The sequence below is a fragment of the Nocardia gamkensis NBRC 108242 genome (genome assembly GCF_001612985.1).
Classification (GTDB): domain Bacteria; phylum Actinomycetota; class Actinomycetes; order Mycobacteriales; family Mycobacteriaceae; genus Nocardia; species Nocardia gamkensis.
Map to the genome: position 1 here is coordinate 1 of NZ_BDBM01000012.1, position 57671 is coordinate 57671.

Genomic DNA, 57671 nt, shown 5'->3' on the forward strand with positions numbered 1-57671 from the left:
ACAGTCAGTGCATCACCGCTGTTCAGACACTCAGCGTAGACCTCTGCGGGACTGCGGTAGCCGTGGATCTTGCGGGGTCGGTGGTTGAGCTCGTCGGCGATGGTGTCGAGGTCGGCTTGACTGAATCGGCGTAGGTCGGCGTTCTTCGGCAGGTATTGACGCAGTAGCCGATTGGTGTTCTCGTTCGTGCCGCGTTGCCACGGGCTGCGGGGCTTGCACAGGTAGATCGGCGTACCCGTGGCTGCGGTGATGGCTTTGTGACCGGCGATTTCCCGGCCGCGGTCCCAGGTCAGCGTGCGGCGCATCGGCACCGGGAGGCTGAGCAGATACCTGGTCAGGTGTGGGGTCACCTGATCGGCTTTGATGCCGTCGGGTAGCGCCACCAGCGCGGTGAATCGGCTGGTTCGCTCAACAAGCGTCGCGATCGCCGACGGGCGGGTCCCCATTACCGGATCCCCCTCCCAGTGCCCGGCGATCTGTCGGGTTTCGACCTCCACCGGACGTTCGCTGATCGGCACCAGATCGCTGATCACGCCTGCCCCTGTCGGGCGGCGAGCCCGTTTCGGATGCCGCATCGGCCGCCTGGTGCGCAACTTGCGGGTCAGGGTCCGGTTGATCGCCTTGCGGCGTGGGTCGAACAACGTCAGGTAGATCGCTTCGTGGGAGACCCGCATCGACTCCTCGTCGGGGAACTGCCGACGCAGCCAACCGGCGATCTGCTCGGGTGACCAGCATGTCGTGAGTTTCTCCTCGACCAGCGCACGAAGCCTCGCGTTTCTGGCCAGTTTTGCAGGTTTCGGCCGACGCGCTCGTTGATACGCCCGCTGATCGGCTGTGGCGGCACGGTAGGCCGCGCGGCCGCCGTTGCGGACGATCTCCCGCGCGATTGTCGACGGCGAACGCCCCAGGCACACGGCGATCGTCCGCGCCGAGCAGCCCGCAGCCAAGCCACGGGATATCTCCTCCCGCTCGGCCATCGTCAAGTGCTGGCTGCGCCGCCGTGGCGGCGGCCGGTGAACCCCTCCGGTCTGAGCGAGAAACCTCCGCACATGCTGCAACGGCAGCCCCAGCGCCCGGGCAATCGCGCTGAACGACTCACCAGCCCGCCACCGGCGCCACACCTCGTTCTGACGAGCAGCAGACATCCCGTAATCCCGCACCCAAACCTCCACGCCGACATGATCATCCACGCGGTGATGCAGTGATCCCTTGAGCCCAAGATCGTTTCCGACACACCGCTCCGGCCGCAGACAAGACGCGAGCCCTACGATGATCGGATGCCATTGAGTGGAAAAGTCGCTTTGGTCACCGGCGCAACCAGCGGAATCGGCCACGCCACCGCGACATTGCTGGCCGAACGCGGCGCACACGTGCTGGTCACCGGACGCGACACCGACCGCGGAAACCAAGCCGTCGAGCAGATTCGCGGCACCGGCGGCACCGCGGAATTCCTGCGTGCCACCCTCGGCGACGCCGACAGCGCACGAGCACTGGCCGAAAATGCCCACGCTATCGCCGGTCGGGTCGACATCTTGATCAACAACGCTGCCATCGGAGTCTTCGCCCCCACCGCCGCGGTCACCGAATCGGACTTCGACGCCTGCTACGCGCTCAACGTCAAGGTCCCGTTCTTCCTCGTCGCCGCGATCGCACCCGGCATGGTCGAGCGCGGGCACGGAGTGATCGTCAACGTCAGCACCATGGTCGCCGCGTTCGGTGCCCGCGGCGCGGCTGTCTACGCCTCCAGCAAAGCCGCGCTCGAGCTACTCACCAAGACCTGGGCCGCCGAATTCGGGCCACGCGGAGTCCGCGTCAACGCCATCGCTCCCGGCCCCACCCTCACCGAAGGCACCGCAGCCCACTACAGCCCCGAGCAACTCCAGGCCCTGGCCGCTCAAGCCCCAGCACGGCGCGTCGCCGACGTCACCGAGATCGCCGCAACCATCGGCTTCCTCGTCAGCGACCACGCCGGCTTCATTCACGGCGCGATACTGCCCGCCGACGGCGGCCGAACCGCCGTCTAGAACTCCTCACAGCACAAGCAATCGCCATGTAGCGACGCGAATTCACCGCCACTCATCGCTACGAATCACAGCGGGGCCTGGTTCATGCCTGCGGTGGGCGAAGTCTCAGAACAAGCCATCGCACACCCGCAACGGCCGATTGCCGGTCGGCCCCAGCTGGGCGAGTTCGGCGTCGATGTTCACATCGATCGCGCCGAAGAAGTTGGCTCCTCTCTGTGTCAAGTCGTGGGGGTGGGTCCAGGTTAGATAGATCCACAGTCCCAGTTCAGCACGGCGTTGCACGGATGTCTCTCCGCGCTGCCAAGCAATACCGACTCCCGTGTATCCGTCGGCGACGGCCCAGCAACTTCGTTTACCGACCCGGTGAGTCCTGGGGCCGTTTGCTCCTGGCGAGTGGATGAGGTTCGCCGGCGATCGTCATGAGTGCTTCGATGACATCACCACGCAGGTGGGTCAGGACAGCGGTGTCGTCGTGGTGCTGCCCGAGATAGACCCGCTCGACCGTCTCCCCGAACAACTGGCGGACGTGCACACGCACGGTCTCCGTGATCGAGTAGGTGGTGACCTCCAATTCCTGTGCCCACGGCAGGTTCTCGCGGACTCGGTTCCACAACCCGTCGTAGCGCCTGTAGCTGATCGGCCGCCCGTTGCGTTTACGCAGCACACGAGGCGTGACCTCTCTACCTCCGCGACGTTCGGCATGCTTTCCCAGGGCGGCCATGAGACGGGGCGAGACCGGATGCCAGTGAAACCCGCCACCGCGCGTCCGTAGCCGCACCAGGCAGTTGTCGCGGTCGAGGTCGTGAAGCGCCAGATCGATGACAGCTTGCCGGTCACTCGCGGTTTGGATGTGCAGCATGACGATCAGTTCGTCCAGCTCGGGGTCATCACCGGTCGAAGAAGCAACACGATGAACTTCCCGCAGCTGCTCGCTGCTCAGAACATCGCCTTTGCCGCCGCGCCGGCCCGGAAGCCTTGCGGCCGCCGCGGGATTGCTGGAGGGATCGATGAGCCTGTCACGTTCGGCGTGCTTGTAGATGTGCCGTAACGCCGACAGCAGATTCTCTGCGGCTGACTCTCCGCCCCGGGAGTTGGCGCGAGCGCGAGAACGGATCTGATGCGCATCCATCAGCTCTTCTATCTCCCTCGTCGTCGGCTCGCTCAACACTCGGTCGCCCCATACCTGACTGATCGCACGCCATGCCGAGTCGTAACACCTCAGCGTCTTCGGCGGGACCTTCCTACGCACCCGGTCGATGTACTCACCGAGCCGGGGAGAACCAACCGGTGAGCGGCCGGCATCGCCGGCGCTGCGGTCGAGCACCGGCAGCTGATAGGGGAGCGGGGATGGCGTGAGGGGGGATTCGTCGAAACTCATGGTGCTCCTGAACACGCGCCGAGGTGACGGTGCCCGCAAACGGCACTGCTGATCGGCTGGAAGATGATCGGGAATCCGACAGCACCAGCGCGGACTGCGCTGGACCGGGGTGGTCGACCGACCCGGCTCGAACCGGGCATCGTTCACGGCGGGCGGGGACCATCACCACTGTCAGGTACTCATCATCCGACGCTCGCCACAGCACGGTCAAGATCTTCAAGGCAAATCCACCTCGATGCCTTTACCCAGGTCATCGGGCTGAACGTGGTCCGGTTCGACATGTTCGGTCGCAGGAAGCCGAGGCGGGCCCGCGCGCAGTTGCGGCGTCGGATCCTTCGCGTCAGCCACAGCAGCGCCGGGACCGTGTCCGAGCCGTTCAATGACACCGCCGCGCGGCATCATTGCCCCCGGAAACGGGTCCGGACCCCGGTTAAAGGCCAAAAATACACGGTTCCGCGGCATATTTGCCACGGAACCGTGTCATTGAATGTCCGGAGGGGGACTTGAACCCCCACGCCCGATAAAGGGCACTAGCACCTCAAGCTAGCGCGTCTGCCATTCCGCCACCCGGACCGGTGTGCTCAGCAAGATTATCGGATCACTCCGCGTGGACCAAATCGCGGCTGGACCTGCGGATTCTCGAGCGCGTTGGGATGGGTGGTGGCATGAGTATCCGTGCGGGCAGGAGGTCGATGAGGCGCCGTTCGGTTGGGTGCGTGATCGGCATGTCGGGCTACGTGATGGAGCCATCGGCGTGCGGCTCTAGCGCTGCTCGACCGCGCGGCCTAGGGAACCGAGCGTGACCGGGATGCCGTCCGCGTGATTGATCGCCGATCGGACCCGTCGACTGCGGATACGAGTAGCCGGCACTCGATCCCTCATGGCCATGGGCCCAATACTCGCCTCGGTCGATGGCCCGTCAGTCGGCCCGGACCGACGGGCGAGCTGCTCCGGAAACACCGCCCGTGTGCACAGCGAACAGTGAATGCCATTAATTTGCCAGCTGCGATCGGTCAGCGCGAGGCAGGTCGGGGAGAGTGATGGCGCATCGAGTCACGGAGGCGTCGCTAGCACCTCACAAAATCTCCTGAGCTGGTCAAATAGTGGGCTCTGCGGTGAGCCTCGCCGGGGTGACCTTCGGGGGCCGAAGCCGTAGGGGATTCCAGGGAAACAGATAGGTAGCTACTCGCATCGCGAGGGAGATGTGCGCCCACAGTCGACTGGATCCTCGAGCGGTCGTGGTGAGGGACGCCGAGTAAATTCAGATCACCGATGCGGGGGAACGGGAAGGGCCCCGCGGGCCCGCTCGATCCGCTCCGCGCATCGCACGAGAGCTTCCACCGCGTCCGTGGGCGGGGTCTCCCGGCGCCAGATGGCGCGGAACCGGCGGGTGAGCAGTGCGGCGTCCGCGACCGGCACCCGCGCCACCCGGCCCGCGGTCAGCTCGGGTCCGGCGATCAGAGCGCTGAGCACCGAGGGCGCCATCGCGCCTCGGACCGCGCCGAGAAGGGCTGCGGCGGAACCGAGTTCCGCGGCCGGGGGAGCGGGCGTGCAGTGCGCGGCGAGCATCTCCCACACCGTATCGCGAGTACCCGACCCTGGCTCTCGCCACAGCAGCGGGGTGGCGGCCAGTTCGCGAAGCGTGACCGGCTCGGTGCGGCGCGCCCACGGATGGTCCGGCCCTACGATGACGACCAGGTCGTCGGTGCCCAACACCCGGCCGCTCAGACCGGCTGGTGGGTGTGGGCCCTCGACGAAACCGATGTCCGCCGCGCCCTCGCGCACCATGGCCTCCACCTGACGGCTGTTGCCGACCTCCAGCGCCACCACGGCGTCCGGCCGGACTGTCCGCAGGGCCGCCAGCCACTGTGGAATACGGTGATCGGCGATAGTTTTGGAGGCCGCGATGCGCGCCCGCGGCGCCCGCTCGGCATGCAGACCCGCGACGGCGTTCGTGAACGCCTGCGCTGCGGCGAGCACCGTCCGCGCGTGCTCGACCACGGTGCGGCCCGCGTCGGTGAGCGCCGAACCGGTCGGGCCGCGATCGAGCAGCCGCAGCCGTAACCGGCGCTCCAGCGCACTGATCCGCATGCTGGCCGCAGGCTGGCTGATCCCCTGCCTACGCGCGGCCGCGCCCAGACTGCCTGTCTCCGCCACCGAGACCAGCAGGTCCAGCACGGTGAGATCGGGAGTTTCAGGGCCCAAGGTCATAAGCCGAGCTTATGATGTCGGTGGGAATCGCGGTCTACCAGGCAAGCGCCGCTGCGGCCACGATCGGGCAGGTGAACACGCTGCACCGATTCGTCCCGGGCCTAGCGCTGGCCGCGTTTCTCGCTACTCTGTCCACCGTCGCCGGGCGCCTCGTTCCAGCGGTCGGCGCGCCGGTGACCGCCCTCACCGCCGGCATCCTCATCGGCGCGCTCGCGCGCGACGGGGGCACCGACACCGGGCGGTTCGCGCCCGGCCTGGCGCTCACCCGCGATCGCGTGCTCGCCTGCGCCGTCGTGCTGCTCGGTCTGGACCTGCCCGTCGACGCGGTACTCACCGTCGGCCGCGACACCGCAGTCGTGCTACTGGGCACGCTGCTGGCAGGCGCGGTCGCGGCGGTGTTGGTGGGCCGATTACTCGCACTGCACCGTGAGTCGGAGATCCTGATCGCGGCGGGCACCACCATCTGCGGAGCATCCGCCATCGCCGCGGTCACCGCGGTCATCGCGCCCGCACGGGACCGGGTGGCGTACGCGCTCGGCACCATCTTCGTCTTCAATATCGTTGCGGTGCTCGTCTATCCGCCGCTGGGGCGGATGCTCGGCCTCTCGCAGCAGGCGTTCGGTCTGTGGGCCGGCACCGCGATCAACGACACCTCCTCGGTGCTCGCCGCCGGTGTGGCGTTCGGACCGGTGGCCGCGTCGTTCGCGGTGATCGTCAAACTGGCGCGCAGCCTCATGATCGTGCCGCTGTGCATCGGGCTGCACTTCACCGAGCGCCGCGTGCCCCGCCGGGACGCCGCTGGAACAGCCCCGATGTGGCGCACCATCCCGCTGTTCGTTGTGCTGTTCCTCGCCGCCTCGGTGATCGCCGGAACCGGGGTGCTGCCCGTGAGGTGGACTGTCGCGTCCACCGCGGTGAGCGGTTGGCTGGTCGCGGCGGTGCTGGCCGCCGTCGGCGCCTCGCTGAACTGGCGGCGCATGCGCGCCACCGGCCCGCGCCCGCTGCTCTACGGCGGCATCCTCGGCCTGGTGCTCGCTGTCTCCGCCCTGCTGCTGCTCGCGGCGACCGGATGGACTTGAGCACGCATACGGCCCTTCGGCCGAAGTTCGACGCCGAGAACTCGACGGCCTCGGCTCGAGAACGGGGTAGTGGGCCAGCGTGTCCCGGTTGCCGTCGACTCCGCCACCCGTCGATACGCCCCGCTGATGTACGAGCAGGCGGATTCACCTTCGGAGGACGGGAGTCAGCAGCGCCATGATCCGATCGGCGTATGCCGGGTCGAGTTGCGCGCCGCTGACGAGCAGCCGGTAGTAGAGAGCCCCATAGATCAGGTCAATGACGGCGTCGGTATCGAGATCTTCCGGCAGTTCGCCATTGTCGATTCCGGCGGCGATGAGCACGCCCACGTCGGCGCGCCGGCCGTCGAGGAACCGTTCGCGTAGTGCCGTGGCCAGGTCGGGGTCGTGCTGAGCGGCTGCGATCAAGGCGACGAACGGGCGCCTGGCCTCGGGGGTGTTCATCAATTGCGCCACGCGCCGGAGCTGGATCCGCAACCGGGTCAGGGCATCGCCCTCGGCGGGAGCCTCCATCCGGTCGGCGAAGGCGTCGGTGAAGGCATCCATCAACACCGCTGCCTTGGTCGGCCACCACCGATAGATGGTGTTCTTGCTGACACCGGCCCGCGCGGCGATGTCGTCCATGCTCAGCCCGGGCAACCCTCGGTCGGTCAGTAGTTCCCGCGCTGCGGTCAGTACCGCTGTGCGTGATCGCTCACTGCGTGGCCGTCCCGGCCCGCGCGCACCCTTCTGCTCTGCCACTGCGCAATCCTATACTTTCAAATACGATATGGTCAGTATCGTAAATATGAGATGGTGAGGAGCATTGATGATGAGTGATCGAGTGTGGCTGGTGACCGGGGCGTCATCGGGATTCGGCTATGCGATATGCCAGGCCGTGGCGACGGGCGGTGGCCGGGTGGTCGCGACGGCACGCACCCCCGAGCGGTCGCAGCCCCTGCAAGAACTGGCGGCCGCCCATCCCGATCGCGTTCTCGTCACGCCGCTGGATGTCACCGACGGCGAGCAGGCGCGGCGGGCGGTGGCGCAGGCGGTGGAGGCGTTCGGGCGCCTGGATGTGGTGGTGAACAACGCCGGTTACGGCGTCTTCGGCGCGCTGGAAGAGATCCCCGACAGCACGGTGCGGGACGCCTTCGAGACGAACGTGTTCGGATCACTGAACATGATTCGCGCATGTCTGCCAGTGCTGAGGGAGCGCAAGCGTGGCCATATCGTGCAGATCTCATCGGTGGCGGGTGTCGCGGCCCCCTCGCCGGGCTTGGGTCTCTACGCGGCCACCAAGTTCGCCGTGGAAGGTATGAACGAAGGCCTGTCCAAAGAAGTCGCCCACCTGGGTATCGGCGTCACGATCGTAGAACCCGGCATGTTCGGCACGAATTTCGTTGCCGCACTTGAAATCACCTCCGTCCAGCACCCCGACTACGCCGCCAGCGTCGAGGCGGCGCGCGAGCGTCTGGCCGACCTCGACCCGAATGTGTACGGGGATCCCGCCCATGCGGCACAGCAGATCATCGCCGCCGTCGAATCTCCCACGCCCCCGTTGCGACTGCCGCTGGGCCGGGACGCGGTCGCCGCGATCCATGCCAAACTGACCGAACAACTCGCCGAGCTGCCCGAACCGGTCACTGTTACCTGATCCTCGGCGGCCGGGTACCGCGCCTCCGTCGCAGCGAGCGGGAACCGTCGAAGGCAGGCAGATGCCGTCGGCAATCCAGGCACCACTGGGTAGTGCGAATCACTCGAAGTAGGTGGATCGGGATCTCGGTGTCGCAACCGCGGCAGCGGCCGTAGCGGCCTGAGGTGATGAGGCTGATGGTTCCATCGATGTCGGCCAACGCGTGCCGTGCGGCGACGGCCAATTTCTCGGCGACCTGCCGCCTGGCCATTTCCGCCGCGTCGGTGGGTTCGGCCGCGCGATCGATCTCGGCTTCGAGTTCGGCCAGTTGCCGCACTCGGAAGCGACGTTGCTGATCCAGTCCGGCTCGCAACGCCGGTAGGTGATCGGAAAGGCGTTCGGGTGAGGCGGTGTGTGCGGTAGTCATCCGGGTCTCCAGGGCTCGTGGTTCGGAATGTGCTGCGCCGAGTCGGGGTCAGTGCGCGCCGGCGGCCGCGGCGGCCCGTCCGGCCGCGACGGTCACGGCGCGAATTCCGGGCACCGTGCGGGTCAGGGCCAGGGCGATGCGCCATTCGGATTCGTCCGCGAACCCACCGGCGACGGTGGCGTCACCGTCCTCGACAGTGACCTGCCAGTGCCGTGCGCGGGTGTATTGATCAAGCAGCTTCTGGGCATCGGCCGCGAGTGCGTCGTCGGGGGTGAGCATGATTCGTAACGCGTCGCCGCGGCTGAACATCCCGATCACGCGGCCGTCGGCATCGACGACCGGCACACTGCGCAGTCCGTGACCCACCAGCCTGCTCATCACCTCGGCCAGCGCCGCAGCACCGGGGATCGACACCGCCGGCGTGGTCATCACCGCACCGACCGTGTCGTCGAGTTCGCCGGCCCGCAAGAGATCACCGCTGGTGATCACCCCGATGAGGCGATCGGCCTGGTCGAGAACCGGCAACGCCGCGTAGCCCAGTTCGGCGAGCATCAGCGCCGCGGCGCGTGCCGGATCGTCATGCCGCACAGCAATGATCGGCCGTTGCATGACCTCGCATACCTGCATGTTCCTCATGCCGTTCAACTCCGCTTCAGCTAGTACCGGTTCGGCTCCGAAGGCGGAACCGTCGTCGCTCCCGGCCGGGTGGGAAGTGTCGTCAGGGACGGGCCCGAGGCGGCGCCGCCCCTGACGACGCGCAGGCCCTGGTGCAGGGCTGGTCTCAGTCGCTCGGACCTACCGGCATCGCCGACTTGACTCTTCCTGCCTTGCGACTGCTGCTCAACTCCATGATCGTTCGGTGTCGAGAAGTTCGGTTGCGCTGATCAGACAATCGAGGAGCCGGGATTTGTGGCGGCAGCACAGCGCGGGCTCAGGCGGTCTCGGTGACGGCGAGTTCGATCATCATGGCGAGGCGTTTGCGGGGGTCGCGCAAACCGAGGTCGGTCACCTCGGCCATCTTGCGCAGCCGGTTGCGGACGGTGTTCTCGTGCACCCCGAGTTGCGCCCCCGCCTCTGCGAGGTCGCCCTGCGCCTGTAACCAGGCGCGCAACGTTGCCACATACTGGGTGGAGTTGGCGCGGTCGTGGCGGCGCAACTCCGAGATCGGCCCTCGCGCGGGGGTGCGTCCGGAATGCCCCGCGGTGCGCAACCGCTGGAGCAGGATTTCGTCCCACGACTCGTCATAGGCGAGGGGCGGAACATCTGCCGAGCGGGCTTCGTGCAGTGCCAGGCATTCGTCGGCCTCTTGGCGCGCCAACGCCAGTTCCCTGGCCAGGGCGACACCGCTGATTCCGGCCAGCACCGTCATCTGGGTGGGCAGTGCCGCCTGTCGCTCGCTTATCCAGCGACGTGCCGTGGCCGCCTGATCAGCGGGTAGCACGGTGTAGACGGTGTCGCCGACCAAGGCGCTGCGACTCGAACGCGACCAGCCGAATCCGGATGTCGCTCGCTCGAAGATCAACAGCAGCGCGGCGTGCTGCTCTCCAGCGATCCGGGCCCGCACGGCGAGCACCCGCAAACCCTCCGACGCCAACCCCAGTCTGCTGGCTACCGTGGTCGCGTCCGCGGTGCCTTCCAACAAGCGGATCACCAATTCGGATTCCACTTGACGCTCCAGGTCCGCGCTGGCCCGCGATCGCAACAGATGCAGGGCAACTGTTCGGGCTCCGTCGGTCAAGGCCCGGTGGCGAACCCCGTGTAACGGCGCGGGGGATGACACCCATATCGAGCCGAGCAGTTGGCGGCCCACGCGGACGGCCACGACCATCCGCCCCGTCATCGCGCGATCTGCCTGCGCGGGCACGAACAACGGTTCCGCCGAGGCCGCCAAATGTGCGAAGACACCCTGCGTTTCGAATACCGCGCGCAACCACTGCGGCATCTGCCGCCCCAGGATCGTTTCCACCCATGCGGGGTCGAGATGCTGCTGCGGCCTGGAGTAGGCCAGCACCCGGGACAGGCGGTCCTCGATCGTCACCGCACCCCCGACCGCGTCGGCCAGGCTGTCGGCCAAGGCGAACAAATCGGTCGGCCCGCGACCGGCGTCGGTCTCGCGTCCTTCAAGTACCAATCCGTAGACCACCGCGGCCACCTCGCTCCAGGCCACAGCGGGGTCGATCATCAGCACGGCGATCCCCTCGATCTTCGGCTCGTCGTCGGTTTGCTCATCCCCGCGGAAGAGCGCGACGACAGCCCGCGCCGACACCGCCCAGTCCACCACCTCCGATACCGAGCGTGCCCCGATCCCCAGCAGCACATCGCCCATTTCCGCAGGGTCGTGTTCGGCCCCGGGAATCACCACACTGCGTAAAGGGGTGGCGCGGGCAACCGAACCCAACCGCAGACGGACCCCATAGCCACCCAACACGTTCGCCAACCGGTCCAACGTCACCATGAGCCCCTCCGATCTCGAACTCGGCGCGACTGGTGGAAGGTCGTGGACGTGCAAGCCGGACCACTCGCTCGGCCGGTGCACCGCCGTGAGCGCCGGGACGCGCCGGTGCAGGCGACCGACGCCCCGCCGACATCGGCGATTACGGCCACGTCGCCGATGTCGGCGTTCTCGGTGCCGGTCAGCAACGCGAGGGTGCTTCGGTCGGTTGGTTCGCCCGGTGGGTACGCACGGCCGCGCTGCCCGGTGCGGCCGGGAACGTCGCGGTCGGCGGCGGATTCGTCGAACGATCGCGGATCGTGGCCGTACCGAGCGCGCAGGCCGACGGAGCCTCAGCGGAAACTGCGCCGGCGCCGGCACGAGCCCCTGCCACATATCGAACGGTACGCCTGCCAGGAGGCCCCAGCTGGGCGATCACCTACTCCACTCTCCGGTTATGGCCTGCCGGTATGGCCGGGTCAGCCGCCGTGACCGGTCGAGGTTTGTTCGACGAGGGTCGCGGTGGCACGGTCGAGGAACTCGCAGAACCTTCTGTGCTCGTCGGGGGTGAAGCGGTCCGTGAGGGCGCGTTCGAGCACGATGACTTCCTGGTAGGCACGGTCGAGCAGGCCATGGCCTGCCGGGGTGAGAGTGGCGATGAGGACTTTGGCGTGCACCGCGGACGGTTGCCGGGCGATGAGTCCTTTGCTCTGCATGCCGCTCAGGACGGTGGCCATGCTCTGCTGGGTGACTCCGCACGCGCGAGCCAGTTGGGCGCCGGACATGGCGTCCTCGCGGGACAGGGTCAGCAGCACCGTGTATTGGGTCATGGTGAGCCCGTAGCCGCGCAGCACCGCCTCGTGGTGGGCCATAAGCGCTTGCTCCGCGCGGCGTAGTCGGGTGCACACGTATTCCTCGACAGGCACATCGGCCATGACACAACTCCCTAAGTTGACTCAGGTACCTTATACTGACTAGGTTCCTATATAAGGATAGTGAGTCAACACAGAAAGTTGTATCTTATGAAGGCTGTTGTGCTGGACACCGATGACACTTTCCGGATCTCGGAGATCGATGAGCCTGTGGCCGGACCGGGTGAGGTCGCCATCCGCGTTGCCTATGCGGGCGTGCAGTACGGCGACGTGCTGGTGCGCGCGGGGCATTTCCCGATTCCGCGCCCGTTCGTGCCGGGCTTCGAAGTCGCGGGCGAGATCATCGCGGTGGGGGAGGGCGTGGACGACGACAGGATCGGCGAGCGGGTCGTGGCGCTGGTGGGCGGGGGCGGTTACGCCGAGGTCGTGACCGCACCGGCGGTGCTGGCGATCAATGCCTCGGGCGTCGACGCGCGCACCGCCGGCGCGTTCGGCTGGGTGACTCCGACCGCGTACGACCTGGTCGATACCGCCGCCGGAGTAGGGAAGGGGGACAGTGTCCTGATCCATGCCGCCGCTGGTGGTGTCGGGTCGCTGGCCGGGCAATTCGCCGCCGCCGCGGGCGCGAAGAGGATTGTCGGAGTCGTCGGCAACGCCGGTCAGCTCGATTACGCGCGCCGGTTCGGCTATCACGAGGTGCTCGAGCGTGAACAATTCCCCGATGCCTTGGGCGAGGAGAGCTTCGACGTAATTCTCGACCCGATCGGCGGGCCCACTCGGGTCGCGAGCCTCGCCCGGCTCGCCGCGCATGGCCGGATCGTGGTCTACGGCAACATCGCCACCTTCGAGCCGGTCACCGTGTCGGCCAACGATCTGCTGATGCGTGGTCAGTCGCTGATGACCTACAACAGCAATCTGGCCGGCCAGACCTGCCCGCAGCGGCTCGCCGACAGTGCCGCTCGCGCGATGGCGCTGGTCGCCGACGGGTCGGTGCGCGTAGATGTCACCGCCGAATACACTCTCGCCGACGTCGAGACCGCGATCGCGAACCTTGCCGGCGGAGTGACCCACGGCAAGAGCATCGTCCGCATCGAATGAATCGCGTCCTCGATCCGGCCGGGACGCTCCTCAACGATCCCGCGCCGGGTCGGCGACCGTGCCGTCCAGCCACCGCATCGGGCCCTCTTGATCAAGCCGGCGGTCGGCTCGACCGCCGCGGTCCGCGAGCCGGTTGCGGCGCTCATTCTCTGTGATTCCGGGTCATCTCCCAGCCCTGTGCGGTCATTCGAAACAACTGCGAAACTCGGTGAGGTGCGATGCATTCGAGAATGTCGTGGCACACCGACACCGATTGCCTGGCCTGCGAGTATACCATTTAACCCCGCTCCGCCGGCGGGTGACGCGTAGTCCACTACTCATTTGCGCACTTGCGCCTCGCGTCGCGCCGTGCGGAAAACGCTTACCGAGTAATACCGGCACCGCCGCCGCGCAGAATGACCCGATGAGCAAGTAGTGAACTACCCGAATTCGAAATCATCCGACTGAGCACTTCGATGATCGTCGTGCCGGCTGTACGCTCAGATCGTCGGAATCCGGCATCATTCGCCCGGGTTCTTGACATTCCTATGAAATCCTACAGTTAGACGAGAGGGTCAAATCGATGATCAATACACACACGGTAGCCGCAGGAGACACTCTCTCTGCGGTTGCGAAGAGATTTTACGGTCAGGCCGCGCTTTTCGAACTCATCGCCGTGGCAAGTGGCGTTCCGGATCCCGATTCGATACGCGTCGGGACGGTGCTGATCATCCCCGAGGTGAACCGCAAGCACACGGTGGTGCGAGGCGAAACACTGTCCGGATTGGCAGGGCATTTCTATCGCCCGCAGAACTCGCATCTATTCCCGCTGATCGCCGCGGCGAACGGAATCGAGGATCCCGACCAGATCCACCCTGGTCAGGTGTTGATCATTCCCGGCATCTCGTACAAAGTCGTTTCCGGCGACACACTGTCCAGGCTCGCCAAGCGCTTCTACGGTGATGCCACGCTGTTCCCTCTGATCGCCGACGCGAACGAGATCCTGGACCCCGACGTGATTCACGTCGGCCGAGAATTGATTATTCCCCCGAAGAACTAGGAGATAACCATGGCAGCCGAATGGCATACGGTCGTCGCAGGCGAGACCCTGTCGGGAATCGTCAAGAAGAAGTACGGCGATCTGAAATTCTTGCAGAGGATCGCCGACATCAACGGCATCGAGAACCCGGACTTCATCAGAGTCGGCCAGCAGATCATGCTCCCCTTGCGGTCCATCCTCGCCTCGGCGGGCTAGACCGGATGCCGAGTCGTCCTCGCAATTGCGGCGGCCTCCGATCGCTCACCTCGGGACAGCACAAGGGCGGACGGTCTTGCGGATGCCCTCCCAGCAGCGGATGCTCCACTCCTGGGAGGGCAACGTTCTCGCCGCCCGACGGGATCGCGCACGCGACCGGCGACCCGATCGGTTACCCGGCACGAGAGCAGCGAACAGTGGAATCGTCGGCCTCCGTCAGGGTTCGAGCGGATCGTGGCCCCAGTTCATCAGCGAGTGCCGCCAGTTGCTGTCGACGATGTCCCCGGAAGGTCGTTGCTCGAGATGGCGGTGCGCGTAGCCGATGACTTTGCGCATGTGCGCGTAGTCATCGTCGGTCAGGTCGTTCTTCTCGAGGATGTCCACGATGCCGATAGCTGAAGCGATGCTGCATCGTTTCGTCATATGTGCGGGAGGGATCCCGGAATTGACAGCGTGACGTGCGGGTCAGATGAGTTCTTCAAATGTTCGTTCGAATCCCAGCGCCCCGCGACCGTCGGCGACCTGACGGTCGAGAAGGTTTTTCAAGGGGGCGACGAAGTCGAGGGTGACGTTCGCGTCGCGGCTGGCGCGGTTTATCGCGTCCAGTGCGGCTTTGTGGAACGCGATGGATTGGACCCGGTCGGTGTATGCGGCGGTGTCGATGACGGCGCCCTGATGTGGCAACGACTGGGCCATGGCGCCGACCCACGCGGCGGCTCGTCGGCCGAATTCGGCGGCGGGGACGCCGACGGAGCGCATCATGGCCGCGCCGTGCAGGAAGCCGCCGAACATGGCGTACATGGTGGCGAGCAGGGCGAAGTCGTAGGTCGAGGCGAAGCCCGCGTCTTCGCCGAAGTATTCCGCGGCAGCGAGCAATTCGAGGGTTTCGCGGTGTGTGTCGAAGACCGTCCGGGAGCCGCTGTAGAGGATGGAGGCGCCGGGTCGGCCGATCATGGGTGGCACCGCCATGATTCCGCCGTCGAGGTAGCCGCAGTCGTGACCGGCCGCCCAGGCGGCGAGTTCGCGAGCGTCGCCGGGGGCGGTGCTGGTCAGGTTGATCAGTTGTCGTCCAGCCAGTCGGGCGGCGACCGGGTCGAGGGTGGCGTGCACCGAGGCGTGGTCGAGCAGTACGGCGATGATCGGGCCGTCGGCGCCGATCGCCTCGGTGACGGTCGCGGCGGTGGCGGCTCCGGCCGCGAGGAGTTCGGCGTCCTTGCCCGGGGTGCGGTTCCAGACGGTCGTCGGCACGCCGGCCTTCAGGAATGTCGCGGCCAGCGCCTGGCCCATCGCTCCGAGTCCCAGGATGATCACCGGGGTCTTCGTGGTCTCCGCCATTGCGGGTTCAACTCCTTGGGTTCGAGGAAACTCCTGGTCAGCGCGCTGTGACCAACAGTGCTCGTTGCCCGGCGAAGAGGCAAGTACCTACTATTTTGTCCGGTACTTACCAAATGGTTTGTGAGCAGGTAGCGAGGTGGACGGTGGGTGCGAAGCGATCGGGGCCGTACTTCTGCGGTATCGATGCCGCGATGGATGTGGTCGGCGGTAAGTGGAAGGCGCTGATTCTCTGGGAGCTGGAGAACCACGGCGTGCGGCGCTTCGGCGAGCTGCGCAAGGGGCTGCCGGGAGTCTCGGAGAAGATGCTGATCCAGCAGCTGCGGGAGCTGGAGGAGGACGGGATCGTGAGCAGGACCGTCTACCGCGAAGTGCCGCCGCGCGTGGAGTACCGGCTGACCGAGATCGGCGCGGCGCTCAACGCGGCACTGGAGCCGCTGGGTGCCTGGGGACGGGACCGGATCGATCGGATCGGGGCACCGCGGGTGCATCAGCAGCCATGAGGTGAATCCTTCAAAAGTGAATGTTTCACTCGGGCAACATCGTTCAGCGGAAGATCAAGCTACTAGTTGGTAACTTTAGTTACTTTTGTGCACACCCTGTGCAATTGACGCATAACCGGGCCCGTCGTATGTTCCACGTCACAACTTTGCAAGATGTGGGTGGCAGCGCAGATGTCGGATGATGGGTATGACCTACGGGTCTTGCTGACGCGGGCGCTCCGCCGGATACAGGAGTTGGAGGCGCGGCCGCAGCGCGAGCCGATCGCCATCGTGGGTATCGGCTGCCGTTTTCCCGGCGGCGCGGAAACGCCGCGGCAGTACTGGGAACTACTGTCCTCGGACCGCGACGCGATCGTCGAGGCGCCGCAAAGCCGTTGGGCGGTAGCGGATTCCGCTCCTCGGCGGGCGCGGCGGCGGGCGGGCCTGCTGACCGGTCCCATCGATGCCATCGATGCCGAGTTCCTCGGCATCGCGCCGCGCGAAGCGGCGTCGATGGATCCACAGCAGCGGCTGGCACTCGAAGTCGCCTGGGAGGCAATGGAAGACGCGGCACTGACACCGGACACCCCGGCAGCGGCCCGCACCGGTGTCTTCCTGGGCGTCAGCTGGCAGGAGTATCAGCGCACGATCACACCGGATTGGGTGAGTTCGGTGGACGCGCACACGCTCACCGGGACGATGTCGAGCATCGTCGCCGGGCGGGTGTCCTATGTGCTGGGGTTGCGCGGTCCCGCCGTGGCGATCGATACGGCGTGTTCGTCATCGCTGGTGGCGGTGCATCAGGCATGTCGCAGCCTGCGGGCGGGGGAGTGCGACGTCGCGTTGGCGGGCGGGGTTAACCTGCTGCAATCCGAACTCACCTCGGAGGCCCTGGCCCGCATGGGTGCGCTTTCACCGGACGGGCACTGTCGTCCTTTCGACGCTCGCGCCAACGGGTATGTGCGCGGCGAGGGCGCGGGAATCGTTGTCCTGAAGACGCTTTCGCGAGCGATCGCCGACGGCGACGCGATCAGGGCGCTCATCCGCGGCTCGAGTGTGAACCACGACGGTCGTTCCATGGGGCTGACCGCGCCGAACCCGACGGCTCAGCGTGAACTGCTGCGCGACGCGCTGACCGACGCCGGATGCGCCGCCGACGAGATCGGTTACGTGGAGACGCACGGCACCGGCACGCCGCTGGGCGACCCGATCGAGATCGAGGCGCTGTCCCAGGTTCTCGGTGCGCCGCGGGCGGACGGGTCGGTGTGCCGGCTGGGGTCGGTGAAGTCGCAGATCGGTCACCTCGAGGCGGCCGCGGGTGTGGCCGGGCTGATCAAGGTGGTGCTGCAACTCGAGCACGAACGCGTTCCGCGCCAGCACGATTTCGCCACCATGAACCCCAAGATCACGCTCGACGGCACGGCGCTGGCACTGCCGACCCGCGATGTCGTCTGGCCCCGCACGGAGCGGACGCGGCTGGCGGGCGTGAGCTCGTTCGGTTTCGCGGGCACCAACGCGCATGTGGTGCTGGAGCAGGCGCCCGCACCGCAGCCGCGTGCGGCCCCGGAAGGACCGGCGCTGCTCGCTCTTTCGGCACGCAGCCCGTCCGCGCTCGACATCCTGTCTCACCGCTATGCCGAGCAGTTGCAGCGACGGGAGGTGCCGCTCGCCGATGCCGCCGCCACCGCGGCGCTGGGACGCACGCATTTCGTGCACCGTCGCGCGGTCGTGGCGCGAACGGCCGAGGACGCGGCGCGCGGGCTCGCAGAATCTTCACCTCGATCGACGGACTCGATGCCGGGCAAGCCGCGGATCGCGATGCTGTTCACCGGACAAGGCGCGCAGTATGCGGGGATGGGCGCGGCACTCGACCGCAGATATCCGGCTTTCCGCGCGGCGCTCGACCGCTGTGACGAGTCGCTCGGACCGCTGGCGGGCGGAATCCGTCTGCGGTCGCTGCTGTTCGAGGCGAACGAGGAGTCGCTGACCCGCACCGAGTACGCCCAACCGGCCCTGTTCGCGATCGAATGGGCGTGCACCGAACTGTGGGCGGCGTTCGGCATTCGACCCGATGTCGTACTGGGACACAGCCTCGGTGAACTGGTCGCGGCGACGGTCGCGGGCGTGTTCGACCTCGACACCGGGTTGCGACTGGCCGCCGAACGCGGCCGGTTGATGCAAGCGGTGCCCCAGCGCGGGGCGATGGCGGCGGTCTTCGCCGCACCCGAGGAATTCGGAACGCTGTGGGAGGACCTCGCGGCGAGTGTGTCGGTGGCCGCGGTCAACAGCCCCGGGCAATTCGTCGTCTCCGGAGCGGTGGACGCGGTGGAGCAGGTGATGCGAGCTGCCGAGAAACGGTCGATCCGCACGGTGCGGTTGCCCGGCACGACGGCGTTCCACTCGCCTCTGTTGGATCCGATGCTGGCGGACTTCGAGTCCCGGGTCGCCGAGTTGGTGCCCGCCCCGCGCGTGGCGGCGATTCCGCTGGTGTCGAACGTGACCGGCGCGCGGCTCGAAGGCCCCGTGGATGCCGCGTACTGGCGTGCGCATGCTCGCGGCGCCGTCCGTTTCGCCGAGGGCGTGCGCGCGGCCGCCGAGTTGGGCGTGGACGCCTACCTCGAGGTGGGACCGCATCCGGTGCTGCTGGAATTCGGGCGGCACGCCGATCCTGATGCTCTGTGGCTGCCGAGTATGCGCCGGACCGCCACCGACGATGAGGTGCTGCTGACCGGTCTCGGCGCGCTGTATTGCGCCGGCGCGGAGATCGAGTGGACCTCGGTGGTGCACCCGGACGCGCGGCGGCGCAACGGTCTGCCCACCTATCCTTTCGAGCGAGAGCGGGTCACTGTGCCGATCGCAGGCACCTCTGCGCGCACCGGATACCTTGCCGAGCACCGGTTTCGAGGCCGGGCGGTGGTGCCCGCGGCGGAACTCGCGCTGCGCGCGTTGCGTGCGGCCGGAAGCACCGACGACGAGCTGATCGATTTCGTGGCCGCGCGGCCGGTGCCGCTGGAGGAACTGGCCGAGCCGCACGTGTCCGTCGCGGGTGACCGCACCGAAGTGCGCTTTCACGTCGACAACGGCAGTGTCACCGCGGTATCCGCAGCGGTTCGCGCCGCCACGGGCGGGACGCTCGACCCCGGCGAACTGTCCGCGGCGCGGCTCGCGCCGACCACCGAATGGGACGTCGAAGACTTCTATCGTCGCTGCGCGGACGCCGGATTGACGTTCGGTCCACGATTCCGCTGGCTTTCGCGGTTGCAGCTGGGCGAGGCCAGCGTGCTGGCCGAATTGAAACGCCCCGCGGAACTGGCCGACGAACCGGACGCCTGGTTGCCCTGTCTGCTGGATGCCGCGGTGCAGACCGGTCTCGCGTTGGTGTCCAGGGACAGCGACACGGCTCAACTGCCGATTGGTATCGGCCGTTTGCGTTTGTCCAGCGTGAACGCGGGTGCCACTGTGTGGGCGCTGGCCGAGCGCACCGGCCGCACGATTCGTATCACTGTTTTCGATACCGCCGGCGCGGTGGTCTGCGATATCGAAGACGTATGGTTCGCCGAGTCCGGCACTGCCGGGCAGTCGCAGGATCGGGATCGCATGTCCGGCCTCACTCACCGCCCCCTCTGGGAACCCGCCGTGGTGTCGCCGAGCGGACGGGGCCCGGCCGCCGTGTTGGTGATCGGCGTCGGGCAACAGGCCGACCGGCTCGCCGCCGCCTTGCGTGCCGCGGGCACCGATGCGGTGGCAGTGGAGCGCACGACCGATCCGGCCCGCTGGCCCGGCGACGAGCGGGCAGTGATCTACCTGTCCGATGCCGAAGCGGACGACACTGCCGAAGCGGCGCGTGTGGAAACGCGATTCGCTCTGAATGCTGTGCAACGGATGGCGCGGGCAATCACCGACGCGCCGCTGTACCTGGTGACCGTCGGGGCAACCGGAGCACTGTCCGGCGAACCCGTGCGCCCGGCCGCCGCAACCCTGTGGGGACTGGGCGCGGTGGTGCGCACCGAGCTTCCCGAGTTGCGCTGTCGACTGATCGATCTGCCCGACGGCGCGCGCTGCGACGACCACCGCCTGGTGAGCGAAATCCGTTCCGATGCGGCGGACTTCGCGATCGCTTTGCGCGGACGCCACCGCTACACGATGCGGATGCGGCCCTCCGATGAGTTCGGGGCAGTGCCTCAGCTGGATCGTGGCGGGGCGTATCTGATCACGGGCGGTCGCGGAGCGCTGGGGTCGACCGCCGCGCGCATCCTGGCGGAGGCCGGTGCGGGCATGGTCGTGCTCGCCGGTCGCAGCGCCCCTGGCCCGGAAGACGAGCAGGAGATGGCGCGGATCGCCGCCTCGGGCGCGGATGTCGAGACCGCGGTGGTCGACGTAGAAGACCGGGAGGCGTTGTCCCGGCTGCTCGCTCGCTTCGGTCACGAGCTTCCGAGGCTGGCCGGGGTGGTGCATTGCGCGGGTGTTCTGGACGACGCCCTGCTGATCGAGCAGACCCCGGGCCACATCGATCGGGTGTTCGCGGGAAAGGTCGGCGGCGCTCGGCACCTGCACGAGCTGACCGCGGGCAGGTCGCTGGATCTGTTCGTGCTGTTCTCGTCGGTCAGCGCCGTGGTGGGCACGGCCGGGCAGGGCAACTACGCCGCGGCGAACGCGTATCTCGATGGCCTCGCCCGCCTGCGTGCGGCGCAAGGGCTGCCTGCGGTGAGCATCGCGTGGGGCCCGTGGGCGGGCACCGGCATGGCCGCGGGACTGAGCGACACGGCCCGCCGAGCGTGGGCACGCCATGGCGTCGCCGAACTGGCCGCTGAGGACGGTGTTCGAGCGCTGCGCTCGCTGCTGTCGGCCGAGGGAGTCGTCGCGGTATTCCCCACCGTCACCGACGTGCCGGCGGAGCAGGAGGCGATCGATCAGGGCGACTCGCAGGATGGTCGAACCTCGCGTGAGCCCGGTGAACTGCTCGATCTGGTGCGCGCCCACGCCATGACCGCCCTCGGCCGCGCGACAGCCGTTTCCGACCGCACGCCCCTGCGGGAACTCGGGCTGGATTCGATGATGGCCGTCGAGCTGCGCAACGCGCTCTCCGCTGATCTGGGAGTACGACTTCCGGCGACCCTGCTGTTCGATCATCCGACCGTCGCCGCGGTGTCCGAGGAGATCGCCCGGCTCGATGCGAAGTCAGCGCCCGGTCGCACGGGTCGAGCGCAAGCCGCACAGCGACCGACCACGCGCACCTCCGAGCAGCTCACGCCCCCGGTATACCCACCCGAACTCCCGGTTACACCTAGTACACCGAACGTGGCGCAGCTCACAGGGCGCGAAACGAGCGCTGCCGCCGACGATTACGCCGACGCCATCGCGATCATCGGCATGGGTTGCCGCTATCCCGGTGGCGTGCGCGGCCCTGGCGACCTGTGGCACCTGCTCACCACCGAGACCGACGCGGTGACCGAGGTACCCGCGCAGCGCTGGGATGTGAACGCCGTCTTCGATCCGGACCCGGACGCCGAAGGCAAGACCTACACGCGTTGGGGCGGCTTCGTCGACGGTGTCGAGGATTTCGATGCCGGGTTCTTCGACATCTCCGTCGGCGAGGCGCGGATGCTCGACCCGCAGCAGCGGCTGCTGCTGGAAACGTCGTGGGAGGCCCTGGAACATGCCGGTTATCCCGCGAGCCGTCTGGAAGGCAGCCGGACCGGCGTCTTCGTCGGTCTGATGTCCAATGACTATGCCGAACGGATGGCGCGGGCCGGTGTCGCGCCCGACGCCTGGTTCGGCACCGGCAATCTGTCCAGCGTCGCCTCCGGGCGGCTGTCGTACTTCCTCGGCGTCAACGGTCCGAGCCTCACCATCGACACCGCGTGCTCCTCGTCTCTGGTGACGGTGCATGCGGCGGTGCGCAGTCTGCGCAGCGGCGAATGCGATCTGGCGTTGGCCGGCGGTGCCACCGTGGTGCTCACGCCCTCGCTCGACATCTACTTCGCGCGGGCGCGCGGCCTGGCCGCCGACGGCCGGTGCAAGACCTTCGACGCGCGTGCCGACGGGGTGGTCTGGAGTGACGGGGCGGGGGTGCTCGTGCTCAAGCGGCTGGCCGACGCCCAGCGCGACGGCGATCGGGTGCTGGGGCTGGTGCGCGGATCGGCGGTCAATTCCGACGGTCGTAGCCAGGGATTGAGCGCGCCGAATGGTCCGGCGCAGGAACGAGTCATCCGTGCGGCGCTGGCGGACGCGTCGGTCGAGGCGGGCGACATCGAGTACATCGAAGCGCACGGCACCGGCACCGCGCTCGGCGACCCGATCGAGGTTCACGCCCTCGCCTCGGTGCTGGGCGAGAACCGCACCGAGGCCGCGCCGCTGTGGATCGGGTCGGTGAAGTCGAATCTCGGCCACACCCAGGCGGCAGCGGGCATCGCCAACATCATCAAGGTGATCGAGTCGATGCGGCACGAGCGCATTCCCGCCTCGCTGCACTTCCGTTCGGGCAATCCGCACATCGATTGGGATTCGATCGCGGTCCGCGTCGTCGCCGAGGAGCGCCCGTGGCGGCGTTCGCGGCGACCGCGGCGGGCGGGGGTGAGCGCGTTCGGGATCAGCGGGACGAACGCGCACGTCGTGATCGAAGAAGCGCCTCAAATCTCCGAAACCGGTGCGGTGGCCGATTCCGGGCCCTACCTGCTGGTGCTGTCGGCGAAGAGCGCCGATGCCCTGCGTGCGCTGGCGGCGCGCTACCGCGATTTGCTGGCCGCCCATCCGGAGACGGCATTGCGGGACGTGTGCGCGTCCGCCGCCGTCGGCCGTACACATTTCGGTGAGCGCGTCGCGATCGGCTTCGATACCGCCGCGCAGTTGCGCGCCGCGCTCGAGGATGTCGCCTCGGGAGCGACCGCGAGCGGGTCGGTCGTCGAGGTGACGAGTGGTTCGGTCGAGCTGGGTCGCCGGTATGTCGCGGGGGACGAGATCGACTGGGCAACCGTGTATTCCGGTCGCCGGTGGCGCCGTGTCGACCTGCCGACATATCCGTTCCAGCGGAAACGGCACTGGCTGGAGCTCGAGCCGCGCTCGGAGGACACCGGCTCGTCGCACACCCTGCGGCTGGCACCGGAGATGTTCGGCGGGCACCGGCTGCGTGGCGTGCCGACGGTACCCGCGGCGTGGTTGTGCGTTCGGTTGAACGAGATCGCCGCTCGGTTGCCCGGGGCGTGGGAGATCGCCGGGCTGCGATTGCTCGAGCCGCTGGAGGTCACCGCCGAAGCGGTGGTGCGGGTCGCGCTCGAACCCGGCACGGACGGTTACGACGTGCGCTTCGTCGGCCTCGGCGATGCTCGGACCAGCTTTGCGACAGCCACTCTCATTGCCGCGGCCGATGATCCGGTCGAATCGCACGATGGTGTGACGAGTGATTCGGACGCGCGGGTCTGGCCCGCCTACTACGACACCGTGGCTGGGCTGGGCCTCGAGCTGGGCCCCGACTACCGCTGCGCCCTCGACTTCCGGCGGATCAGCGACACCGAGTCCGAGGCCGTGTTCCGCCTGCCGGGTAACGGCGCATCCGTGCCCGACCCGATCGTGCTCGATGCCTGCCTGCACAGCATCGTGGTGACCGCCGACGGAGGCGAAGGGATGTTCTTGCCCTCCGAGATCGGTCGTGCTCGATTCTTCGGCAGTCCGGAGCTCGGAGAATCGATCGTCCGATGCCGGGTGCGGGTGACCGAACGCAGTACGCGCGTCATCGTCGGTGACGCCACGCTGCACTCGGCGTCCGGGCGACCGCTCGCCGCTTTGCGGGGGGTGAGCCTGCTCAGCGCGAAACCAGATGCCGCATCGAAAGCCGTCGCAGCCGACTCGTCCAGGCTCGGACGTCTGCTGCACCACCTGGAATGGGTTCCCGTCGAGAGTGAAGCGTCGGCGAGGGAGCAGCCGTCAGGTCGCTGGTTGATCTTCGGTGACGGGCCGGTCGGTGCTGCCGTCGCCGCCGGACTGGGCGCGCGCGGCATCGAAACCGTGGTTGCTCGCCCGGAGGACGAGCACGCTGCCGAGACCGTTTCGTCGGCGACCACGCGCCCGTTCCGAGGCGTCGTGTTCGCGTGGACGTCGGCGTCCGCGCAGACTCGTATCGAAGCCGCCTTGCGGTTGACCCGCGCGCTGGATTCGGGTGCGCACCGTCCTGCCGCGCTGTGGTTGCTGACGGTGAACGCCCAGCGCGTCGCACCGGCCGACCGGCCGGATCCCGATCAGGCACTGTTGTGGGGCTTCGGACGCACACTGGCCACCGAGCATCCCGAGTTCGGGTGTCGCTTGCTGGATCTGTCCGCCGGATCGTCCGTCGACAGCGCACCGATCGTCGACGGCTTGCTCAGCGGCCGCACCGGAGAGTTCGCGATTCGGGACGGCCGTTGGCTGACAGCTCGTCTCGCCGACGGCCTCGCGCCCGCCGACGACTACCGGTTGGTCGCGGACCGCTCCGGCGACTTCGACCGGATGCGGTTGACCTCCGCAACGCGGCGCGCACCGGCGTCCGATGAGGTCGAAATCGCTGTCGCCGCGACCGGTCTCAACGCTCACGACCTGTGGGTGGCCTCGGGCATACATCCGGAAGGTGTGCTGCCGTTGGGCTCGGAATGCGCGGGCCGGATCACCGCGGTCGGCGCCGGCGTCGAGGGACTCGCGATAGGTGACCGTGTTATCGCCTTGGCGACCGACGGTTTCGCTCGTCACGTGACGGTGAATGAGGGCATGGTGGCCCGGCTGCCGGATCACCTCTCCTTCACCGAAGGCGCGACCGTGCCGTACCCCTTCACCGCTGCCTGGCACGCGCTGTTCGACCTGGGCGAGCTGCGCGCGGGGGACCGTGTGCTCGTCAACGCCTCCGCCGACGGCATCGGCATGGCCGCGGTCCAGCTGGCCGCGCACGCCGGCGCGCAGGTGCTCGCGACCGCCGCGCTGTGTCGCTGGGCTGAGAGCGCGGGTCTGCCGGTCACGCGGATCGATACCTGGCGCGGCGACGAGGTGGGCGAACGCGTCCGGGCGGCGACCGGGGGGCGCGGAGTGGATGTCGTCGTGGACAGCCTGGGGGACGGCTTTTCCGCGCACGCCCCCGAGATCCTCTGCGCGGGAGGTCGATTCGTCGAGGTCATCGATCCGGTGCAGACCGGCACGGTTCACCGGCACGACGACGTCGACCATCGGCCGTTCGATCCGGCCGCTGTCGGCCCGCGGCGGCTCGGCGCGATCCTGCGCGGCGTGATGGACCTGTTCGACCAGCGTGCACTGACTGCGCTGCCGCACGCGGTGCACGGTATCGACGGTGCCGCCGAGGCGTTCCGCGCCATGTCGCAACGAAATCATCCGGGTCGCGTCGTCCTGCTCGCCAGGGATAGCCGCGCCGCGCGCGGGGACCGGTTGCCCGATGGCACCTACCTGGTGACCGGAGGGTTCGGCGGCCTCGGTGCGGCGGCCGCACGGTGGCTGGCCGACCGTGGCGCGCGGCACGTGGTGCTGGTCGGCAGACGCGCACCGGACGCGGCCGGGGAGCGGCTGCTGGAATCGCTGCGCGCCGTCGGAGTCGGTGTGACGGCGCGGCAGGCGGATGTCAGCGAGCGTGCGGCGGTCGCGGCACTGTTGCGCGGCATCGCGGAATCCGAGCTTCCACCGCTGCGCGGCGTGATCCACTGCGCGGGAGTGCTCGACGACGGCGTGGTGACCGAGCAGACCTGGTCGAGGTTCGAGACCGTGCTCGGGCCCAAATATCACGCGGCGCGTCACCTCGACGAGCTCACCCGAGACCAGCGATTGGAAGTTTTCGTCACCTACTCCTCGGTGGCGGGGTTGCTCGGCACCCCGGGTCAAGCGAACTACGCCGCGGCCAACGCGGCCTTGGACGCGCTGGCCTGGCGGCGGCGGGCCGAGGGACTGCCCGCGCTGAGCATCGGGTGGGGACCGTTCGCGGATGTGGGTATGGCCGCCGATCGGTCCGATGTCACCGCGCGGCTCGTGCGGCGCGGTCTGCCGCCGCTGTATCAGGACGATGCGGCCGCTGCGCTCGAGCATCTCCTTCGGTACGACAGCACTGCTCCGGGCGTCTTCGAATTCGTGCCGGAACGGTGGTATGCGCACCGGGCACCGCACGTCGCGACGGCAGCGCCGCTGCGAACCCGACCGGAGACCACCCGGGCATCGGAGCCGCCGGTGGCGTCGAACGACATCGTCCCCATGGAGGCGCTGGTGCAGCGCGTCGCGATGCGCGTACTGGACAGGGCTGGAGAACTCGATCCGGATGTGCCATTGCACGACACCGGGGTCGACTCCCTCACGGGGATGGAGTTGCGCGCCGCGCTCGCCACCGAGGTGGGGATGCCGTTGCCGGCCGGGCTCGTCTTCGACTACCCGACCGTGCGTGAGATCGCGCGGTTCCTGCACCGAAAGGGTGGGCTCGCTTCCACTGGAGGCGAACACGAAACCGCCGATCACGTGTCTCCGATCGCGCCCGCGCCGCACTCTGCGATTCCGCCCGCGCCGCAACCTCCGGTTCCGCCCACCCCGCAACCTCCGGTCGCGCCCGCGACACACTCTCCGGTCGCGCCCACGCCGCGACCTTCGGTCACGCCCACGACACCCTCCGCGGTCGCCTCCACGCACCAACTTCCGGTGCCGCGGCCGCGAGAACAGCCAGTGGAGGGGAACATTTCGGCCGAACGGGAGCCCACAAGCGACCAGCCCGCCGACGACCCGATCGTCATCGTCGGCATGAGCTGCCGTTTCCCCGGCGGAGTGCGCACACCGGAAGACTTCTGGGACCTGCTGTGGCACGGACGTGACGCGATCACCGAGGTGCCGCCGCAGCGCTGGGACATCGACGCCTACTACGACCCCGACCAGGCGGCCCTGGGCACGATGTACACCCGCTGGGGCGGTTTCGTCGACAGCGCCGACGAATTCGATCCCGCGTTCTTCGGTATCGGCGCGGCGGAGGCGCGCGCGATGGACCCGCAGCAACGCCTGCTGCTCGAGACCAGCTGGGAGGCGCTGGAGCGCTCGGGCCGCGCACCCGGCACGCTGGCGGGCAGCCGCACCGGCGTGTTCGTCGGACTGTGTTTCAGCGAGTATCCGGCAACACCGACACGCGCCGCCCAGCCGACCGCGATCGGCGCCTACTCGGTGATCGGTTCGGCGCCGAGCGTGGCGGCCGGGCGCTTGGCCTACGTCCTCGGCCTGCAAGGCCCGGCGATGACACTGGACACGGCATGCTCCTCGTCGCTGGTGGCGCTGCAAGCCGCCGCGGACGGATTGCGCGCGGGCCGTTGCGATCTGGCGCTGGTGGGTGGAGTCAACCTCCAACTGGCGCCGGAGACCACCATCGGTTTCTGCCGTCTGGCCTCGCTCTCGCCCGACGGACGGTCGCGCGCGTTCGACGCCGACGCCAACGGCTACGTCCGCGCCGACGGTTGTGGCGTGCTGGTGCTGACCCGGCTGTCGCAGGCCCGCCGCAACGGCGATCGGGTGCTGGCCGTGGTGCGTGGCGTCGCGGTGAATCACGATGGCCGCTCCAACGGTCTCACCGCGCCCAACGGCCCGGCCCAGCAACGCGTCATCACCGACGCTCTGGAGAGGGCGGGCGTGCGGCCTGCCGCGGTGGACTATGTCGAGACACACGGCACCGGCACCCCGCTCGGTGATCCGATCGAGGCCACCGCGCTGGCCGAGGTGTATGGGGCGGGCCGCACGCAGCCGCTGCTCATCGGGTCGGTCAAGACCAATATCGGGCACGCCGAAGCGGCGGCCGGTGTCGCGGGGGTCATCAAAGCGGTGCTGATGTTGCAGCACCACCGGATACCGCCGAGCCTGCACTTCCACACACCCAATCCGCTGATCGACTGGGCCGCACTGCCCCTGGAAGTCGTGCGTGAAGGGCGGGATTGGCCGCGCACCGGCCACGAACCGGCGATCGGGATCAGCTCCTTCGGGATGAGCGGCACCAACGCGCACGTCGTTCTGGCGCAGGGCGACCCGGCGCAGGCGCCGCGACCGGAATCGCCGGCCCCGGAGGTACTCGTCCTTTCCGCACGCGACGAAACAGCCCTCGCCGACAGCGCCCGACGCTGGGCCGACGAAATCGGCTCGGCGGGCACGTTATTCGGGGATCTGGCCTATACCGCCGCGACCGGCCGCAGCCATTTCGAAGAACGGCTCGCGGTGGTCGCCGAGTCCGGCGACGGCGCGGCGCGAGAGCTGCGGAACCGGTCCAACCTGATCCGCGGCCGGGTGGAGCGAACAGCGCGCGCGAAGGTGGCGCTGCTGTTCACCGGGCAGGGGTCGCAGTACCCCGGCATGGCGCGTGCGTTGTTCGATTCCGAGCCGGTCTTCCGCGACGCCCTGCGGCGCTGCGACACGGTGCTGGGACCGATCGCGGACGGAATCGGGCTTGTCGAAGCCGTGTACGGAGATCACGGGCCGGAGTTGCTGCGGAGCACGATGTTCACCCAACCGGTGTTGTTCGCCGTCGAGTGGGCGCTGTGGGAACTGTGGCGGGCATGGGGGATCACTCCGGCGGCGGTGCTCGGGCACAGCGTCGGGGAGTACGTCGCCGCTTGCGCGGCGGGCGCGATGACCATGGAGGACGCTTTGCGCCTGGTCGCCGCGCGCGGGCGGCTGATGCAGCGCCTACCGGACGACGGCGGGATGGTGGCCGTCGACGCTCCGGCCGAGCAGGTTTCCCCGCTCGTGGCACGGCATGAACCCGCGGTGTCGATCGCCGGCTACAACGGACCGGCACAGGTGGTGGTCGCCGGACAACGAGCCGCGCTCGATCTGCTGCGGGAGGAGTTGTCGGCGGGCGGTATCCGGACCGCCGAACTCGCCGTCTCGCATGCCTTCCACTCGGGGGCGATGGATCCGATCCTCGACGACCTCGCTGCGGCGGCCGCGGGCGCGACGATGACCGACCCCGCGATCCCGCTGGTCTCGAACCTCACCGGTGCGCCGCTGCGCGCGGGGGATCTCACGCCGGAGTACTGGGCGCGGCATGCGCGTCAGCCGGTGCGGTTCGCCCAGGGCATGCGGGCCATGGCCGAGCTGGGCATCGGCGACTTCCTCGAAATCGGTCCGCAGCCGACGTTGTCGGCGCTCGGTGAGCGCGCGCTGGGCGGCTCGGCACGGTTCGCCGCGTCGCTGCGGCGCGGACGCGGTGATCGCGAGACGATGATGACGGCGCTCGGGCAGCTGTATGTGGCGGGCGTGCCGGTGGACTGGGAGCAGGTGCACCGGCCGCGCGATCGGCGGCGTGTGCTCGCGCCGACGTATCCGTTTCAGCGGCAACGTTATTGGATCGACGACTCCGCGCCGTCCATGCCTACGCCGCCGGCCGCTACGCGGAACGCCTCGAACGGCGCTGCCACACCGCAAACGAACCCGGTACGACCGGAAAGCGCTCCGGTGCCGACTCCCACTCGACAGGAAGGCCGTTCCGGGTATCCGAATTCACGCGGGGCGGGGTCTTTCGATCTGGTGCTCGGGCCGGAGTCTCCGCGCTATCTGGCCGATCACGTCGTCGATCGGGCTGTCGTCGTACCGGGAGCGTGGTTCGTGGCGACGATCGCCGACGCCGGGCGTGAACTCGTCGCCGGTGACCTCGTCGCGATCGAGGACCTCGTGATCGCCCGCGGTCTCACGCTGAGCGGCCCGCAGCCGGTGCGGGTGGACGTCGAGCCGACCGGTGACGGGTGGGCGGTGCGGGTGTCGACCGAAGGTTCCGGCACGCACGCACGCGCTCACGTCCACACCGGAACGCGCCGGATGCCGGGCGGTCCCGGCTTGGCGGAGATCCTCGGCGACTGTCCGGAACACCTCGCGGCAGCGCACTTCTACGAGCTGCTGGCCCGAGCGGGCCTGCTCTACGGCCCGGCGTTCCGCCGTGTCACCGGCGTGCGCTTCGGCCGCGGCGAAGCCCTGGTCACGTTGTCGGATCCCGATATCGACAGCGGCGTGGGCATGGTGCATCCGGTTCTGCTGGACGCGGCGTTCCAAGCCACCTATGCGGCGATGTCGCCGAGGGCCGAGGAGCAGACGTGGGTGCCGTTCGCGATCGACCAGGCACTCGTCTCGGTCGCGGCGGGCACCGTTCGATTCGGCCATGTGCGCGTTGTCGAGCAGACGCCACAGCTGTGTGTCGCCGATGTTCGACTGCTCGATGAGGAGGGTCGCCCGGTGCTGGTCGCGAACGGATTGCGCGTGATGCCGACACCCACGCCGAACGAGGGCGGACAGCCGTCCCGTGTGCCGCACGATCGGACCGTCACGGACGCCTACCGCATCGACTGGCTGGAGACCGGCACGGCGCTGCCCGCTTCGGCGGCCGGGCGCTGGCTGATCATCGGCGCGCCCGGAGACTTCACCGAGGGGCTCGCCGACGCGTTGCGGGCGCGCGGCGCGGAGTGCGTCCTGGCCCGTCCCGGAGATGGTTTCGCGTTCCGTGCCGAAAACGAGTTCGAGGTCGACCTGGGCGTCCCTGCGGCGGTGCGTGCGCTGCTCGGCGCGGTGAGCGACGGGCGGACATCGTTGCGTGGGATCGTCTCGGCGCTCGCCCTCTCCGCCGACGATGCCCCGGCGCCGGTCGCCGCGGAACGTCTGCTGGTGGGCGCTCTGCATCTCGTGCAGGCCGCGGCACTGGCCGGAGAGCCCGCGGTGTGGCTGCTCACCCGCCACGGTCAACGGGTCGATCCCACCGATCAGGTGGCTCCCGAGCAGTCCGCGCTGTGGGGCTTCGCCCGCAGTGTGCAGCTCGAGCACCGCGAAATCGGTTGTCGGATCGTCGATCTCGATCAGCTGGGCGGCATCCGCTCGGTGGTCGACGCGCTCGTCGCGCCGCAGGCGCCGCGCCAGCTCGCGCTGCGCCGGGGACGTCGGCGTGTGCCGCGGCTGGTGCCGTTGGAAGTCGCGCCGGGTGAGTCGGCGGTGGCGTCCGCAGCGGGGGGGACGGTGCTGATCACCGGTGGTCTCGGCGGAGTCGGCTTGCGGCTGGCTCGCTGGTTCGTCGACCAGGGTTGGCCGGAGCTGGTGCTCGCGGGGCGGTCGGCACCCGATGCCCGAGCGGAGTCGGTCATCGCGGAGTTGCGGGGGCGGGGGGCGCGGATCGTGGTGCGGTCGCTCGACGTCGCCGATCGCGACGCCGTGGCGGCAACGCTGGACTGGATCGACCGCGAGCTGCCGCCGCTGGCGGGCGTGGTGCATCTGGCCGGGGTGCTCGATGACGGCGTGGTCGCCGAGCAGACGGCAACACGCGTCGGGCGGGTTCTCGCACCGAAGACGTTCGGCGCATGGCACCTGCACGAGCTGACCGCGGCTCGTTCTCTGCGTTTCTTCCTGCTGTTCTCCTCGGCCGCGGCGGTGCTCGGTTTGCCCGGGCAGTCCAGCTACGCCGCCGCCAACGCCTTCCTCGACGGTGTGGCCGAGTCGCGCAGTGCGGCGGGCTCGCCCGCGCTGTCGATCGCGTGGGGTCCGTGGGCGGACACCGGGATGGTCGAGCGGCTCGGCAGCGGCGCCGTGCGGCGGCTGGCCCGGCGCGGCTACGGCATGCTGCGCCCTGAACAGGCCTTCGACACGCTCGCCCACCTCTTCGGTTCGGTACTACCGGCGGCGGTCACCGTGCTGCCGCTCGCGCGGCCGGAGGCGGGCGGAGCCGACGTGCCGGACGTGCTGCGGGATTCGGTCGCGCCCACTGTCGCGGATGTCGACAACGTCCCCGCCGCGGGCGATCCGACCGCCGAGATGGAGGCTCTGGTTCGGTGCTGCCTCGGCCTGGCGCCCGGTGACGACCTCGATCGTCCGCTGCACGAACTCGGGCTGGATTCGGTCGCGGCCCTCGAGATCCGCGACGAGCTGTCCCGCCGCAGCGGTCACCGCCTGCCCGCGACGCTGGCGTTCGAGTACCCCACCCCGCGCGCAGTGGTCGGCCTGCTGGTGCGGCTCGGATCCGCTGCCGAGCCGTTCGTGCCGCCGTCGATCGAGAGCCATGGCGATTCCTCCGATCGAACGGCGACGCGAACGCCCGCTCCTCCAAGGCACAACGCGGATGCTTCGATCACACCGAACGGCGACGCTCGGCCGCGGACGGCCGACATCGAATCAGCAGCACGCACCAACGAGCCCGGCACCAACGGCCGCTCATTCACGGACGACCGGCAGCTCACACACCAGCCGCTCGACCAACGCGCCGCGGCCGACTCGTTCGCGATACCGACCGCCGTCGCCCCGGCCACCGCCTCTGATGCCGGCCGCGACACCGGCGCGGTAGGGGATATCGCGATCGTGGGTGTCAGCGGCCGCTACCCGGGCGCCGACGGACTCGACGCGTATTGGCGGGTGCTGGTCGAGGGACGCGACTGCGTCACCGAGATCCCGCCGCAGCGCTGGGACCACGCCCGCTATTTCGTTCCCGACCGGCACAACCCGTTCACCTCCTACACCAAGTGGGGCGGATTCCTCGACGACGTCGACTGTTTCGATCCGCTGTTCTTCGCCATCTCCCCGCGCGAGGCGGAAATCCTGGACCCGCAGGAGCGGCTGTTCCTGCAAACCGCCTGGGCCGCATTGGAAGACGCCGGGCATTCCCGCGCCGACCTGGCCCGTGGCGGTCTGCGCCCGGAGCAGGCCGGGGTGTTCGTCGGCGTCATGTGGGGGACCTACCAGATGTTCGGGGCCGAGGAGTCCCGGCTCGGTCGCGGCACGCTGCCCGGGTCGACGTTCTGGAGCATCCCCAACCGCGTCTCGCACGCCTTGGACTTCCAAGGGCCGAGCATGGCGGTGGACACGGCGTGCTCGTCCTCGCTCACCGCGCTGCACCTGGCCTGCCAGAGCATCCGCACCGGCGAATGCAGGCTGGCGGTGGTCGGCGGCGTCAATCTGTCCTTGCATCCCTACAAGTTCGTCGCGCTCAGCCAGGGGCAGTTCGCCTCCACCGACGGCCGCTGCCGCTCCTTCGGCGCGGGCGGCGACGGGTATGTGGCCAGTGAGGGCGTCGGGGCGATGGTGCTGCGGCCGCTGGCCGACGCCGAAGCCGACGGTGACACCATCTACGGCGTCATCAAGGGCACCGCGATCAATCACGGCGGTCGCGTCAACGGGTTCACGGTGCCCAATCCCGACGTGCAGGCGGCGGTGATCCGCTCGGCGCTGCGCGCCGGTGGGGTCGACCCGGCATCGGTGTCCTACATCGAAGCGCACGGCACCGGCACCGCACTGGGTGATCCGATCGAAATCGCGGGTCTGTCCAAGGTTTTCGGCGGCTCCGGTGTGTCCGAGCTACCGATCGGCTCGGTGAAGTCCAATGTCGGCCACCTCGAGGCGGCGGCCGGTGTCGCGGCCATGACGAAGGTGCTGCTGCAACTGCGTCACCGGACCATCGTGCCGTCGTTGCACGCCACCCCGGCCAACCCGAACATCGACTTCGCGGCGACGCCGTTCCGGATTCCGGCCGAGCCGCTGCCGTGGCCCGGCGGGGATCCGGCGCGCCCGCGCCGGGCGACGGTGAGTTCGTTCGGAGCGGGCGGGGCCAACGCCAACGTGGTGATCGAAGAGTACATCGACCGCAGGCCGCCGACCCGGTTCAGCGGCGGGCAGGTCGTTCCGATCTCGGCTCGCGACCGCGACCGGCTGGCGGAGTACGTCGCCGCGCTGGACCGTTTCCTCGCCGCGCAACAACCGAACCTCGCCGATCTGGCCTACACGATGCAGGTGGGCCGTCAGGCGGGCAGCGCGCGCGCCGCGTTCGTCGCCCGCGACATCGACCAGTTGCGCGCCGCCGTACGCGCCTGGGTCGACGACGCACCCGGCGCCAGGTCGTGCCGGGATGCGGGGGAGGACTCCCGGATCGCGCGCTGGCTCGACGGCGGTGACATCGATTGGGCCACCGTCCGCGATCCCGGACCTCGCCGTCGTATTCCCGCGCCGACCTATCCGTTCGCCCGGGAGCGATACTGGATTCCGGACGTCGCGCCGGTGCCCGGCTCCGCTTCCGCGCCGAGCCCGCAGACCGTGCCGGGCTCCGATTTCGTCACGAAGCCCACGCCCGCCCGGCAGTCGGCGTCCGGACCGGACAGCGCCGGCGAACCTGCGGCGATCGCGCACCCCGCGTCAGCGGAAGCCCGATTGCTGGTTCCGGTGTGGCGAGAAGCTCCGCTCCCCAGCGGTGACCTGCGCGCCCGCCGTAGCTTGATCGTGTACGACGCACGTACTCCCCACCCTCTGGTGGAGGCTCTCGCCGCCGCAGCGGGCGATCGGGGCCGTCTGGTGCGGCTGTCGGACCTGCCGGGCGACCTGAATCGCGACGACTTCGACGCGGGCGCGGCTCTGGGCCGGGCGCTCGCGGCGCGCTACCCCGATACCGACTGCGTGCTCGACGTGTGCGATCTCGCTCCCGCGCCGGCGGGTAGGCCCACGGGTGACCTCGGCCGGATGGGGCTGTATCAGGGTGTGCTCGAGGCGCGCGCCGGTTCGCTCGCGCTGCTGCACGTCGGCGGCGGCAACGTCGGCGCCGACGGCCCGGAAGCCGCGCCGCTGGGCGGTCTGGTCGCCGCGCTCGCCGCGGAAATCCGTGACGTGCCCACGCGCAGCGTCCATGTGCTCGCCCAGCGAGAGGCGGTGTGCGCCGATCCCGCGCGATTGCTGGCCATCCTGGGCGCGGAGTGCGCCGCCACCGAGGACAGCTGCCCCAGGGTGCGGTATCGCGACGGAATCCGCGAAGCCGTCGAACTGGCGGACGCGTCCGCACCCGAGGGTCTCGTCGTCGATCCCGCCCGCACCTACGTGGTGACCGGCGGGACGCGCGGACTCGGCGCGGAGTTCGCGGCGGCGCTGGTCGAGCGTGGGGCGCGCCGCCTGGCCGTGCTCGGCCGGGATCCGCTGCCGCCGGAACCGGAATGGGACCGCGTGGCAGCCGGATCCGGGTCGGTGGCGGAGAAGGTGCGGCGGTTGGTGGCGTTGCGTGATCGCGGCGTCGCGGTGCGGACGTACTTCGGCAGTCTCACCGACGAGACGGCGCTGTCGGGGTTCTTCGACCGGGTGCGGCGCGAGCTGGGTCCCATCGGTGGTGTGCTGCACTGCGCGGGAAGCGTTTCCGGCGAGAGTCCGGCGTTCGTGCGCAAGACCGGCCCCGCCATCGCGACCGTGCTCGAACCCAAGCTGGCGGGTACGGCGGTCCTCGCCGACGTGCTCGCCGCCGACCGTCCGGATTTCTTCGTGTTGTTCTCGTCGGTGTCGGCCGTGCTGCCCGGCTTGGCGGTGGGTCTGTCGGATTACGCGATGGCCAACGCGCATCTGGACCGCTTCGCCGAAGCCCAGCACGCGCTGGGACGGCCCTATTTCCGGTCGGTGGAGTGGCCGTCGTTCCGTGGCACCGGGTTCGGTGAGGTGACCAGTGCGGCCTATCGCGCGACCGGCCTTCCGGCGCTGAGTGCCGCGGAGGGGTTCGAGCTGCTCGACGCGGTGCTCGGTCTGCCTGCTCCGGTTGTATTGCCGTATCACGGTGCGGCATCCGATCTTTCGACACGCACCGGTCGGCCCGCGCCGGAAACGGCGGCCGCTGCTGCGCGGCCCGCGGCCGCGACCGGGTCCGGGTCCGGGTCCGCGGAGGCGTATCAGGAGTTGCTGCGGATCTTCTCCGACGAGTTGAAGCTGGCCCCGGCCCGTTTCGAGGGCGACAAACGGTTCGAGGAGTACGGCGCGGACTCGGTGCTGATCGCCTCGGCGGTGCGCCGGATCGAGCAGGTCGTCGGTCAGCCCTTCGACCCCGCGCTGGTGCTGGAATTCCCGACGCTCGACGAGCTGGCGAGTCTGTTGACCGAGCAGTATCCGGAACGCTTCGCGTCCGCACCGCCACCGGATTCGCCTGCCGACCCGGAGCGTGCGTCGAGTGCCCCGCCGCAGACGGAGCAGCGCGGAAAGTCACGCCCCACCGCGGCCACCTGGGCTGCCGACGCACGTCGCGGCCGGGCGGCCGAGCCGATCGCCGTGATCGGCATCGGCTGCCGGCTGCCCGGCGGCGACACTCCGGAGGCGTTCTGGCGGCTGCTGGCCGCCGGTGCGTCCGGCATCCGCGAGGTCGACCCGGCTCGCTGGGATCCCGCCCGGTTCTACCGCCCCACCGGCGGGCCCGGGTTGACCAACAGCAAGTGGGGCGGGTTCGTCGACGGTGTGGATCTGTTCGATCCGGAGTATTTCGCGGTCACCGACGAACTCGCCTGGCAGATGGACCCGTTGCAGCGGCTGCTGCTCGAGACCTCGGTGCTGGCCACCACCGATGCCGGTTACCGGCGTGACGAGCTGGCCGGCAAGCGGGTCGGCGTCTACGCGGGCAGCCGGGCGGCGAACTACTTCAACCGGATTCCGGTGCCCGACCGGCACACCGTGATCGGTATCGGGCAGAACTTCATCGCCGCGCGCATCTCCGACTTCTTCGACTGGCACGCGGGCAATGTCGTGCTCGACAGCGCGTGCTCGTCGTCGCTGTTGTCGGTGCATCTGGCCTGCCAGGCGCTGCGGTCGGGCGAGGTCGACGCGGCGCTGGCCGGCGGTGTGGAGGTGCTGCTCGACGAGATGCCGTTCGTCACCCTGTCGGCGGCGGGTGTGCTCTCGCCGCACGGGCGGTGCGCGACGTTCTCCGAGGACGCCGACGGTTTCGTGCCGGGCGAAGGTGCGGCGCTGCTGCTGCTCAAACGGCTCGACGACGCCCTCGCCGACGGCGATCGGGTCTACGCGGTGCTGCGCGGCTCGGCGATCGGCAACGACGGGCACACCATGGGCATCACCACCCCGAACATGCGCGCGCAGATCGAGGTGGTCACCGCGGCGCTGGAGACGGCGGGTATGTCGCCGGACGCGCTGTCGTATCTCGAGGCGCACGGCACCGGCACCATGATCGGCGACCCCATCGAACTGAAGGGGTTGGCGAGCGTGCTGGGCGACCGCTCGCGGGGCCCGGAGCCGTGCGCGGTCGGCAGCGTGAAAACCAATATCGGCCATCTGCTGTCCGCGGCGGGCATCGCCGGGGCGGTCAAGACGATCCTCGCCGTGCACCACGCGGCGCTGCCGCCGTCGCTGCACTGCGACAACCTCAATCCGCGTTTCAAGTTCACCGGTTCGCCGCTTCAGGTCAACCGGGAACTGCGCCCGTGGCGGCCGGCCGACGGCAGGCCCCGCGCGGCGGGCGTCAGCTCGTTCGGCTTCGGCGGCACCAATGCCCACCTCGTCATCGAACAGGCGCCCGACGGGCACCGGCCGACGCGCCACCCCCTGGATCCACCCGCCTTCCGCAAGAGGAGCTTCATGCTGCCGAAAACGGTTCCCAGCACATCGACGGAGCCCGCGCCGCGGATCGTGGTCCCGATGACGCCGAGCGCACCCGCGCCGTCGTTCCTGCGGGTGGAGCCGCTGCGATGAGCGGGATCGACCTGGACAGCTTCGCCACCACCCTGCGAGCCGAGGACCCGGTGGTGCGGGACCACCGGGTGCACGGTGTCCGCATCCTGCCGGGCGTGGTGTATCTCGACATGATCCTGCGTGCGGCGATGGCCGCGGGTTACCGGCCCGGCGACCTGACGATCCGGGAGGCGTTGTTCCAGCGTCCGGTGGCCCTCGGTGACGACGGCGCGGTGCGCATCGCGTTCCGGGTCGATCGCCCGACCGGCCGCATCGCCATCGACGTGCAACGCTTGGACGCGGCGGGCCTGCCCGTCGGGCCGAGCGAGCCGGTCGCGGAATGTGTTGTGCTGCATGATGATTCGTCCGCCGAGCCGCCCGGAATCGAGGTGGCCGGGTTCCGGGCGTCGGCGCGGGCGCGCGGTATGGCCGAGATGTACGCCCAGAGCGGCAGCAGGGGTATCGAGCATCGCGACTTCATGCGCGCCACAGGACATTTCGACCGCCGCGGCGACCTGGTCACCGCGACACTGGGTCTCGGCCCCGAGGCGGCCGCGCATCTGCCCGGATTCCTGCTGCATCCCACGTTCCTGGATGCCTCCACGATCGTGCCGTTCATCGACCCGCATCGCCTCGGCGTGGACGACGACAGCGCGTTCATCCCGATCTACTTCGGTGACGTGCGCGCTTGGCGGGCCACTCCCGGGGAGGTCTTCGTACGAGCCACGGTCCGCGGAGGCGGGCATCGCGGAGACCTGCTCGAAGCCGAGGTAGCCGTCTACGACCGGGACGGATCGCCGGTGGTCGGCTATCGGCTGACATCCAAGCGGGTGCGCGGCAACGCGGACATTCAGCGGTTGCTGACACCGCCGGAGTCGACATCCCCGCCGCGACCGACCGCTTCCACCCATGTGGCCGTTGCCTCCGGTGATCCGCGTGCGGTGATCACCGCCGACTTGGCTGCTCTCGTCGCGAGCGAACTCGGCGCCGATCCCGCCGGCATCGCGACGGATGTGGGGTTCTACGAGCTCGGCCTGGATTCCGGGCGCCTGCTGCGGTTGACCGCGGAGCTGGAGGCGCGGGTCGGCGAGCCGCTCTATCCGACGCTGCTGTTCGAGTACCAGACCATCGAGGCGCTCGCCGGACATCTCGCCGACACCGTCGGCACGAATTACCGGCCCCATGACGCCACAACGGCACATCCCGACCCGGCCACAGATTCCGTTGAAACTACTTTGTTCACACAGGAATTCGCCACGAGCGCACGTACCGTCGTGGCGGTCACAGCCGGCCAGACCTCCGGCCCCGCCGCGACGCCTGCTCCGGCAGACTCCCGTCTGCCGGACTCGGCCTCCGCATCCGATGACGACCCCGCGGCGATAGACGACCTGCTCACCTTCGGCTTCGATTGGGAACCCGATACCACCACACACGCGCCTCACGAACCGGCCGGTCTGCTCGTCTTCGACACCGCCGACCACCCGTACCCGCACGACGCGACCGTCCGGGTTCGGCCGGGCCGCGAGTTCGTCTCCGGCGCGGATGCTTTCCTTGTCGACCCGGCCGACGCACACCATTTGGAGCTGCTGGTCACACAGCTGACGGCCCGGCGGCTGCGCTTCGACGCCGCGTTGTACCTGTGGCCCGAGGCGATGCCGGACACCGACCCGCAGACGTTGATCGAGCGGGTGTACCTGCCGCTGCGCGACCTGTTGCGCGCGGCGGCGCGGGTTTCCGAATCGCCGGTGCGCCGGGTGCTCGCTATCACGCCCGCGACACCCGCGGGTGAAGCGAGTTGCGCACTCCTGGGTGGTTTGGCGCGCACTGTGCGGCTCGAGCAGCCGCAACCGCTGCTGCGGGCCGTGCGGCGCGATCCCGCCGGTGCGCTCGGCGATCTCGTGGCCGCCGAGCTGGGCATCGATGAACGCGACCCCGACACCGAGATCCGCTACCACGGCGGACGACGCCAGATCCGTCGGGCACGCCTGCTCGCCGACGCCACACCGAGTTCCGGTGCCGCGGTGCTGCGCCCGGGGTCGGTGGTCGTCATCACCGGCGGATTCGGCGGTATCGGAAGGCATCTGGCCCGCCGCCTCGCTGCCGACTACGGCGCGCGACTGGTCCTGGTGTCGCGCCGTCCGCTCGACGCGGCCGCCGCCGGGCTGCTCGCCGAACTCGGCGACCTCGGTGCGGAAGCCGTGCCCGTGCGCGCCGACGTATCCCTGGCTTCGGACGCCGAACGCATCGCCGCCATAGCCCACGCCACCTTCGGACCGGTCGATGTGCTCTACCACGGTGCGGGACAGTTGCGCGACGGGCTGCTGTCGAGCACCGGCCGCGACGACGCGCAATCCGTTCTGGCGCCGAAGGTCTACGGCGTCGAGTACTTGACGCGAGCGCTGCCGGAGGCCCGGCTGACGGTGTTGTTCTCCTCGGTCTCGGCGGTGCTGGGCAATCCCGGGCAAGCCGATTACGCGGCGGCCAACCGCTATCTGGACGTCTTCGCCGAACAGCGCGATCGGGCCGGCAGCCGGACGATCAGCGTCGGCTGGCCGCTGTGGGCCGAGGGCGGCATGCGCCCGCCCGCCGAGCAGATCGCCGCGCTGCGGCGGGCCGGTGCCGGATTGCTGCCCACCGCGACCGGAATCGATCTGCTGTTGTCGTGTGCCACGCTCGACCGCGCGCAACTAGCGGCGGTATGGGGCGAGCCCGAAGCTCTGCGGGCGCGACTGCAACCGGCAGCCGCGTCCACCGCCCCTGCCGCCGAGCCGGTACCGGGCGACGAGCACCGCGCGCCTGTCGAGGAACCCATCGCGATCGTCGGCATCAGCGGCCGTTATCCGGACGCCGACGACATCGAGGAGTTCTGGCGCAATCTGCGCGACGGGCATGACGCGGTGCGCCCGGTCCCCGCCGAACGCTGGTGGCTCACCGCCGTCCAGGGCACTCCCGGCGCGCCGCCGATGATCGGCGGATTCGTGCGCGACGTGGGCGGTTTCGACCCTCAGTTCTTCCGGATCCCGCCCGTCCAGGCGCCGCTGCTGGACCCGCAGGAGCGCTTGTTCCTGCAGCACGCGTACGCGGCGCTCGAGCACGCCGGCTACCACCACACCGATCCGGCCGTGCGGGCACGCCGCGTCGGTGTGTTCGTGGGCGCCACCTGGAGCGACTACCGGCTGCTCGGGGTCGCGGCCACCCGTGACGGCGATCCCGTCGCGGTGGCCTCGATCCCGTCGTCCATCGCCAACCGCACCTCCTACACCCTCGGCCTGCGCGGCCCGAGCCTCACCGTGGACACCGCGTGCTCGGCGTCGCTGACCGCGCTGCATCTGGCGCGGCGCAGTCTGCTGGACGGTGAATGCGACGCGGCGATCGTGGGCGGGGTGAATCTGCTGCTGCACGAAGACAAATTCCTGCTGCTGCACAGCCTGGGCATGATGTCCGACAGCGGCCGGTGCCGGCCCTTCGCCGCCGGCGCCGACGGCTATGTCCCCGGCGAGGGCGTCGGCGCGCTGTATCTGAAGCCGCTGTCGGCAGCCCGCGCCGACGGCGACACCATCCACGGCTTGATTCTCGGCAGCGCGGTCAACCACGGCGGGCAGACCTCGGGATACAGCGTGCCGCATCCCGGGGCGCAAGCCGAGGTGATCGGCGAGGCCCTGCGCGCGGCCGGGGTCGACCCCGCCGCGATCGACTACCTCGAGGCGCACGGCACCGGGACACCGCTCGGCGATCCGATCGAAATCGCCGGGTTGGCGGCGGTGTTCGGCAGGTCCGGGGGCAGCGGTCGCTCCCGCGCACTCGGGTCCACGAAGTCGAACATCGGCCATTTGGAAGCGGCCGCGGGCGTCGCGGGCCTGACCCGGGTGCTGTTGCAGATGCGCCACGGCCGAATCGCGCCGACGCTGCACACCGCACAGGTCAACCCGGCCATCGCGTTCAACTCGGTGCCGTTCCACCTGCCACGGGAATTGGAGGATTGGCCACGCCGCACCGTCGACGGCGTCGCGGTGGCGCGGCACGCGGGCATCAGCGCGTTCGGCGCGGGCGGCGCCAACGCCCATGTGGTGCTCGCCGAATTCGTCGACGACCGGATTGCCCCGGCCGGGACGGGGGAACCCGAGATCTTCGTGCTCTCGGCGCGCACCCCGGAGCGGTTGCACCGCTACGCCGAGACCATGGCGCGGCACTTCCGCACCCTCGATCCCGCGGACTTCCTCGACGCGTTGCGCACCTTGCAGGTGGGCAGGCCCGCACTGGCACACCGTCTCGCGGTGGTCGCCTCCTCCCCGGTGGAGGTGGCCGACGCACTCGACCGGTTCCGCACCGGCCAACGCGGTCCGGTGGTCACCGGAACCGTCGACGCACAAACCCAGCCGCTGCTCGCGTCGGCGACCGACGACCAGGAACTGGCCCGCCGGTGGGTCGCGGGCGCCGACATCGATTGGCGCGGGCGCGGCGGCCCGCGGCGCCGGATCCCGTTGCCCGGCTACCCGTTCGAACGCACCGACTACTGGATCATCGCGCCGCCGCGCTCGGGCTTCGACACCGCGGTGCGGCGATTCGAGGCGGCGCTGCAGCCCACCGGCATCGTGGAGCCCGGTCGAGCCGAACTCGGCCGTTACGCGGCGATGCTGCTGTTCGCCACGCTCGCGGGCATGGGGCTCACTGCCGGGGAGTGGACTCAGGAATCCTTGGACGCGCGCCTGGGAGTGCGACCGGGGTTCGATCGGCTGCGCACCAGCTGCCTGGACATCCTGCACCGACACGGCCTCGTGCGCCGGCACGACGACCGGTTCGAGGTCCCCGGCCCGCCACCCGGCACCGGCGGGATGCGCGCCGACCTGCTGGCCCGCTTCCCGGAAACCGCGCCCTACGTGGCATTGCTGGATACCTGCCTCGCGGCGTATCCGCGCGTGCTGCGCGGGGAGCTGTCCGCGACGGAGGTGCTGTTCCCCGGCGGCGACCTCGCATTGGTGGGCGCGATCTATCGAGGCAACGCCGCCTACGACTTCACCAACGGCTTGCTCGCCGAATTGGTGGCGGCGGTCGCGCAGCGGCCCGGTGACACGCGGCCGCTGCGGATCGTGGAAATCGGGGCGGGAACGGGCGGTTCCACGCACGCGGTGCTCGACGCGCTCACCGCGCGCGGGATCGCGTTCGACTATCACTACACCGACGTCTCGCACAGTTTCCTCACGCACGGACGGCGCACCTTCGGCACGCGCGAGAACCTGCGTTTCGCGGTGCTGGATATCGACGCCGATCCGGTCGCGCAGGGATTCTCCGCGCACGAGGCCGACCTGGTGCTGTGCGCCAACGTTCTGCATGCGACGCGGTCGATCGACGCGACCCTGCGCAACATCCGGCGGTTGCTGGCGCCCGGCGGTGTGCTCGCGTTCACCGAGGCGACCACGGACCTCGAAGTGCTCGCGCTGACCTTCGGGCTGCTGGAGGGCTGGCACGGCTACCGCGATCCGGAGGCGCGTATCCCGCACTCCCCGTTGCTGTCCGAGTCACAATGGCAGGCCGCGCTGTCCGCGGCGGGATTCTCCGGAGTCCGTTCGTGGGGTCCCGGGCTGTCGGCGGACGAGGAGCCGAGTTTCCGGCTGCTGGCCGCGGTCAGCGCCACCGCGCCCGCCGCTGCGCAGGCCGCTCCCGTTGTCGCCGCACCGGCCACGACCGCGCAGCCTTCTCTCGCGGTCACCGCCGAACCCACCGCCCGTGCGCCGCTCCCCCCGGGGGTGGCAGCCGAGTCGGATTCCGTTACGCAACGCCACTTCGCGGCCGAGCCGGCGGCCGCCGCGCAGCCCCATTTCGCGGCGGCCGCTGCACCGGCCGCCGTTCGGCAGCCCGAACCTTCGACCCTCGAGCAACAGCTCGCCGCGGTGAGCGCATCCGCGCAGCCCGGCGATGCTGCGGCGCTGGAGGCCGAACTCGTCGCCATCGTCGCCGACGGACTGGGTGTGGCGCGCGGCGAGGTGCGCGCGGACTTGCCGTTGTCGGAGTACGGGGTCGATTCCATTCTGGCGGTGAAGATCATCGACCGGGTCAACGCCCGCTACGGCTCGGCGCTGCGCCCCACGGTGGTGTTCGACCATCCGTCGGTACGACTGCTCAGCGCTCACCTGGCCGGACAAGGAGCCACGGCGGCGAGCGCGTCGGCGGCACAGAGGCCCGCCCGGACATCTCCCGTCTCGAACACGGCGCCGTCGGGCGCCCGAACCGTCGCTGCGCAGCCCGCGCAGTCCAGCGAGAGGTCGGCATCGATGGACGTCGCCATCATCGGCATGTCCGGGCAGTTCCCGGGCGCGGCGAACCTCGAGCAGTTCTGGCGCAATCTCGCCGATGGCCGCGACTCGGTGACCGAGGTTCCCGCCACGCGCTGGCCGATCGCCGACTACTTCCGGGCGGGGCAGGTGACCCCGGGCAAGACCTACTCCAAGTGGGGCGGATTCCTCGACGGTGTCGAGGAGTTCGATCCGGCGTTCTTCGACCTGGTGCCCGCCGAAGCCGACTACATGGACCCGCAGCAGCGGCTGTTCCTGGAGCACAGCTGGCTGGCGCTGGAAGACGCCGCCATCGACCCGAAGTCGTTGCGGCGCACCCGGTGCGGAGTGTTCGCCGGGTCGCCGGGGTCGGACTACGCCAACCTGCTGCGCAACCGCGGAGCGGCCGGTTCCCACCACATGTTCACCGGCAACAGTCCGGCCATCCTGCCCGCCCGGGTGGCCTATCACCTCGATCTCACCGGTCCGTGTCTGGGGCTGGACACCGCCTGTTCCTCGGCGCTGGTCGCGTTGCACCAGGCCTGCCGCAGCCTCGCCGCGGGCGAGTCGGAGCTCGCGCTGGCCGGGGGGGTCGCGGTGTTCGTGACGCCCGAGTACCACCTGCTCGCCTCCTCGATGGGCATGCTGTCGCCGCGTGGCCGATGCGCGAGCTTCGACGCGGGCGCCGATGGTTTCGTGATCGCCGAGGGCGTCGGCGTGGTGGTGCTCAAGCCGCTGGCCGCCGCCGAACGCGACGGCGACCCCATCCACGGGGTGATTCGCGGGATCGGCATCAATCACGACGGCCGCACCAATGGCATCACCGCCCCGAGTGTGCGTTCGCAGACCGAACTGGAACTGGCGGTGTATCGCGACGGCGGGATCGATCCGTCCACCATCGGTTACGTCGAAACGCACGGCACCGGAACGCGTTTGGGTGACCCGATCGAGATCGAGGCGCTCACCGCCGCCTTCCGGCGCTACACCGGCGCGGTCGGCGCCGTGGCGGTGGGGTCGGTGAAATCGAACATCGGGCACGCTTCGCATGCCGCGGGCATGGCGAGCCTGTTCAAGGTGCTGCTGGCCATGCGCGCCGGACAGCTGCCGCCCTCGCTGCATGTCGATTCGGTGAACCCGCTGCTCGGATTGGACGAGTCGCCGTTCTTCGTCAACACCGAACTGCGCGTGTGGAACAGCGCACCACGGCGGGCCGCGATCAGTTCCTTCGGTTTCAGCGGCACCAACGCGCACGTGGTGGTGGATGGCGCACCGGAGCCGGTGACGGCCCGCCGTGACCTATCGGGCGGCCCGCAGCTGGCGGTGCTCTCGGCCCGCAGCGCGACGAGCTTGACCCGGATGGCACGGTCGCTGCGCAGGCACCTGGCCGCGCATCCGGAGCCGGCACCCGCGGACATCGCGCGCACGCTGGCATTCGGGCGCGCCGGTTTCGAGCATCGGCTCGCCGTGGTCGGAGACTCCGTGGACGCGATCGCGGCGCGGCTGGCCGCTTTCGCCGAGGGCGACCGTCCGGCAGGCGTCTTCACCGGAACCGTCGACACCCCGTCCACGGACCGGGCCGAAGCCATCGTGCTGGACGACCCGGTAGCAGCAGCACGGCAATGGGTCGAGGGTGGACATGTCGAACACTCGGGCTGGATCGACCCGGCCGCGCGCCGTATTCATCTGCCCGGTTACGAGTTCGACCGAGAAAAATGCTGGGCGCCGGAGGTGAGTGGTCCATCTTCGTCCGCCTACGACGCTGGGCGCTTCCACGATGTTGCCGGACCGGTGAGAGTCTCGAAGCCGGCGGTCGCCGCCGATTTCGCAGGCGCCCCCGAACCAGCAGGGGCTTCCCACCCGGCCGGCGTCCACGAACCTCAGCGCATCGGTGAGCCTCGGGAAGTTGCCGAGCCCCGGACAGGTGCGGCAACGCACCGCGCCGCGTTGGCGTCGACCGACGCGGTGCCGCAAGCGCTGCGTGTAGGCGAGACTGCCCCCGCACCGGCGGCACCCGAGACGAGGGCACTCTATGGCACTTCGGCACCGCGACAGACCGCCGAAATCTACCTCAAAGGTCTACTCGCCCAGTACTGCCGACTCGACCCGCAACGGATCCGCACCCGCATTCCTTTGCAGGACTATGGCATCGATTCGGTGCTGATCAGCAAGATGAACGACCGGCTGGAATCCGATTTCGGTCCGCTGCCGAGCACCCTGTTCTTCGAATATCAGACCGTCCGCGACCTCGCGGGCTATCTCGCCGACGAGCACTCGCCGCGCGTGGCCGCCCTCACCGCCGAACCCGCTCCCGTGACGCCGTCACCCGCCGGCGCACCCGGGGCAGCGCACACGGTTGCTTCGGAAAGCGTTGCTGCCGAATCCGCCGAGCCGATCCTCGACGATGCGCACGATTCCGAGGACATCGCCGTCATCGGCATGGCGGGCAAGTTCCCGATGGCGGGCACGGTCGAGGAGTTCTGGGCCAACCTGAGCGCAGGTCGCGACTGCATCGTCGAGGTGCCGGCGCAACGCTGGGATCACCGCGAATACCTGTCCGAGGATCCCGACGAGCCGGGCACCACCTACGCCCGCTGGGGTGGGTTCCTCGACGACGTGGACAAGTTCGACGCCCGCTTCTTCGGCATCACGCCCAAAGACGCCGAGGAGATGGACCCGCAGCAACGGTTGTTCCTCGAAACCTCTTGGACCGCACTGGAAGACGCGGGTTACTCGCCGGAGCGGGTGCGCCGCAGCGCCGCGGCCCGCGGCCTGCCCGATGCCGGGGTCTTCGCCGGCGTGGGCTACGCCGAGTATCAGGCATTCGTCGGTGTGCCGATCTCGGGCTATTTCGCGGTGGCGAACCGGGTCTCCTACCACTTCGGCTTCAACGGCCCGAGTCTCGCGGTCGACACGGCGTGCTCGGCATCGCTGACCGCGCTGCATCTGGCTTGTGCGAGCCTGCGCCGCGGCGAAGCGGCCTACGCGCTGGCCGGCGGGGTGAACGTGTCGATCCACCCCGGCAAGTACCTGCTGCTCGGCTACGGCCGCTGGGCCTCCACCGACGGCCGCTGCCGGTCGTTCGGCGCGGGCGGTGACGGCTACGTGCCGGGCGAGGGTGTGGTCACTCTCGTGCTCAAACCGTTGCGGCACGCGCGCGCCGACGGTGACCGCGTCTACGGCGTGATCCGCGGCAGCACCCTCAACCACGGCGGGCGCACCAACGGGTTCACCGTCCCCAACCCGGTCGCTCAGGCCGACCTCATCGGCCGGGCCCTCGACGCGGCCCGCGTCGACGCGGGCGACATCGGCTACGTGGAAGCCCACGGCACCGGTACCGCGCTGGGTGATCCCATCGAGATCGCGGCGCTGACGAAGGCGTATCGCCGCTCGACGTCCGCGAGTGGCTATTGCGGCATCGGCTCGGCGAAATCCGGTGTGGGGCATCTGGAAGCGGCGGCGGGCGCGGCGGGCGTGGTGAAGGCGCTGTTGCAGCTGCGCCACGACACCATCGCGCCGAATCTGCACAGCGACCCGCCGAACCCGGGAATCGACTTCACCAAGACTCCGTTCCGCGTCATCGACCGGCCCACGCCATGGCCGCGGCCCGCCGACGGCAGGCCCCGCGTCACCGCCGTCAGCTCGTTCGGTGCGGGAGGCTCGAACGCCCATGTGATCCTCACCGACGCCGAACCCGTCGCGCCGACTGCCGAAGACGGGCGACCGAGGATCGTGGTGTTGTCCGCCCGCGACGCCGACCGGCTCGCCGAACTGGCCGCACGCACCGCCGACCGGCTGCGCGAGCATCCGCTTGCGCTGCCCGACGTGGCGTGGACGCTGGCCGTGGGGAGGGCCACATTCGAGCATCGCCTCGCGGTGGTGGCCACCTCCACGGCCGAACTCGTGGAATTGCTCGACAGCACAGCCGATTCGAGCGCACCTGCACCGGCCGAAGGCCTGCTGGTCTTCCGCGGGGTGGCCCGCACCCACCGCGACCTCGACGAGTTGCCCGGCGAGTCGGATGCCGAGCGCGCCGAGGTGGGCGCGCTGCTGCGCTCCGGCAATCTGCCGCGGGTCGCCGAGTTGTGGGCCGGCGGGTGGACCGTGGACTGGGAACAGGGTTACGGGCGGCCGTTCGGCCGGATCGTGAGCCTGCCCGGTTATCCGTTCGCGCGGCGCAGGTACTGGATCGTGCCCGAGGACTACCAGCGGCGCACCGACCCGGCGCCGCAGGTGGTCGCGAAGACAGTGGTCGCGCGGGAAACCGAACCGCCATCGGCAGATCGGCGCAACGGACACTCCACGAACGGCGCAGCGCACCGAGACACACCGGTGCCCGCCGAACCGGTGCAGACACCCCTCCAATCGGTCGCCCCCGAGCCGTCCGGCGACGAATTCGACAGCGCGTTGCGCGATCGGCTCGCCGAGCACATCCGCGACATCTTCGCCGATCTGACCAAGACCGATCCGGCCGATCTCGACCTCGACGCGGATTTCACCGACTTCGGGTTCGACTCGGTGGCCACCGTCCGGATGCTCAACCGGCTGATGAAGCACTACGACGTCAAGATCCCGGCGGAATCGACCGAGCTGTATCCGACCATCGCGTCGCTGTCGCACCATCTGGTGGCCGAGGGCATCATCACCGGCGCGGCACACGACGCCCCGCGCCCGACCGCCGTCAGCGCGGCCACCGCGACCCAGCAGGACATTCCCGCGGTGACCATGGACGCCCCGATCCCGGTGCGATCTGTCTTCATCACCGGCGTGACCGGTGTGCTGGGCGGCAAGCTGCTGCACGATCTGCTCACGCGCACCGACGTGCGGGTGACCTGCCTGGTGCGCGGCAAGACCGTGGCCGTGGCCGAGCAGCGGATCAAGCACTTCCTGGCCACCTACGATCCGGACGCGACCCTCGAGCGGGCATTCGCCGAGCGCGTCACCACCGTGCTCGGCGACGTCTCCAGCGAACGGCTCGGCCTGGACGAGGACACCTGGCACAAGCTCGCCGACGAGGTGGACCTGACCATCCACGCCGCCGGCCGCACCACCCTGGTCACCTTCTACGACGCGCTGGCCCCGATCAACGTCGAAGGCACCCGTCGCGCGGTGGACTTCGCGCTGCGCTCACGCGGCAAGTACCTGATGTACGTGTCGAGCTTCAGTGCGCTGGGTGACCGGCTCAACTTCAACAACCCGCCGTTCACCGAGCGCGATCTCGAACTGGGCCAAGGCTACGACCATCTGCCCTACCAGCAGACGAAGTACGAGTCCGAGAAGCTGATCCGGGCGGCGAGCGAGCGCGGACTGCTGTGGGACATCGTGCGCCCCGGCAACATCATGGGCGACAGCCGCACCGGCCGGTACCCGTTCTCCGAGGTCAGCGTCAAAGGCGCGTACTACGACATCCTCAAGACGATGATCGAGACCGGCGAGACGATGCTGACGCCGGTGCACTGGGACATCACCCCGGTCGACTACGTCAGCGCCGCGATCGTGCACATCGCCCTGCACCGCCCCACCTACCGGGAGATCTACCACCTGACCAACCCCGATATCCGGCGCTACTACGACGTGGTCCGCTATGTCCAGCGCGCAGGCTACGAAGTGGATCTGGTGCCGCTCGAGGAATTCCATCGCCGCGCCACCGACCGGCAGATCTACCGGCTGGGCAGCGACGAGGTCTACGACAGCCAGACCCTGGAGATGTTCAAGTACGGCATCGAGCTGTTCGGCACCATCCACTACGAAGAAAGCTCCTACGCCGACTGCGCCTACACCCGGCGGGTGCTCGGCGCCGCGGGCATCGACTGTCCGCCGACCGAGGATCTGGTGCGGGTGTATCTGGCGCACTGCGCCGAGGTGGGATACATTCCCGCGCCGCGCGGGGCCGAGCCGGCCGCGGAGGTGCTGCGATGAGCGCCGAGTGCACGATCGTCTTCCCCGGCCAGGGCGCCCAGCGCACGGGGATGGGAGCGGACTTCTGCGCCGAATACCCCCTCGCACGGGAGACTTTCGCCGAAGCCAGCGCCGCGGTGGGCGAGGACCTGCTGCGGATCTGCGCCGAGCGCGATCCGCAGTTGCATCGCACGGAGTACACCCAGCCGTGCGTGTTGACCATGGAGATCGCCGCGTGCCGGGTGCTGGTGACCGAATTCGGTTTCCGGCCGGTCACTTTCGGCGGGCACAGCCTGGGCGAGTACGCCGCGCTGGTCGCGGCGGGCGTGTTCGAACTCGCCGACGGTGTTCGCCTGGTGCGCGCGCGTGGCGCGCTGATGCAGCGTGCCGCGCCGGAGGGGGCGGGCGCGATGGCCGCGCTGATCCTGCCGGATATCGCCGGCTCCGGCGTGGCGGAGCTGGTGGCCGAGGCAGGCGCGGAGGTGGCCAACGACAATTCGACCGATCAGCTGGTGATCAGCGGTGCGCGCGAGGCGGTCGCGGCCGCGCGCGTCGTCCTCGCCGAACGTCATCCGGAGTTGCGTTTCGTCCCGTTGCGGGTGAGCGCGCCGTTCCACTCGCGGTGGATGCGCGGCATCGAGGCCGAGTTCGCCGGACATCTCACCGACTGCGCGCCGCGCATCCGCACCGAGCGTTCGGTCGCGGTGACCTCGAACTACACCGGGGAGTTCCACCGGCCCGAAACCCTCGCCGAGCATCTGGTGCGCCAGATCTCCGCTCCGGTGCGCTGGACGGCGAACATGCGCGCGTTGCTGCGCTCGGACACCCCCCGCTACGAAGTCGGCCCGTCGGCGCCGCTGTCGAAGTTCTTCGCCACGCTGGGTGCGCCGGTGACCCGGATCGCGACGGTGGGTGATCTGCGGGCCCTGCGCGGCGACGCGGGATCGCAACATGCCGCCGTCGAGCCTGCCATGGCTACGGTGGCGGCGTCGGCCCCTGAGCGGGAACGCCTCGCCCCTGACCCGATTTCCGTGTCGGTGGCAGCGTCGGCCGTCCCCGAGCCGGACAGCATCGCGCCCGAGATCATTGCGACGTCGCCGGTAGGGTCGCCTATCCCTCAACCGAAATCGGCTGTGGCAGGGATCAACCCGGCTTCGGGAGCAACTTCGCCCACCCGCGGATCGACGCGACCGGCCGAGACGGATGGGCTGACCATCCACCGCAAGACCGCGGGTACTGCCGGCCTGCGGTTGTTCTGCTGGCCGTTCGCAGGCGGAAAAGCCGCCGCCTACACACCGTGGCGGCGCGAGCTGCCCGACTGGGTGGAGCTGTGCGTGGTCGAACTGCCCGCCCGGCAGCGTCATCTGGCGCAGAGGCCCATCCGCCGCTTCACCGACCTCGTCGACGCCGCGCTGGCCCAGGTCCTGCCCCTGACCGATCTCCCGTTCGCCTTCTTCGGTCACAGCCTCGGCGCGCTGACCGCCTACGAGGTGGCCCGCCGCCTGCCCGATCCGATCGCGCCGCGAGCGCTGTTCCTCGGTGGCGCGGTGGCCCCGCACCTGCCCAGGCCGGGGCGCTTGTCGGACCTGCCGGATCACGAGTTCGTCGCCGCGGTCGGTCATTACGGCGGCATCCCGCCCGAGGTGCGCGAGACCCCGGAGGTGATGGCGTTGTTCCTGCCCGCCTTACGCAGCGACTTCGAAATCTTCGACGACTACCGGTTCACCCCCGCCGCCGCGCCGTCGTGCCCGGCCCACCTGTTCGGCGGCCGGGACGACCGGCAGGTGGCGGTCACGCAGTTGGAGGCGTGGCGTGACGTCCTGCCGGGACTGCGCTCCACCGAGCTGCTGCCCGGCGGTCACTTCTTCCTCGTCGAGCAGCGGGCAGCGCTGCTCGGCTCGCTCGCGGACAAGCTCGCCGCTGTCCGCCCCCACACGGTATCCGCCTGATGAAGGGATGCAGTAATGAAGGTCGAAGTCCTCACCCCCTCGTGCAACCTCGACACCGTCCGCGACGGGCGCGGCGGCATTTTCACCTGGGTCCCGCCCGAACCCCTGCTGGAGTTCAACCTGATCTACATGCACCCCGGCAAAGTGCGCGGCCTGCACTACCACCCGCACTTCGTGGAGTATCTGCTGTTCGTGGAGGGCAACGGCGTGCTGGTGACCAAGGACGACCACGAGGATCCGGACTGCCCGGAGGAGTTCATCCACGTGTCCAAGGGCATCTGCACGCGCACGCCGATCGGGGTGATGCACACCGTGTACTCGATCACCCCGCTGACGTTCATCGCGATGCTGACCAAGCCGTGGGACGAGTGCGATCCGCCGATCGTGCAGGTGGCGCCGCTGCCGCACACCTTGGAAGGCAACGGCGCGTGAGCAGGCCCGAGCGCCGAAGCGGACGCGGCGTACAGGCGCGGTGGCGCCAGTACGCGGCGACCGCCGCGTACGCCGGAAAGGACTGCGTGTGAGCCGATTACGTGTGGCCGTGGTCGGCGCCACCGGATACGTGGGCGCCGCGCTGGTCGACGCGCTCGCGAGAAGCGGACGGTGGGAGGTGGTGCCGGTGGTACGCGCCGACCATGAACGTCACCGCGCGGCCGGTCGCTACGACGTGCTGATCAATACCGCCTGCCCGTCGAAAAGGTTCTGGGCCGAGCATCATCCCGACGCCGATCGCCAGGAGACGGTGGACAAGACGCGCCTGCTGCGCGAGCGGTGGGACTGGGACCGGTTCGTACAGATCAGCAGCATTTCCGCGCGCACCCAGCTGGATACCGTCTACGGCCGCCATCGCGCGGAAGCCGAGCAGATGTGTTGCACGCCGGACAGTCTCGTCGTGCGGCTCGGTCCGATGTACGGCGGGGACTACCGCAAGGGCGTGCTGGCGGACATGGCCGCCGACCGTCCGGTGTTCGCCAGCGGCCGCTCGCGCCAGAGCTTCGCCCCGGTGGAGTGGTGCGCCGACTGGATCGCCGCCCACCTCGAGGACACCGGCCTGCGTGAGGTCGGCGCACGCACCACCGTCACGCTGGCCGAGGTGCGCGACGCGGTGGGCTCACGCTCGGAGTTCGCCAAAGATCATGTCGACGACCAGTTCCCGATCACCGCCACCGGCCCGGACTGGCCGGAGGCGGCGGCGGTGATCGACTGGCTGGCCGGGCGGAGGGTCAGCGGTGCGCGGGCGAACTGAGGCGATGCCTGCTGGGGCGCAGATACTTCTCCGCGCACAGCACCAGCAGGAAACGCACGCTGGTCGCGACGTCGCGGGTGCGCATCTTGGACGCGCCCGCGGTGCGGTTGAGGACGTGGATCGGCACCTGCTCGATCCGGAACCCATTGGCGGCGAGAATGTAGAGACTTTCGAAGAAGAAGGAGTACCCGGTCGAACGGACACGATCGAAAGCCGCCACCGGAACGGAGTCCAGCCGGTAGTATCGGAACGCACCGGTGGCATCGTAGGGCATCCGCAGCAATGTCACGGTGAGAAAATGCCCGACCCGGGTGAGGACCTTGCGGAAGGGAGTCCAGTCGGCGAGGCTGTCCTCTTTCAGATACCGCGATCCGACCACGACGTCGAAACCGGCCGCAGCGGCGCGCAGTGCCGGAAGATACGACGGCGGATGCGCGAAATCGGAATCCATCGTGATGATGTGCCGATATTCTCGCGCGTAGGCCCAGCGAATTCCGGCCTGGTGTGCGGAGCCGACGCCTTTGCGCCCGGCCCTGTGCAGCACGTGGATGCGGGGAGCGTGCTGTCGGGCCAGCTCATCGAGCAGATCTCCGGTCCCGTCCGGGGAGTTGTCGTCGACGAACAGGACATCGAAATCGGTGCCTTGTTCCAGGATCTGAGCGAGCAACGGGCCCACGTTGCGACGCTCGTTGTACGTCGGAATCATTACCAGAGTTTTTTCGGAGGCCGCGCTCATGCAATCGAATTCTAATACCGGCAGCGGCCGAAAGATAGGTATTGCCCGCTTTTTGGCTACCCGTTAGTCTCGGGGTTGGAGGTTTGATGAGAAAGGCGCTGATAACCGGCATCACCGGCCAGGACGGGTCTTATCTGACGGAATTCCTGTTGCAGCAAGGATATGAGGTGCACGGGATTATCCGGCGTGCGTCGAATTTCAATACCGACCGGATAGATCATCTGTATTCCGATACGCATTCCCAACGCCGGCTGTTCCTGCACTACGGGGATCTGATGGATTCCAGCAGCCTCAACCGGATCCTGGAGGACGTGCGCCCGGCGGAGATCTACAACCTGGGCGCGCAGTCGCACGTGCACATCTCGTTCCAGATCCCGGAGTTCACCGCCGAGACCAACGCGATCGGCACGCTGCGCATCCTGGACGCCATCCGCAAGACCGGCATCGCCACCCGGTTCTACCAGGCTTCGTCCTCGGAGCTGTACGGCGGACTGCACGATGTGGCCCTCAGCGAGGACACGCCGTTCCATCCGCGTTCGCCGTATGCCGTGGCGAAGCTGTACGCGTACTGGATCACGGTCAACCATCGCGAGGCCTACGGGATGTACACCGTCAACGGCACCTTGTTCAATCACGAATCACCGCGGCGTGGCGAGGTTTTCGTCACCCGCAAGGTGACCCGCGGCGCGGTGCGCATCGCGCAGGGCAAACAGGACAAGCTGTTCATCGGCAATCTGGACGCCCGCCGGGACTGGGGATACGCCAAGGAGTACGTCGAGGCGATGTGGCTGATGCTGCAACAGCCCGAACCCGACGACTACGTGATCGCCACGGGCGAGACGCACAGCGTGCGCGAGTTGTGCGAGACCGCCTTCTCCGCCACGGGAGTCGAATTGATCTGGGAAGGAACCGGTTTGGCGGAGAAGGGAATCGACCGGCGCACCTCGCGGGTGCTGGTCGAGGTGGATCCGACCTATTTCCGGCCCGCCGAGGTGCATCATCTCACCGGAGATCCGAGCAAGGCGCGCGAGAAGCTCGGGTGGGCGCCCCGCACGAGTTTCACCGAACTGGTCGAGTTGATGGTCGCCCACGATATGGAGAACGTGTGACGCAAGCAGTGGCGGTGCAGGGTTGCCGGGTGTGCGGGAACACCCGGCTCGAGACGGTGGTCGACCTCGGCACGATGGCGCTGACCGGGGTGTTCCCGGCCACCGACCCGACCGAGGTGCCGCGCTACCCGTTGGAGTTGGTGCGCTGCGTGCCCACCGGCAGCGAGGAATGCGGGCTGGTGCAGTTGCGCCACACCGCCGACTTCGACGAAATGTATTCCCCCGGATACGGATACCGCTCCGGACTGAACAAATCGATGATCGACCACCTCGCCCACCGGGTGGCGCGGATCCGGCAGCGGGTGGCGTTGTCGCCGGAGGATGTGGTGATCGACATCGGCAGCAACGACGCGACGCTGCTGCGCGCCTACCCCGAAGGGTCGGCGACGATCGTGGGCATCGACCCGCTGGGGGAGAAGTTCCGCCGGTTCTATCCGCCGCACGTGCGGCTGGTGACCGGGTACTTCACCCGCGAGCTGGTCGAATCGGCGTCGGCGGGGCGACGGGCCAAGGTGATCACCTCGATCGCCATGTTCTACGACGTCCCCGCGCCGCTGGAGTTCATGCGCGCGGTGTACGACAGCCTCACCGACGACGGCATCTGGGTGCTGGAGCAGAGCTATCTGCCCGCGATGCTGGCCACCACCTCCTACGACACGATCTGTCACGAGCACCTGGAGTACTACACCCTCGACCAGATCGAATGGATGGCGCGGCGTTGCGGCTTCGTGGTGCTCGAGGTGGAACGCAATGCCGTCAACGGCGGCAGCTTCGCGCTCACCTTGGGCAAGCGGGGCGAGCCCTCGCCTGCCGATGCCGCCGCGCTGGATCGCATGCGCCAGGAGGAGTCCACGCTGGGGCTGCACACCGCGCAGCCGTACGCGGACTTCGCCGAACGAGTCGAGCAGCATCGCGAACGGGTACGCGACTTCTTCGACCGCTCCCGCAAGGCGGGCCTGCGCACGCTCGGTTACGGAGCCTCCACCAAAGGCAACGTGGTGCTACAGCACTGCGGGATCGGCCCGGAGGACCTGACGTGCATCGCGGAGGTCAACGACGACAAATTCGGCAAGTTCACCCCGGGCAGCGCGATCCCGATCGTGTCGGAGGCACGAGCCCGCGAGCTGGCCCCCGACCAGTTCTTCGTACTGCCCTGGCATTTCCGCACGATGATGCTGGAGCGCGAAAGCGCCTTCCGCGCGGCGGGCGGGCGGCTGGTGTTCCCGCTGCCGGAGCTGGACGTGGTGTGAGATGACCATCGTCGTCACGGGCGCGGCCGGGCAGGACGGCACCCTGCTGTCGGACCTGCTCACCGCGCGCGGTGAGCGCGTGCTGCGGATCGGCCGCGACGGCCCGGTCGACATCACCGACGCCGCCGCGGTCGAGGAGCTGATCGCCGCCGAGCGCCCCGCGCAGGTGTATCTGCTGTCAGCGGTGCAGCACTCCTCGCAGGACGACCACGGCGACCCGCGTGAGCTGGCCCGCGCCTCGCACCGGGTGAACACGCTGCCGGTGCAGTATTTCGCGGAGGCGATCGATCGTCACCGGACGGGCACGCGACTGTTCTACGCGGCCTCCTCGCATGTCTTCGGCTCCGACGGCCCCGCGGTGTGCGACGAGAACAGCGGGCTGCGACCGGACTCGATCTACGGGGTGACCAAAGCGGCGGCCCTGCTGGCCTGCCGCGCCTACCGCGCCCGCGGCGTCTTCGCGGCCGCGGGCATCATGTTCAACCACGAATCACCGTTGCGGGCCGAGAAGTTCGTCACCCGCAAGATCGTGCGCGCCGTCGCCCGGATCCAGCGCGGTGAGACCACCACGGTGGAGGTGGGCAGGTTGGACGCCGGCGCCGACTGGGGGTACGCGCCGGACTACGTCGAGGCGATGACGCGCATCCTGGCCCTCGACGAGCCGGACGAGTTCGTCGTCGCCACCGGCGAACACCACACGGTCGCGCAGTTGTGCGCGGCGGCGTTCGGCATGGCCGGACTGGACTGGAACGACCATGTCCGCGAACGTTCCTCGGTGCTCACCCGCAGCAGGCGACCGCTGGTGGGCGACGCGACGAGGCTGCGCGAGCGGACCGGGTGGCGCCCTTCGGTGGACTTCCACGGCATGGTGCGCGCCATGCTCGTCGCCGAGGGCGTGCGCCCGGCGCAGCAATCGAGGCCGGTACGCACCGGCGGAACGGATGGATGACGTGCCACTGAACGACGAGAATGTCCTCGCCGCCCACTTGATCTCCGTCGCCGACGGCGTCTACGAGGAGACCGCCGCGCGGATCGGCGAGATCGGCACCGAGGCGGTCGCCGACGCGGTGCTGAAGGAGATCGCCTGGCGCGCGAACTACGGATCCCGGCCGGGGCAGCCGGTCACGGCGGTGTTCGAGCTGACCCACGAGGGCAAACAGCTCGACTATCTGCTCACCTTGGGCGCCGAGGAGCCCGCGATAGCTCCCGGCTCCCTGGAGGATCCGTGGCTGGTGGTGCGGCAAGATCTGGTGGAGCTGCTGCGCGCGGTCTACGGCCCGCCCGACGCGGCGCTCGGCACGCGCGCCATCGCGATCAAGGACGAGCCGGGACCGGGCAGTTTCGCACCCGACGACCCGTGGCGGGTGGCCCGCGACGCCGCCGCGGTCGCCGCCGACCGGATCGTCACCGCCTGCCGCCCACAGCACTACGACCTCAACGCCCTGTCGCTGCACTTCGGTTCGGACAAGTGGGGCGGGCACTGGTACACCCAGCACTACGAGCGGCATTTCGCGCCGCTGCGCGACAGCCGCGTGCGCATCCTGGAACTGGGCATCGGCGGCTACACCGCACCCGATGTGGGCGGCGCGTCGCTGCGGATGTGGAAGCAGTACTTCCGCCGCGGGCTGGTGT

The 57671-nt window shown here is 69.2% G+C and carries 26 protein-coding genes, 1 tRNA gene and 1 pseudogene (1 of these 28 running past the window's edge); 16 read left to right on the forward strand and 12 right to left on the reverse strand.

Features of this window, described 5'->3' with window-relative positions:
• On the reverse strand, positions 1 to 1160 hold a 1160-nt coding region (locus NG1_RS12840; protein ID WP_439956422.1), incomplete at its 3' end, for an IS30 family transposase.
• A gap of 117 nt (positions 1161 to 1277) precedes the next feature.
• Between NG1_RS12840 and NG1_RS12845 the strand changes: the two genes are divergently transcribed.
• The gene (locus tag NG1_RS12845) at positions 1278 to 2024 is read left to right on the forward strand and encodes an SDR family NAD(P)-dependent oxidoreductase (RefSeq protein ID WP_062970437.1); all 747 of its coding nucleotides are present in this window, start codon (positions 1278 to 1280) and stop codon (positions 2022 to 2024) included.
• 352 nt (positions 2025 to 2376) lie between these two features.
• On the opposite strand, the gene NG1_RS12850 is transcribed toward NG1_RS12845, so the two are convergent.
• From NG1_RS12850 to NG1_RS12860, 3 genes are all read right to left on the reverse strand, one after another.
• Positions 2377 to 3402 (reverse strand): site-specific integrase, encoded by a 1026-nt coding sequence (locus NG1_RS12850; RefSeq protein WP_157114029.1) that lies wholly within the window; start codon positions 3400 to 3402, stop codon positions 2377 to 2379.
• Positions 3403 to 3890: 488 nt separating this feature from the next.
• Positions 3891 to 3975, reverse strand: a tRNA-Leu gene (locus NG1_RS12855).
• 693 nt (positions 3976 to 4668) lie between these two features.
• Entirely contained in the window at positions 4669 to 5613 is a 945-nt protein-coding gene (locus NG1_RS12860; protein ID WP_062970441.1) for a LysR substrate-binding domain-containing protein, read from the reverse strand.
• 11 nt (positions 5614 to 5624) lie between these two features.
• On the opposite strand from NG1_RS12860, the gene NG1_RS12865 reads away from it, so the two are divergent.
• Positions 5625 to 6692 carry a YeiH family protein gene (locus NG1_RS12865; protein WP_063910332.1) on the forward strand — a complete coding sequence of 356 codons (1068 nt, stop codon included), beginning with the start codon at positions 5625 to 5627 and terminating at the stop codon, positions 6690 to 6692.
• A gap of 144 nt (positions 6693 to 6836) precedes the next feature.
• On the opposite strand, the gene NG1_RS12870 is transcribed toward NG1_RS12865, so the two are convergent.
• Positions 6837 to 7430 (reverse strand): TetR/AcrR family transcriptional regulator, encoded by a 594-nt coding sequence (locus NG1_RS12870; RefSeq protein ID WP_063910333.1) that lies wholly within the window; start codon positions 7428 to 7430, stop codon positions 6837 to 6839.
• A gap of 67 nt (positions 7431 to 7497) precedes the next feature.
• Here NG1_RS12870 and NG1_RS12875 point away from each other — a divergent pair, with 67 nt between their 5' ends.
• Positions 7498 to 8325, forward strand: a complete 828-nt coding sequence (locus tag NG1_RS12875; protein ID WP_062970445.1) for an SDR family NAD(P)-dependent oxidoreductase — start codon at positions 7498 to 7500, stop codon at positions 8323 to 8325.
• Here the strand turns inward: NG1_RS12875 and NG1_RS12880 are convergent.
• From NG1_RS12880 to NG1_RS12895, 4 genes are all read right to left on the reverse strand, one after another.
• Positions 8318 to 8731, reverse strand: a complete 414-nt coding sequence (locus NG1_RS12880; protein ID WP_062970447.1) for a TraR/DksA C4-type zinc finger protein — start codon at positions 8729 to 8731, stop codon at positions 8318 to 8320. The two genes, NG1_RS12875 and NG1_RS12880, sit on opposite strands and share 8 nt — an antisense overlap.
• A gap of 48 nt (positions 8732 to 8779) precedes the next feature.
• On the reverse strand, positions 8780 to 9367 hold the full coding sequence (locus NG1_RS12885; RefSeq protein ID WP_062970449.1) for a CBS domain-containing protein: 588 nt from the start codon (positions 9365 to 9367) through the stop codon (positions 8780 to 8782).
• Between the two features lie 295 nt (positions 9368 to 9662).
• Positions 9663 to 11186, reverse strand: a complete 1524-nt coding sequence (locus tag NG1_RS12890) for a PucR family transcriptional regulator (protein WP_062970451.1) — start codon at positions 11184 to 11186, stop codon at positions 9663 to 9665.
• Between the two features lie 455 nt (positions 11187 to 11641).
• Positions 11642 to 12097 (reverse strand): MarR family winged helix-turn-helix transcriptional regulator, encoded by a 456-nt coding sequence (locus NG1_RS12895; RefSeq protein ID WP_062970452.1) that lies wholly within the window; start codon positions 12095 to 12097, stop codon positions 11642 to 11644.
• Between the two features lie 87 nt (positions 12098 to 12184).
• Here NG1_RS12895 and NG1_RS12900 point away from each other — a divergent pair, with 87 nt between their 5' ends.
• The 3 genes and pseudogenes from NG1_RS12900 to NG1_RS12910 all read left to right on the forward strand — a co-directional run bounded on the left by NG1_RS12900 (position 12185) and on the right by NG1_RS12910 (position 14366).
• Complete coding sequence (locus NG1_RS12900; protein WP_062970456.1) at positions 12185 to 13132, forward strand: quinone oxidoreductase family protein; 948 nt, start codon at positions 12185 to 12187, stop codon at positions 13130 to 13132.
• 754 nt (positions 13133 to 13886) lie between these two features.
• A pseudogene (locus NG1_RS39230) lies at positions 13887 to 14156 on the forward strand (LysM peptidoglycan-binding domain-containing protein); the annotation flags it as partial.
• A 24-nt stretch (positions 14157 to 14180) separates the two neighbouring features.
• Entirely contained in the window at positions 14181 to 14366 is a 186-nt protein-coding gene (locus tag NG1_RS12910; RefSeq protein ID WP_062970460.1) for a LysM peptidoglycan-binding domain-containing protein, read from the forward strand.
• Between the two features lie 216 nt (positions 14367 to 14582).
• Here NG1_RS12910 and NG1_RS12915 read toward each other — a convergent pair whose 3' ends face one another.
• Both NG1_RS12915 and NG1_RS12920 read right to left on the reverse strand, forming a co-directional pair.
• Positions 14583 to 14789: a DUF3140 domain-containing protein gene (locus NG1_RS12915; protein ID WP_084498889.1), complete on the reverse strand. Its 207-nt coding sequence runs from the start codon at positions 14787 to 14789 to the stop codon at positions 14583 to 14585.
• A 42-nt stretch (positions 14790 to 14831) separates the two neighbouring features.
• The gene (locus NG1_RS12920) at positions 14832 to 15701 is read right to left on the reverse strand and encodes an NAD(P)-dependent oxidoreductase (RefSeq protein ID WP_062970462.1); all 870 of its coding nucleotides are present in this window, start codon (positions 15699 to 15701) and stop codon (positions 14832 to 14834) included.
• Between the two features lie 143 nt (positions 15702 to 15844).
• Between NG1_RS12920 and NG1_RS12925 the strand changes: the two genes are divergently transcribed.
• The 6 genes from NG1_RS12925 to NG1_RS12950 all read left to right on the forward strand — a co-directional run bounded on the left by NG1_RS12925 (position 15845) and on the right by NG1_RS12950 (position 52944).
• The gene (locus NG1_RS12925) at positions 15845 to 16201 is read left to right on the forward strand and encodes a winged helix-turn-helix transcriptional regulator (protein ID WP_245659883.1); all 357 of its coding nucleotides are present in this window, start codon (positions 15845 to 15847) and stop codon (positions 16199 to 16201) included.
• A 171-nt stretch (positions 16202 to 16372) separates the two neighbouring features.
• A complete protein-coding gene (locus tag NG1_RS36655; protein WP_168434234.1) occupies positions 16373 to 37606 on the forward strand; it encodes a type I polyketide synthase in 21234 nt (7077 codons plus the stop codon).
• Positions 37603 to 49770 (forward strand): thioester reductase domain-containing protein, encoded by a 12168-nt coding sequence (locus NG1_RS12935; RefSeq protein WP_062970468.1) that lies wholly within the window; start codon positions 37603 to 37605, stop codon positions 49768 to 49770. The genes NG1_RS36655 and NG1_RS12935 overlap by 4 nt, the downstream gene beginning before the upstream one ends.
• On the forward strand, positions 49767 to 51698 hold the full coding sequence (locus NG1_RS35560) for a thioesterase domain-containing protein (protein WP_062970470.1): 1932 nt from the start codon (positions 49767 to 49769) through the stop codon (positions 51696 to 51698). Before NG1_RS12935 ends, NG1_RS35560 begins: the two co-directional genes overlap by 4 nt.
• A gap of 15 nt (positions 51699 to 51713) precedes the next feature.
• A complete protein-coding gene (locus NG1_RS12945; protein WP_040867020.1) occupies positions 51714 to 52130 on the forward strand; it encodes a cupin domain-containing protein in 417 nt (138 codons plus the stop codon).
• Between the two features lie 88 nt (positions 52131 to 52218).
• On the forward strand, positions 52219 to 52944 hold the full coding sequence (locus NG1_RS12950; protein WP_210750877.1) for an NAD-dependent epimerase/dehydratase family protein: 726 nt from the start codon (positions 52219 to 52221) through the stop codon (positions 52942 to 52944).
• Here the strand turns inward: NG1_RS12950 and NG1_RS12955 are convergent.
• Complete coding sequence (locus NG1_RS12955) at positions 52922 to 53650, reverse strand: polyprenol monophosphomannose synthase (RefSeq protein WP_062970473.1); 729 nt, start codon at positions 53648 to 53650, stop codon at positions 52922 to 52924. The genes NG1_RS12950 and NG1_RS12955 overlap by 23 nt on opposite strands.
• 116 nt (positions 53651 to 53766) lie before the next feature.
• Here NG1_RS12955 and gmd point away from each other — a divergent pair, with 116 nt between their 5' ends.
• The 4 genes in view from gmd to NG1_RS12975 are tightly spaced (at most 1 nt apart) and all read left to right on the forward strand, a layout consistent with a single transcriptional unit that may run on beyond the window.
• Positions 53767 to 54789 carry a GDP-mannose 4,6-dehydratase gene (gene gmd, locus NG1_RS12960; RefSeq protein ID WP_040867022.1) on the forward strand — a complete coding sequence of 341 codons (1023 nt, stop codon included), beginning with the start codon at positions 53767 to 53769 and terminating at the stop codon, positions 54787 to 54789.
• On the forward strand, positions 54786 to 56039 hold the full coding sequence (locus NG1_RS12965) for a class I SAM-dependent methyltransferase (RefSeq protein ID WP_210750876.1): 1254 nt from the start codon (positions 54786 to 54788) through the stop codon (positions 56037 to 56039). The genes gmd and NG1_RS12965 overlap by 4 nt, the downstream gene beginning before the upstream one ends.
• A gap of 1 nt (position 56040) precedes the next feature.
• Positions 56041 to 56988, forward strand: a complete 948-nt coding sequence (locus NG1_RS12970; protein ID WP_062970479.1) for a GDP-mannose 4,6-dehydratase — start codon at positions 56041 to 56043, stop codon at positions 56986 to 56988.
• 1 nt (position 56989) lies between these two features.
• Positions 56990 to 57671, forward strand: the 5' portion of a protein-coding gene (locus NG1_RS12975) for a class I SAM-dependent methyltransferase (protein ID WP_157114031.1). The gene runs 503 nt beyond the window's last position; 682 of the gene's 1185 nt are visible here — the first part of the coding sequence; it begins with the start codon at positions 56990 to 56992; the stop codon falls past the right edge of the window.

What these genes read in the sequence shown, in the direction of transcription:
- NG1_RS12845 (WP_062970437.1), top strand. Translation starts at nt 1,278, where the DNA reads ATGCCATTGAGTGGAAAAGTCGCTTTGGTCACCGGCGCAACCAGCGGA.
- NG1_RS12885 (WP_062970449.1), bottom strand. Translation starts at nt 9,367, where the DNA reads ATGAGGAACATGCAGGTATGCGAGGTCATGCAACGGCCGATCATTGCT.
- NG1_RS12850 (WP_157114029.1), bottom strand. Translation starts at nt 3,402, where the DNA reads ATGAGTTTCGACGAATCCCCCCTCACGCCATCCCCGCTCCCCTATCAG.
- NG1_RS12890 (WP_062970451.1), bottom strand. Translation starts at nt 11,186, where the DNA reads ATGGTGACGTTGGACCGGTTGGCGAACGTGTTGGGTGGCTATGGGGTC.
- gmd (WP_040867022.1), top strand. Translation starts at nt 53,767, where the DNA reads ATGAGAAAGGCGCTGATAACCGGCATCACCGGCCAGGACGGGTCTTAT.
- NG1_RS12915 (WP_084498889.1), bottom strand. Translation starts at nt 14,789, where the DNA reads ATGACGAAACGATGCAGCATCGCTTCAGCTATCGGCATCGTGGACATC.
- NG1_RS12900 (WP_062970456.1), top strand. Translation starts at nt 12,185, where the DNA reads ATGAAGGCTGTTGTGCTGGACACCGATGACACTTTCCGGATCTCGGAG.
- NG1_RS12920 (WP_062970462.1), bottom strand. Translation starts at nt 15,701, where the DNA reads ATGGCGGAGACCACGAAGACCCCGGTGATCATCCTGGGACTCGGAGCG.
- NG1_RS12935 (WP_062970468.1), top strand. Translation starts at nt 37,603, where the DNA reads ATGAGCGGGATCGACCTGGACAGCTTCGCCACCACCCTGCGAGCCGAG.
- NG1_RS12880 (WP_062970447.1), bottom strand. Translation starts at nt 8,731, where the DNA reads ATGACTACCGCACACACCGCCTCACCCGAACGCCTTTCCGATCACCTA.
- NG1_RS35560 (WP_062970470.1), top strand. Translation starts at nt 49,767, where the DNA reads ATGAGCGCCGAGTGCACGATCGTCTTCCCCGGCCAGGGCGCCCAGCGC.
- NG1_RS12910 (WP_062970460.1), top strand. Translation starts at nt 14,181, where the DNA reads ATGGCAGCCGAATGGCATACGGTCGTCGCAGGCGAGACCCTGTCGGGA.
- NG1_RS12945 (WP_040867020.1), top strand. Translation starts at nt 51,714, where the DNA reads ATGAAGGTCGAAGTCCTCACCCCCTCGTGCAACCTCGACACCGTCCGC.
- NG1_RS12895 (WP_062970452.1), bottom strand. Translation starts at nt 12,097, where the DNA reads ATGGCCGATGTGCCTGTCGAGGAATACGTGTGCACCCGACTACGCCGC.
- NG1_RS12860 (WP_062970441.1), bottom strand. Translation starts at nt 5,613, where the DNA reads ATGACCTTGGGCCCTGAAACTCCCGATCTCACCGTGCTGGACCTGCTG.
- NG1_RS12865 (WP_063910332.1), top strand. Translation starts at nt 5,625, where the DNA reads ATGATGTCGGTGGGAATCGCGGTCTACCAGGCAAGCGCCGCTGCGGCC.
- NG1_RS12955 (WP_062970473.1), bottom strand. Translation starts at nt 53,650, where the DNA reads ATGATTCCGACGTACAACGAGCGTCGCAACGTGGGCCCGTTGCTCGCT.
- NG1_RS12970 (WP_062970479.1), top strand. Translation starts at nt 56,041, where the DNA reads ATGACCATCGTCGTCACGGGCGCGGCCGGGCAGGACGGCACCCTGCTG.
- NG1_RS36655 (WP_168434234.1), top strand. Translation starts at nt 16,373, where the DNA reads ATGTCGGATGATGGGTATGACCTACGGGTCTTGCTGACGCGGGCGCTC.
- NG1_RS12875 (WP_062970445.1), top strand. Translation starts at nt 7,498, where the DNA reads ATGATGAGTGATCGAGTGTGGCTGGTGACCGGGGCGTCATCGGGATTC.